Raw genomic sequence first — 57,671 nt, 5'->3', positions numbered from 1 at the left:
TGTGCCCGACCACTTGCCGAACAGAACCTTGTCGCCAGCCTTAACTTCGAGAGCGATCAGCTTGCCTGCTTCGTCACGAGCGCCAGCGCCAACAGCGACGATTTCGCCTTCCTGTGGCTTTTCTTTAGCGGTGTCAGGGATGATGATCCCGCCAGCGGTCTTAGCTTCCGATTCAACGCGACGAACGACGACGCGGTCATGAAGCGGGCGGAACTTGATATCAGCCATGGTATAACCCTTGGTGTTATAGACGTTGAACCCTGTTAACGGATCGAGCCGATCCGCGCTTGTTAGCACTCCGTCTGTCCGAGTGCTAACGTGCCAAAGAGATAGAACCGGCCCTATTCTTTGTCAAGGATCGTTGCCGTTTTTTGACAGAGCAGAAAATAAATTCTGCATATAAGGCCGCCAAAGGCATGGGCGTGCTGTTGCCCGGAATGTGGGGACTATACAGGTGACTGGCAAGGCGGGCAGGAAAATAAGCACCTTAGGCTGGTTATGTTCAGGAAATGGCAGGCTTGGTTAACGGCGTCTGATCGGCAGAAAGACCTAATCGTTGGAACACAATGCGTTCATCCGGGCGTCCATTTGGACGCAGACTGGCTCAAGCGTGGTGACAGATCAGGCTCATTCTTGTAGAGGAAACCGCAGGATGCCTGAGACGCATCTTCACCAAAGTCGACTATTTGCTTGATAATAGCACGGTCGGGCTCCTTATTTTACCGGTATAGGCCGGACCAGCATACTAGAGGATAGTGATGAAACTGCCTGAGCGCCTAGACGATCTGACGGACGGATATGATGCGATCTTCTGTGATGTCTGGGGTGTATTGCACAATGGCGAAGTTGCATTTGCGCCTGCCGTCGCGGCTTTGAAGCGCGCACGCGCCAAGGGTATAACGGTTATTCTCGTAACCAATGCGCCACGTCCGTTCGGCAGCGTTATTGCACAGATGACATTGCTCGGTGTACCGGAAGATGCCTATGACCGCGTCGTCACCTCCGGCGATGTGACTCGTGATCTCATTATTGAAGGTCCGCGCAAGGTTTTTCATATCGGCAGCGAACGTGAGCTGGCGATTTATGAAGGTCTGGATGTCGAGCTGGTTGAAGAGTTCGAAGCTTCGGGCGTTGTCTGTACCGGTCTTTATGACGATGAAACCGAGACGCCAGAAAACTACGTCGAACTGCTGCAACGCCTCCGTTCGCGCAATCTGCCTTTCATCTGTGCAAACCCGGATATCATGGTCGAGCGCGGTCCGCGCCTGATCTGGTGTGCTGGCGCGCTGGCGCGTGATTACGGTCAGCTTGGCGGTCGCACGCTGATTGCAGGCAAGCCGCATCGTCCGATCTATGAAGCTGCTTCAAAGGCGGTTGAAGAAATTCGTGGCGCACCTGTTGAAAAGTCCCGTATCCTCGGTATAGGCGACGGCGTGTTGACCGACGTGAAGGGGGCCGCTGATTACGGCCTCGATGTGCTCTATATTTCCGGTGGTGTCCATGCAGCGGATTACGCTGCTGACGGGAATGTTGACTTCGACAGAATGAATGCATTCCTGCAAAAGCATGGCCATGCGCCAATCGCCTCGCTTTACGCACTCGTCTAACATCCGCTTCGAGAATCTGCTTCGACCATGAAAAAACCTGCTTTTCAGCGCCTTTCCGGAACGGATGCATTGCCGCTCACATTGCGTAATTGCGTTGTGGCGATCGGCAATTTTGATGGTGTCCATCGTGGCCATCAGGCCGTGCTGGAGCGTGCGCTGGAAATTGCCGAGCGGGATGGGTTGCCTGCGGTTGTTCTGACTTTTGAGCCGCATCCGCGCAGCTTCTTCAAGCCAAACGAGCCTGTCGAGCGCCTGACCGATGCCGTCGAAAAGGCCGAGATTCTTCGGCTTATGGGTTTCAACGCTGTGGTCGAGCAGCCGTTCACGGCAGATTTTTCTGCGCAATCGGCCGAAGATTTCGTGCGCAATATCTTGGTCGAGCGATTACACGCCAACTGCGTTGTCACGGGGTATGACTTCCATTTCGGCAAGGGACGCCGTGGCACACCGGAATTCCTCGTTGAAGCCGGAAAATCATCGGGCTTCAGCGTTTCTCTGGTGGATGCATTCAGCGACGAGGGAGGAAATGTTGTTTCCTCCACGCGCATTCGAGCGCTGCTGTGCGAGGGCGAAGTTGCTGAAGCCGCAGGTCTTCTCGGCTATCGCTATCGTGTCAGCGGTGAAGTTATTCACGGCAAAAAGCTTGGTCGTACACTTGGCTTTCCAACCGCCAATATGACAATCGATGACCATGTGAGCATGAAACACGGCATTTATGCTGTGCGCTTCCGCAGGGCGGATGGCAGTTTGCATGACGGTGTCGCAAGTTTTGGCCGTCGCCCCACTGTCGACAGTGATGGCAAGCCATTGCTCGAAACCTTTGTCTTTGATTTTTCCGGCGACCTTTATGGCGAAGTCGCTGAAGTTTCTTTCTTTGGGTATCTGCGCGGTGAAATTAAGTTCGACGGCCTCGATCCGCTGATCGTTCAGATGAAACGGGATGAAGAAGAAGCGCGTGCGATTCTGGCGGGAGCACAACCGATATCCGCACTGGATCGTCTTCTGTCCTTTCCAGCTTAGCCATTGGGACGGAGCTCTCTCACAGTGGATTTCCACTTCTGAGAGTCATATTGCGAAAAACCTGTAGTGATTTCTACTTAGGATTTAAGTTTAATTTTACATATTCCGTTCAAACAGTGTTAAATACCCCTAAAGTTTCCGGGGCGCTGTTTATCGGAGTTTCATGTGACGCGTATCTCCCTTGCCTTTATTGCAGGCGCCGCATTGTTCGTGGGTTCGTTCTCGGCCGTTGCTGCAGATATGCAGCAGACAGACGTTTATGCTGCAGAACCAGCCAAGCCGGCTCGCAAGTATTTCTGGTCTGGCGACTGGTATCTCAAGGTGGGTGCCGCTGGTCTGGTTGCTCCGAAGTTCGAAGGTTCCAACAAGTATAAGTTTTCAGCACAGCCGCTGATTTCGCTTGGCCGTCAGGGTGAGGCAGAGCGTTTTTCGTCGCGCAATGACAATGTCTCTTTTGCATTCATAGATCAGGATCGCTTCCGCGTTGGTGCTGTCGGCAAGCTGATGTTTGAGCGCGACACCAAGATTGATGGTCTTCATGAAACCAAATTCGGCGGTGAAGCCGGTGGTTTTGTTGATGTCTATCCGACTGACTGGCTGCGTGTCCGTGGTGAAGTGCGCCATGGTATCCGCGCGCATAAGGGCGTTGTGGCTGATGTTGCTGCCGATGCGTTCTATGACGTGACGCCTGTGGTCCGCGTTTCGGCTGGTCCGCGTGCGACCTTCGCTTCCAAGGATTACTTCAAGACCTATTACGGCGTGACGGCTGAAGAAGCTGTTGCATCGGGTGTGAAGGAATATCGTCCGGGCGGCGGTTGGGAGTCGGTCGGTGTTGGCGGTGCCATCACCTGGAAGGCAACCGACAAGATCGATACAAGCCTGTTTGGCGAATATAGCCGTCTTCAGGGTCCGGCAAAGGATTCGAGCATCGTGAAGCAGCACGGTTCGCCGAACCAGTTTATGGTTGGCGTATCCGCGACCTATCGTTTCGATTTCTCGCTCGACTGATAAAATCCGGTCAATCTGTAAAGTTTTCGGAGGCAGGGCTGCAAGTTTATTGCGCCCTGCCTCTTTATTCCTGTGAAGGTCATTGCTAAAAGCGTGCCCATGATGACGGATTTTCGGCACATCGGCACGGCTATACGAATTATTGGCCCGGCCTTCCTCTAAGCCTTGATGGCGCCGCTTTTAAGCGGCGCATGGCAGGAAGGTCCGGGAGCGACCGGCTGTGCCTCGCAGCCTCCTGAGTTTTCCCGGCTGCGTTTGGCAGCCTCCTGAACGTTCAAAGCATATTCCCCTCGTATCAAAACATGCGGGAATGACAGGCAAGCGTAAAATGACCGACAAGATCGATTATTCCAAAACCCTCAATCTGCCGCAGACCGAATTCCCGATGCGCGCAGGCCTGCCGCAGCGCGAGCCGCTTTTCGTGCAGCGCTGGGAGGAAATGAACCTCTATAAAAAGCTGCGCGAAGACGCAAAAGACCGCCCGCTTTACGTGCTGCATGACGGCCCTCCTTACGCAAACGGCAATATCCATATCGGACATGCGCTGAACAAGATCCTCAAGGACGTCATCACCCGTTCGTTCCAGATGCGGGGTTTCAACTCGAACTATGTTCCGGGCTGGGATTGCCATGGCCTGCCTATCGAGTGGAAGATCGAAGAAAAATACCGTGCACAGGGCAAGAACAAGGACGAAGTCGCAATCAACGAATTCCGCAAGGAATGCCGTGAGTTCGCGGCTGGCTGGATCAAGGTTCAGTCGGAAGAGTTCAAGCGTCTTGCAATCTGCGGCGATTTTGAAAACCCATACACGACCATGAACTTCCATGCGGAAGCGCGGATCGCGGGCGAACTCCTGAAGTTTGCGGCAAGCGGCCAGCTTTATCGCGGCTCGAAGCCGGTCATGTGGTCGGTTGTCGAACGCACGGCATTGGCTGAAGCCGAAGTCGAATATCACGACATTGAGTCGGATATGATCTGGGTCAAGTTCCCGGTAGCTGGTGCAGGCGATCTTGCCGGTGCTTCTGTTGTTATCTGGACGACAACCCCTTGGACCATTCCGGGCAACCGTGCGGTGGCTTATTCCTCGCGCGTTGCTTATGGTCTGTACGAAGTTGTCGCTGCCGAGAACGATTTTGGTCCTCAGCCTGGCGAAAAGCTCGTCTTTGCTGACAAGCTTTCTGAAGAATGCGCCAAGAAGGCAAAGCTTGAGTTCAAGCGTCTGCGCGACGTGTCGGGCGAAGAACTTGCAAAGAACGTGCTTTCCCACCCGCTCAAGGGCTTCGGCGGGGGATATGAGTTTGTCGTGCCGCTGGTTTCCGGCGATCACGTCACTGACGATGCCGGTACGGGCTTTGTGCACACAGCACCTAGCCATGGTCGCGAGGACTTTGAAGCGTGGATGGACAATGCCCGCGAGCTGGAAGCGCGCGGCATCGATCCGAGCATTCCTTTCCCGGTTGGCGATGACGGTTACTACACCAAGGATGCGCCGGGCTTCGGTCCAGATCGCGACGGCGGTGCAGCGCGTGTTATCGATGATAACGGCAAGAAGGGTGACGCAAACGAGGCTGTCATCAAGCAGCTCATCGCGCATGACAAACTTTTTGCACGCGGTCGTCTGAAGCATTCCTATCCGCATTCATGGCGCTCGAAGAAGCCGGTTATCTTCCGCAACACGCCGCAGTGGTTTGTCTATATGGACAAGAACCTCGGCGATGGCACCACGCTGCGCTCGCGCTCGCTCAAGGCCATCGAGGAAACCCGCTTCGTTCCAGCTGCAGGTCAAACCCGTCTGCGCTCGATGATCGAAGGCCGCCCGGACTGGGTGCTTTCGCGTCAGCGCGCCTGGGGCGTGCCGATCTGCGTGTTTGCTGATGAAGAAGGCAACATCCTGCAGGACGATGCCGTCAACAAGCGCATTCTCGAAGCTTTCGAGGCAGAAGGCGCTGATGCATGGTTTGCTGAAGGTGCGCGTGAACGCTTCCTCGGTAGCCGCGCAAACGAGGGTTGGACGCAGGTTCGCGACATTCTAGACGTCTGGTTCGATTCGGGTTCGACTCATACCTTCACGCTTGAAGATCGTCCGGACATGAAGTGGCCTGCCGATGTTTATCTCGAAGGCTCTGACCAGCATCGCGGCTGGTTCCACTCGTCACTGCTGGAAAGCTGCGGAACGCGTGGCCGCGCGCCTTACAATGCCGTCGTCACCCATGGTTTCACCATGGATGAGAACGGTAAGAAGATGTCGAAATCGCTCGGCAACACTGTCACACCACAGGATGTGATCAAGGATTCGGGCGCCGATATTCTGCGTCTTTGGGTCATGACCACTGACTATTGGGAAGATCAGCGTCTGGGCAAAAATATCATCCAGACCAATATCGACGCTTATCGCAAGCTGCGTAACACGATCCGCTGGATGCTTGGCACGCTTGCCCATGACGAAGGCGAAACGCTGCCTCACGCCGATCTGCCGGAACTCGAACGTCTGATGCTGCATCGTCTGGCCGAACTCGATGAGGTTGTGCGCTCGGGTTACGACGCGTTTGACTTTAAGCGCATCGCCCGCGCATTGATCGACTTCATGAACGTCGAACTCTCGGCCTTCTACTTCGATATCCGCAAGGATGCGCTCTACTGTGATGCGCCGTCGAGTGTTCGCCGCAAGGCCGCCCTTCAGACGGTGCGTGAAATCTTCGTTCGCGTAACCACCTGGCTTGCGCCAATGCTGCCTTTCACCACGGAAGAGGCCTGGCTTGATCGTTATCCGGAATCGGCTTCGGTGCATCTGGAGCAGTTCCGCAAGACGCCTGCTGAATGGCGCGATGATGTGCTTGCTGAAAAGTGGCGCAAGGTCCGCAATGTCCGCCGCGTTGTTACGGGCGCGCTGGAACTGGAACGCGCAGACAAGCGCATCGGTTCTTCGCTGGAAGCAGCTCCGGTCGTCCACATCACTGACAAAGGCCTTGCCGATTCGCTTGAAGGTCTGGATTTCGCTGAAATCTGCATCACCAGCGGCATCGCGCTTACGGATGCTGCAGCACCCGCTGAAGCTTTCACACTTGATGATGTGAAGGGTGTTGCGGTTGTTCCTGTTCGTGCGGAAGGTGAAAAGTGCGCTCGTTCCTGGCGTTACACCACCGATGTCGGTTCGGACGCGGAATTCCCGGAAGTCTCGGCTCGTGATGCGGCTGCGCTGCATGAATTGAAGGCGCTTGGACGGCTTTCGGCATAATAATCAAAGCCCGGACGCATCGCGCGCCTGGGCTTTTTTCACTGCAGGGCTTGCCTTGATAAGTGAGAGCATGGTGAAATAGCGGTTAATATCGCGATTGCCCGTAGAGATGCTCTCATGTACAAGGCTCTCCTTGAGATAAACTTGCAATCTGCCTTGGAGTTGCCGGTTTCTTGCGGCAAGGGTGAAATAGAAGCCTTTGATGAAAAGAAAATCGACAGGCGTAAAAGAAGTGGCGCTAATGAAGATTGAAGGACGAGTTCTGGTATTGATGACGGCGGTTGCGGGTCTCGCACTGTCTGGATGTGTATCGTCGCCGACCTACGGAACCGACAAAACGGCGAGTGCGCAGCTTCTCGACGACGTGTCGAACATGGCTAGCTTCGGTCAGGGCAAGAAAAAAGATCGGATCGATTACAAGCCGCGTCCTGATCTTGTGCGTCCTGCACAGGGTGAAAAGGGTGCGCTGCCTGCTCCGCAGGAAAGCGTTGCAAGCGCAGGCGATCCTTCGTGGCCAGAATCACCAGAGCAGCGCCGTAAGCGTCTGCGTGATGAAATCACCGCAAATCGTGACAACCCGAACTTCGTTTCGCCTGTTGAGCAGGACGTAGCGGTTGCCAATAATCTTCGCGCTTCGCTTCCAAGCGGTAACAGCCGTCGTGAAGATTATGAATCCCGTACGCCAACATTTGATCCAGCAAGGGTTGCTGAGCTGAAGAAGCAGCGTGAAGCGCAGACGCAAGGCTCTTCAACGACACGCCGCTATCTGAGCGAGCCGCCGCTTGCTTATCGTCAGCCAGCTTCGACCGCAGCTGTAGGTGAAATGGGCCAGGATGAGTCGCAGAAAGAACGCGAGCGTAAGAAAGCTGCTGGTGGTGGTGGCAAAAGCTGGCGCGATCTGCTTCCTTGGAATTAATAATATAGTATAATTTTTCAAAAATTAGAAAGCCGGAAGAGAAAATCTTCCGCCTTTCTTTTTGTTATTTGTTTTGGGGTTTGTCATCAAAATGACTTTGTTTTGTTATGTTCAATTCCAAATATTAAATATTTTTAATGTTCGCTATTCTAAACAATATTTGATTTCAATCAACGAAACCATTCTGGCAGAGCGTATCCTACTACTTTTCGGGATGTAAGGTACAGTAATGCACAACACAAATCAGATTTGGGATGGCCCCAATGGTTACGGCGTCATCAGTCGTATGTTTCACTGGCTCATGGCCGTCCTTTTCCTGTGGCAGTTCATATCTGCCATACTGCGTATTCTTGTGAAGGACAGTGCGCCCTATAGTTTCTTCTGGTCTGCGCATTACACAATTGGCTTCTCACTGCTGATACTGGTGTTGTTGCGCGGTGTATGGGGATTGCTGAATTTTTCAAGGCGCCCGCATAAAGCAGGTGCAATGGGTAAGCTTGCGGGTTTGGGGCATTTGGCGATCTATGTGCTTATGTTCGCCGTTCCGGCGCTTGCACTCTTGCGCAGTTACGGAAGTGGCCGCGGCTTTTCTGCATTCGGCATTCAGATATTCGAGCAGACAGGTGTGCAGAATGTGGCACTGACCGCTCCGGGCAATGCGGCGCACGGTCTTTTGGGTTGGGTTTTGCTCGCTGTAATCGTTGGTCATGTGTTCATGGCACTGGTGCATCATTTTGCGCTGCGCGATAATACGCTGCGTCATATGACTGGCCACCGGGCTGTTACAGCGGTTCCAGTTAGAAATGAATCGTTGGAACCACTGTAACTGTTTGTTTTTACGCATTATCCGACGCAAAACCGCTTCGCACTTTTGCTGGAAATGCTATATCTGAGCCGGGCTATCGCTTCTCGCGAAAAAACGCCCTGAGCAGTTTCTGGGATTCTTCTTCGGAAAATCCCGCATAAACATCAGGTACATGATGGCATGTGGGCTGCGTGTAAAAGCGTGGCCCATATTCAACGCCGCCGCCCTTCGGATCGGCCGCGCCGTAATAAAGCCGTCGAATGCGAGCGAAGGAAATTGCTGCCGAGCACATCGCGCAAGGCTCAAGCGTTACGTAAAGATCGCAATCGGGCAGGCGTTCTGATTTGAGAAATTCGCCCGCATGTCGGATTGCAAGCACTTCCGCATGGGCAGTGACGTCGTTCAATTCGCGGGTTCGGTTGCCAGCGCGGGCGATAATTTCTCCGTCATGCACGATGACTGCGCCAATCGGCACCTCTCCGCGCAGAGCTGCAGATTTGGCCTCTTCCAGTGCGATCTGCATTGGATTTGCCATAATTGGGGGTGAAATATCTGCAACCTTTTTCAAGCCAACCTCATTTCATGGCCAAGACAGGGAAATTTCGCTCGCAAGCTTATGAGCGATTTGTTACTGCATAAGTCACGAAATCAAAACCGATTTACGAACGGATTTATACGGCGTTTTTGACCGGACAGCTCTTTCCCAGTTTCAAAGGGGCGAAAGACGACACGGCGGCGCTGCTGAAAGGCCAATACCAGATGAGCACAGAAGACGACAACAAGGGCGGTCGACGTCCCCCGCATGGACGTGGCGAAGGCCGCGGTGATCGCCCCCGCGGTGACCGCCCAAACGGTACCCGTGGCGAACGCGGCGAGCGACGCTCCGGCCCCCGCGACGATAATTTTCGCGATGGCAAGTCCCGCGATGATCGGCCTCGCCGTGACGATGAACGCGGTGCGCCGCGCAAATTTGGATCGCGCGACACGCAGGATGGTGAAGATAGCGGCGAACGCATCGCCAAGCGCTTGGCGCGTGCCGGTATTGCTTCGCGCCGCGAAGCCGAAACCATGATTGCAGCAGGCCGTATCTCGGTGAACGGCAAGGTTCTCGATACACCTGCGATCAACGTAAAGCGCACGGATGTTATCACAGTCGATGGCAAGCAGTTGAAGCAGGCTGAGCGCACGCGTCTGTGGCTTTATCACAAGCCTGCTGGCCTTGTGACCACCAACCGTGACCCTGAAGGCCGCCCGACCGTATTTGAAGCGCTGCCTGCCGAAATGCCACGTGTGCTTTCTGTTGGCCGTCTCGATATCAACACCGAAGGCTTGTTGCTGCTCACCAATGATGGTGGTCTGTCGCGCGTTCTGGAACTGCCGTCGACCGGCTGGCTGCGTCGCTATCGCGTCCGCGCTCATGGCAAGGTCACGCAAGCGCAGCTCGACGAGCTGAAAAACGGCATCGCCGTAGATGGCGTCTTCTATGGCAGCATTGAAGCGACGCTTGAGCGTGAGCAGGGCGCGAATGTCTGGATTTCGATTGGTCTGCGCGAAGGCAAGAACCGCGAAGTTAAGAACATTCTCGGCGCATTGGGCCTTACCGTTGGACGCCTGATCCGTGTTTCATTTGGTCCTTTCCAGCTTGGCGATCTTGAAGAAGGTGGTGTGCGTGAAATTCGCGGCCGCATTCTGCGCGATCAGCTGGGTGAAAAGCTTGTGGAAGAATCCGGCGCAGATTTCGATGCGCCAGTTCTGAACGAATTTTCCAACACCGTTGTTCAGGGCCGCACTGCGCGCGAAATGGAGCAGCGCGAGCCGCGTGAGCAGGAAGGCGAATATCGCCGTCAGCCACGCGAGCGTGAATGGATTTCGAGCCAGCCGGAGCGTCGCAAGCGTCCGGAAAAGAAAGAAGACAAGGTTGAACCGCGTCGTCGTGGTGGTGTGAATGTCTGGATGGCATCCGGCGCACGTCCGCAAGGCGAAAAAGCTGCGGCAGAAAAAGCTGCGCGTGCTACGGCTCGCGGCGAACGCGCAAGCCGGTCTGAAGGCGATTTCAAGTCTCGTCCACGTCGTTTCGAGGATGGTGATCAGCGTCGTGATGAAGGCCGTGAAGATCGTCCGCGCCGCTTTGAGGGCCGTTCAGAAGGACGTTCCGACAGGCCCGCGGGTCGTTCGGAAGGACGTCCGGCAAGCCGTTCCCCGCGTGGTGAAGGTGATTTCCAGCAGCGTCCACGCCGTTTCGGCGATGGTGATCAGCGCCGCGAAGAAGGTCGCGAGGATCGTCCGCGCCGTTATGAAGGTCGTTCCGAGGGCCGGCCAGAGGGTCGCGGTCCACGTCCGGAAGGCCGCGATGATCGGAAGCAGGAACGCCGTCCGGGCAAGCGCGAGCGCGCCGAGTTGAAGGCTGAAGGCGGTGAAAGATCATCGGGTGGTTATGAAGGTCGCAGCTTCGGCAAGCCTTCAGCTCCGCGCGGTGAAGGCCGTTTTGGTGGTGGAAACGCTGATCGTGGCCCACGCAGCAGTGGACCACGTTCTGGCGAAGGTCGCGGCCCATCGAAGGGTCCGGGAGGCTTTGGCAAGGGTCCGGATCGCGGCGGTTCGGGCGGTAAGCCGAGCAACGGCCGATCCGGCGATGGAAAGCCACGCGGTGGCAAGCCAGGGGGCAGTGGTGCGGATCGTCGGCGGTAAATTCCGCGGGCGCGCGCTCGTAACTCCTGCAACAAATGCGATCCGTCCAACGACGGATCGCACGCGCGAAAGCCTTTTCAATATTCTTGCGCACAGCTTTCCCGATAAGGTGGATGGCGGTCGCGTGCTGGATCTCTTCGCGGGGACGGGCGCGCTCGGGCTTGAAGCTCTTTCTCGGGGTGCCCGCTATGCGGTTTTCGTTGAAGAATCTGCGGAAGGTCGCGGCCTTCTTCGCCAGAATATCGAAGCTTTCGGTCTTCAGGGCCAAACCAAGGTTCTGCGCCGCGATGCCTGCAAACTTGGTGAAGCCGGCACGATGGAGCCCTTCGATCTGATATTTGCTGATCCACCTTATGGTCGCCGCATGGGGGAAAAGGCTCTTTTATCTGCACTGGAAGGTAGTTGGCTTAATCCTGACGCACTTATCGTGCTTGAAGAGGAAGCAGAAGCATCGCTGGAACTGGATGAACGATTCGTCGTTCATGAAGAGCGGAATTATGGTGGCACCATTATTCGTCTCATTCAGTTGAAAGCGCATCCCGAAAAAGTGTGAAACTGTTTTCGGATAAGATGTGCGCGGAAGCAGATAATCAGGGCATTGATCTGACCAAGTGAGATCAAAAGGCGCTTTGATAGGGCTAAAGATTTATCCGGACCCGGGCGACCGGTTTCGGAAACACATTGAATTTTATAGCATTTCCAGCAAAAGTGCGAAGCGGTTTTGCGTCGGATAATGCGTAAAAACAAACAGTTACAGCGGTTCTAATGATTAATTCATCACTGGAACCGCTGTAAATACAGGTCTTGCCGCTCGCCAGACATCTCAAAGCTGTCAGGGCGGAATGAAACTGATTGGAGATGTCGTTTGGTGCATAACCCCTCACTCCGGCACTATTTGTTGTCCACCGCCCTTGGTTTGGCGCTGGCTCTGCCACTTGCAACAGGTTCGGTTCGGGCGCAGACGCCTGCACCCGCTGTAGCAACCGAGGCTGCTCAGCCTGCAGAACAAGCAAATCTGCCAGAAATCACGAAATCCGAAGATATCAGCAGCTTCACGCTGGAAAACGGCCTCAAGGTCGTCGTTATTCCGGATCACCGCGCGCCGGTGGTCACGCAGATGATCTGGTATCATGTCGGTTCAGCTGATGAGGCGCCCGGTGAATCCGGCATTGCGCATTTTCTTGAACATCTGATGTTCAAGGGCACCAAGACCTATCCGGCGGGCGAGTTCTCCGCGAAGATCGCAGCGATCGGCGGTCAGGAAAACGCGTTCACCTCGTATGATTATACGGCCTATTTCCAGCGCGTTGCACCAGATGCGCTCGAAATGGTGATGGGCTATGAATCGGATCGTATGGCCAATCTGGTTCTCGATGAAGAAGCTGTCACGACTGAGCGCGAGGTGATCCTTGAAGAGCGTCGTATGCGGGTGGATTCAAATCCCGCAGCGATGTTGATGGAAAACACCGACGCTGTGCTGTTCTACAACCATCCTTACCGCGTGCCGGTTATCGGCTGGCGGCAGGAAATGGAGAAGCTCAGCCTGAAAGATGCGGTTGATTTCTACCAGCAATATTACACGCCGAATAATGCGACATTGGTTATTGCCGGTGATGTAACGCCGGAACGCGTCCGTGATCTCGTCATGAAAACCTGGGCCAAAATCCCGAAGCGTGCCGATGTTCTGCCGCGTGAGCGTCCACAGGAGCCGGAAAAGCACGCAGCGCGCGTTGTGACGTTGCATGATGATCGCGTGAGCACACCGTCGTTCCGCATGTCATGGCTGGTTCCGTCTTACTCCAATGAGAAGCGCTTCCCTGATGTGAAAGCAGGGGACGCCCCGGCGCTTGATCTGCTGAGCGAAATTCTTGGTGGCTCGCTCCGCTCGCGTCTTTATCAGGAACTGATCGTCAAGCAGGGCATCGCATCCAATACCGGTGCCAGCTATGATGGCGACCCGCTCGATGACGGTACATTCTCGGTTTACGGTTCTCCGCAAAACGGCAAGACACTGGCCGATGTTGAAAAGGCTGTCGATGCCGAAGTTGCTCGCATCATCAAGGACGGTGTGACACAGACCGAACTCGATCAGGCACGCAATCGCTTCCTGAAGGCCGTGACATTCGCGCGTGACAGCCAGTCCGGCATGGCCCGGATTTACGGTTCCACACTCTCCATCGGCATGAGTATCGAAGATATTCAGAAGTGGCCGGATGTGATCAAAGGTGTCACCGTCGAGCAGATCAAGGATGCGGCAAGCCGCTATCTGGTCAAGGACCAGTCGGTGACGAGCTATTTGCTGCCGCCTGATACAGATCCTGAAAATGCACGCGAGAATCCGAATGCTGCCGCTGGCAATGACGAGAATGGCGCGGGAGGAGCAATCCAGTGAGCAAAGCTATTGCGTTGAACGTTAATCGTGCAAAGACCGCGATGATGGCACTTGCAACATCGATGATGTTGCTGATCATTTTGAACCTGCCTGCAAATGCTATCGAAATTCAGGAAGTTGTCTCACCAAAGGGCATCAAAGCCTGGCTGGTTGAGGACAATTCTGTCCCACTCGTTTCGATGCGCTTCTCGTTCAAGGGCGGCACATCGCAGGACCCTGGTGGCAAGGAAGGTCTAGCCAATCTGATGACCGGCCTTTTTGACGAAGGTGCAGGCGATCTCGATTCTGACAGCTTCCAGGAGCGCATTGATAATCTCGGCGGCGAGATGAGCTTTACAGCTTCTCCTGATTCCGTTTCGGGTAGCATCCGTATGCTGGCTGAGAACCGCGACGCGGTCAGCGATCTTCTGGCATTGGCTGTCAACAAGCCGCGCTTTGATCAGGACGCTGTTGACCGCATCCGCCAGCAGGTTGTTGCGAGCCTTGAGGCTTCGCAGCGTAACCCTTCGACCATTGCTTCGCGCAAATTCTCGGAAGTTCTGTACGGCAACCATCCTTATGGTCGCCCGGATGAAGGCACGGTCAAGTCGCTGCAGTCGATCAGCCGCGAAGACCTTGCCACATTCCATCGCAAGAACTTCGCCCGTGATCGTCTGACTGTCGGTGTTGTCGGCTCGATCAATGCCAAGGATCTCGGTGAGATGCTGGACAAGGTGTTTGGCGATCTGCCTGCAAATGCAGAACTGGTGCCGGTGCCGGATGCGAAACTCGCGCTTGGTACGACAACAAGCCTCAGCTTTGATATGCCGCAGACATCGATCAGCTTTGTCTATCCGGCAATTCCGCGCAAAGATCCTGAGTTCTTTGCAGCTTACCTGATGAACCACATTCTTGGCGGCGGCTTCACCTCGCGTCTTTATGCGGAAGTGCGTGAAAAGCGCGGCCTAGCCTATTCGGTCTCGTCATCAATGGCGCTGCGCGATCATGTATCGGCGCTGACGATTTCAACGGCAACCCGCCCTGAAAAGGCACAGGAATCGCTGAAGATCATCCGTGAACAGGTCGCAGCCATGGCAAATGACGGCCCGACTGAAGCGGAGCTTCAAGCTGCCAAGAGCTATCTCAAAGGCTCTTATGCGGTGAACAATCTCGATTCTTCTGTGTCGATTGCCGAAACGCTTGTTGGTCTTCAGGAAGCTGGTCTTGATCGTGAATATATCGACAAGCGCGCTGAATTGATCGATGCGGTGACGCTCGATCAGGTGAAGGCTATTGCCAAAAAGCTTCTGGAAGCAGAACCTGCAATTCTGATTTTCGGGCCTGCGCAGTCCTAACACTTAGGTAAAACAAATATTGGAGCGCGCCATGGAAGCGCTCCAATACGCCGTGAGGAAAGCTTCATGGATATAAGCATACCCACATCTCCGCGTATCGCGGTCGCCTTTGGCGGCGGCGGTGCTCGCGGTATCGCGCATATCCATATTATCGAAGTGCTGGATGAACTCGGCATCAAGCCGGTGGCCATTGCCGGTTCATCCATCGGCTCGATTGTCGGTGCCGGAATGGCAAACGGAATGAGCGGCCAGGAAATTCACGAATATATGGCGGCGATTTTTAATCGCCGTTCGGAAGTTGCGCGCCGCATGTGGCAGGCGCGGCCTGAACGCTGGGTGGAGCTGCTGAAAGGCGGTTTCCGCGTTAGCCAGTTCAACATTGAAAAGATTCTGGAAGTTTTCCTTCCTGCTTCTCTGCCGGAGAACGTGGAAGAGCTGAAAATCCCGATGAGCATCACGGCCTCGGATTTTCACGCAGCACTCGAGCTGAATATCGAGCAGGGTGATCTGCGCTCGGCGATCGCTGCTTCCTGCGCCATTCCGCCTGTCTTCCGTCCCGTGCGCCGTGGTGGACGCATTCTGGTTGATGGCGGATTGCTTAATCCGGTTCCGTTCGATCTCCTATTCGATAAAGCCGATATTGTTATCGGCATCGACGTCGTGGGCGCGCCTGTTGGCCCTGATGACTACATGCCGACAACGATTGAAGCGGTGATGGGTGCAAACCAGCTGACCATGTGCTCGATTATCGAGAACAAGTTCCGCAATCGTCCGCCGCATATTTTCCTGCGTCCGAATGTTGAACGGATTGGCTTGCTCGACTTCCTGAAATTCGAGCAGATTCTGTCGCAAAGCGTCGATATCCGCGAAGAACTGAAGATCGCACTCGAAACGGTTTTAAGCGGCAAGCCAAAAGCCGCCGCTTCCTGAGATTAGCGCGGTTCCAGCGAATACTGAATCATTGGAACCGCTTCCCACTTTTGCCGGAAGTGCATTATTCAGCCGCAACTGCGGCTGACGGGGTACCCTCATCAACACTTGCAACCGCATCGATATTGTCGCCAGCCTTATCGATGCGCTGACCTTCGCGGGTTGGCTTCACCAGAGGTTCAGGCGTTACCGGCTTGTTGAACAGCAGGTGACGGCCGGCCATGATACCTTCCGAAGCCTGAACATGCAGCCGGTCTTCGTCACGCTGCCTCACATCTTCGCGAATAGCATAGGCATTGGCCTCGGACAGACCAAGCCCTTCCAGCGTGCGCTGGCCAAAAAGCAGACCTGATTCAAAGGTTTCGCGCAGTTCATATTCGACGCCCTGAGCACGCAGCTGCAGCGTATGTTCACGATCATAAGACCGCACAAACAGACGCACATCGGGATATTCCGACTGGATCAGATTGACGATCCGGTTGGTGATTTCCTTCTTATGCGTGCAGACAGCGACAATCTTGGCATGGCGGATACCGGCGGCTTCAAGCACGTCCTTGCGGGTGCCGTCGCCGAAATAAATGCGGAAGCCGAATTTGCCCGCGGCTCTCACACGGTTGGGCGAGTTGTCGATAACAGTCACGTCGATGCCACCAGCGAGCAATATCTGCGCGGAAATCTGTCCGTAACGCGAAAAGCCGATCATCAGAACGTCAGAGCCAGCGCCTTCGAAGTTCTCTTCGATGACATCTTCCGTCTTGTCCTTAATCAGCAGTTTCGAGCCAATGGCAACTGAAAGCGGGGTCAGCGCCATCGAAACGGTAACGGCCGCAACCAGTTCTGAACTCAGTGCATTGGAAATCACCGCAGCCGCGGCAGCGGCTGAAAACAACACGAAGGCAAACTCGCCGCCCTGCGGCAGCAGGAATGCTACACGGATCGCATCATTGTGGTTTGAACGGAAGATGCGGCACAGCACATAGGTAATCGCTGCTTTCACAATCATAAAGATTGGAACCGCGATCAGGATTGTCTGCCAATATTGCAGGATAACGCTCAGATTGAGCGACAAGCCGACAGCGACAAAGAACAGGCCGAGGAAAATACCGCGAAATGGTTCGATGTCTGCTTCCAGTTCATGACGATAGGATGATTCTGCGAGCAGAACGCCCGCAATGAATGCACCCATAGCCATGGAAAGACCGGCCGACTCCAGCAGGCTTGCCGACCCAAGCACCACAAACAGCGCTGCTGCGATCATGACTTCGCGCGCACCCGTATTGGCAATAATCCGGAACATTGGATTGATCAGATAGCGACCCGCGATGACAAGGGCTGCAATGGCTGCAATGGCTGTTGCCAAATGAAATCCCGCAGTCATTTGCGAGGGTTCGTTGGGCGACAACGCAGGAATGATTGCAAGAATCGGGACGATTGCGAGATCCTGAAACAACAGGATCGCGAAAGCGCGCTGTCCATGCTTCTGGTTCGTTTCTGCACGATCTTCCAGCACCTGCATGGCAAAGGCTGTTGAAGAAAGCGCCAAGCCAAATCCGATGATGATGGCTGCTTCCGTGCTTAATCCCGCCAGATAGATGCCCAAGGCTGCAAGGGCTGATCCAGTCAGCAGAACCTGTGCAGCGCCCAATCCAAAAATTGAATGTCCCAAAGCCCATAGGCGCGACGGCTTCAGTTCAAGGCCGATGATGAACAGAAGAAAGACGACGCCGAGTTCCGAAAAATGCAGCAGTTCTTCGCCGTCCGAGATCAGGCGCGCCACTGGACCGATCACGATACCGGCTGCGAGGTAGCCCAGAACTGTGCCGAGCCCAAGCCGCTTGAAGAGGGGCGCCGCAATAATTGCACCACCCAGAATCATCAGAGCCTGTAAGTAGAGACTTCCGCCAGTTGCGACCATTTTATGCTCTTGAGTTATGCTTTGGAATTCGAAGAATGTGAGGGCTTGCCTTGAAGCCCCAGCATTTCGGCAATATAGGAGTACGATATGGCTCTAATCAGTCCGATGTCGAATAATTTGACATAAGTTTTTGCAAATTCCGATTACGGCTGTTTACATAGCGTGGCTCCATTCTGGCGCCTTCTTAGCCTCTCAGTCTTGGATTATATAATGATTTCAGATAATTCGCCGGGTAAACTTGTCGACCGTGCAGCGCAGCTTGTTGCCGCTGCAAAGCGTGCCGGTGCCGATCATGCTGACGCAGTTGTGATCCGTGCCCGTTCGGTCAGCGTGTCCGTTCGCCTTGGCAAGGTAGAGGGAACCGAATCGTCGGAAAGCGACGATTTTTCATTGCGCGTTTTCGTAGGTCGCCGAATTGCCAGTGTTTCTGCAAATGCGGGCAGCGATCCCGACAGATTGGCTGAGCGTGCCGTTGCTATGGCGAAGGTCGCGCCGGAAGACCCCTTTGAGCAATTGGCCGATCCTTCGCTTCTGGTTAAGCAGCCGCGCGATCTCGATCTTTTTGACGCGACACAGATCGACACAGCACGCCTGACGGCTGATGCACTTGCCACAGAAGAGGCAGCGCGCGCGGTTGCAGGTGTCACCAATTCCGGCGGCGCAGGCGCTTCGAGCAGCATGGGCGGCCTTGTGCTGGTCACGTCCTCGGGTTTCGCGGGCGAATATGCCGCCACGCGTTTTGGTCGTTCGGTATCCGCGATTGCAGGCGAAGGTACCAAGATGGAGAGGGATTATGATTTCAGCTCCCGCCTTCATTTCGCTGATCTTGATACGCCTGAAAATATTGGCCGACGCGCGGGTGAACGCGCAGTTCGCCGCCTGGGCGCACGGCAGGCCAAAACCGGTCCGGTCAATGTGGTTTTCGATCCACGCCTGGCGCGCGGTATTGCAGCCCATCTTGCCAGCGCTATCAATGGTGCATCGGTTGCCCGCAAGACCAGTTTTCTGCGTGACAGTTTAGGCAAGCAGATTTTGAAATCAGGTATCAGTGTTACGGATAACCCGTTGCGGGTTCGTGGTTCTTCGTCACGTCCGTTCGATGGCGAAGGTATTGAAGGTCAGCCGCTTACGATGATTGAGAACGGTGTGCTTAATCATTGGCTGCTCTCCGGTTCGAGCGCCCGCGAGCTGAGCCTTATCGGCAATGGTCGTGGCGTGCGTTCGGGCTCAGGCGTGTCGCCTGCCTCAACCAATTTTGCGATCGAGCCGGGCTCGGAAACGCCGGAAGATCTGATCCGGTCTTTGGGAACAGGTTTCTATGTGACGGAAGTTTTCGGGCAGGGCGTCGACATGATTACCGGCCAATATAGTCGCGGTGCATCGGGCTTCTGGATTGAGAATGGCGAACTTGCTTATCCTGTGAGTGAAGTCACAATTGCTTCTAATCTCAAGGATATGTTCCTCAATATGACGCCTGCATCCGACATTGATCGGAATTTCGGGATGACTGCACCCACCCTCGTGATCGAAGGCATGACCCTTGCCGGAAATTGAGAAACGAAAAGATATCCAGAACGAGCTTGAACTTCTGCGCCATGCGGCGCGAGAGGCAGGCCGTATTGCCATGCGCTATTTCGGGCAGTCGCCGGAGGTCTGGCTGAAAGACGGGCAGTCGCCGGTCAGTGAAGCCGATCTCGCGGTTGATCACTATCTCAAGGAAGTGCTGCTTGAAGCGCGTCCCGATTATGGCTGGATTTCTGAAGAAACCGCAGATGACCGCGTGGCTGCGAAACGACGGCGCGCATTTGTAATCGATCCCATCGACGGCACGCGCGCTTATATCGGTGGCCAGTCCCAATGGTGCGTGAGTGTGGCGATTGTGGAAGACGGCAAGCCGATTGCCGGTGTTCTGCAATGTCCAGTGCTAAATGAGGTCATTGAAGCGGGCAAAGGGTTCGGTGCATCGCAGAACGGTTTGCCGATAAGTACCCGTTTGCCACAAGATGGCCATAAAATTGCCATGGCTTCGGCAAAAAGAATGGTGGAAATTCTGCCAGAAGCGTGGCGTGATCGCGTGATTTTGCACCCATATGTGCCTTCTCTTGCATATCGCATTGCGATGGTTGCACGGGGTGATATTGCCGGTACCTTCATTCGGCCAAATTCACATGATTGGGACTTGGCCGCAGCTGATCTCATTCTGAGTGAGTCGGGCGGGGCACTCTTGACCGATGGTGCTGAGCCTCTCATCTATGGTGGGCCGACGCTGCAGCATGGTGCGCTGGTAGCCTCCAGCGGAAACCTTTTGCAGGAAATGTTGAGTGTTGTCGCGGACTGGCCATTGAGCTAATCATGCGGCGAATAGGTTTGTTTCAAGGGATATTGTCATGAGTGCCGAAGGCGACAAAAAGCAGCTTCTTCATCTGGTATTTGGCGGTGAGCTGACCAAGCTCGGAACCGTCCAGTTCCGCGATCTCGACAATCTCGATGTCGTTGGGATTTATCCAGATTACGAATCTGCAAAGACGGCCTGGAAGTCCAAGGCGCAGCAGACAGTAGACAACGCTCATATGCGTTATTTCATTGTGCATCTGCACCGCTTGCTGGACCCGGAAGGCGTAGACCTGAAGGCGGAATAAGCGCCTTTTGTCTGCACCGCGCGAAGATCATATGGCTCAGGAAAAAGATGCCCCGGTGAAGACCGGTGCACGTACCCGTTCAGACAGTGCTGGCAAGCGGTTGTGGCGTCGCATTCGCGGCCCACTCGCTCGCTCTGCCTTTGTCCGCTCGGCATTGGTACAATTGATTTCCAGCTATATGAAATTCGTGAAGGTGACGAACCCACTTATTAAGGGTTCCGCTGACCCCAAAGTCTTTTTGATCGAGAACAGCCCTTCAATCGTTACCTTTTGGCATGGCCAGCACATTATGGCGGCTGCCGTGCGCCCGCATAATCTCGAAGTTGTGGCAATGTTCTCACGGAGTGCGGATGCTGAGCTGAATGCGCGGGTTGCCGAAAAATTCGGATTCATCACTGTGCGCGGTTCCGGTGGCCGTGGCGAAGGAAACTCCGCCAAAAAGGGTGGCGCGCGCGCACTGCTCACACTTAAAAACGCATTAAAAAAAGGGCAATCGGTTTCGATGATTGCCGATATTGCCCATGGCAAAGCGCGTGAAGCGGGCGAAGGAATTATTTTGCTGGCCAAATTGTCAGGTCGGCCAATTATGCCTTGCGCTTATGCTTTTTCTCGCAATCATGTCCTTCAGAAGACATGGGACAAGACCACAATTCCATTGCCATTTGGACGTTCGACAATAGTCTACGGCGAGCCGGTCTGGGTGGATGCAAATGCCGATGAGGCAGAACTGGAAGAAAAGCGCATGGAACTGACGCGCCAGCTTAATGACGCGACGACCAAGGCCTATGGCGCATTGGAGACGAGCAAATGAGTGAACGTTGGGCACGAAACATGCTGTCGGCCTATCGTATGCTCGGCTCTGCCGCCTATCCATTCATCGGAACTTACATTTCCTATCGCGCCTCGCGGGGCAAGGAAGAACGTGTGCGGCGCGGCGAGCGCTACGGCAAGACTTCCATTGCAAGACCGCAAGGCCCGGTCATCTGGGCTCATGCTGCAAGTGTGGGTGAGTCGGTGGCGATGACGCCGCTGATCGAAAGCATTGTTGCAACCGGCATTCATATCGTCATGACGACGGGGACGGTCACGTCCGCCAAGCTCGTTGCCGATCAGCTGGGCAATCAGGTCATCCATCAATATGCACCGCTTGATCTGCAACCCGCCGTCAACAATTTCCTCAATCACTGGAAGCCAGATCTCGCAATCGGCTGTGAGTCGGAAATCTGGCCCGCAACGGTTCTTTCGCTTGGCGCGCGCCATATCCCGCAGGTACTCGTTAACGGTCGCCTGTCGGATCGATCCTTTGCCGCATGGCAGAAACGACCGGAACTTGCCGAGGCACTGTTTGAAAATTTCGCGCATGTGATTGCGCAGTCCGAGCTTGACGGTGATCGTTTCCGCGCGCTTGGCGCAAGACCCGTAAGCGTTTCGGGTAATCTCAAAGTTGATACCGCGCCCGCACCTGCTGATCCGGCAGCGCTCGCAACATTGCAGCGCCAGATTGCCGGACGGCGTACCTGGGCTGCGATCTCCACGCATGACGGTGAAGAAGAAATCGCTGCCGAAGTGCACCAAATGTTGAAAGTGCGCTATCCACGTCTTGTCACAATCATTGTCCCACGCCATCCAAATCGGGCGCCGGAAATCGAAGCCATGCTTGGCGCAAAGGGGCTGAAAGTTGCAGCACGCAGCCGTGGCGATGTGATTGAAGCGGATACGGATATTCTGCTCGGCGATACGATTGGTGAAATGGGCCTTTATCTGCAGCTCACCGAAATCGCTTTTATCGGCAATTCGCTGACCAAGGAAGGTGGGCACAATCCGCTAGAGCCCGCCATGATGGGAACAGCCGTACTCACCGGCAAGAATGTTCAGAACTTCCGCGAATCTTTCCAGCGTCTCATCAAAAACGGTGGCGCGCGCGTGGTGAAGGATCGCAACATGCTCGCTGGCGCGATCAATTTCCTTTTCAACAATCCGCAGCATTTGCGCAGCATGATTACTGCCGGCGCGAATACGGTGAAGGACATGCGCGGTGCGCTCGATCGTACTCTGAGCTCGCTAGAACCCTTCATTCAGCCGCTGATCCTGCAGGCGCAGTTACCGGGCAATCGCAGTGAAGTGCCGTTCATCAATGGCGGCATCTGAGCATGGCGAGCGAGGCACCACCCTTCTGGTGGGATAAGCCTAACTGGCGTGCTTATGGTCTGGCGCCGCTATCCTGGATTTACGGAGCCGTTGCGGGTCGCAGGCTTCTTAAAGCCGAGCCACCCAAAGTCCCTGCACCTGTTCTTTGTATCGGTAATTTCACGGTCGGCGGTGCTGGTAAAACACCGACCGCAATTGCCTTTGCAAAAGCTGCAAAGGAACGCGGTCTGCATCCCGGCATCGTTTCGCGCGGTTATGGCGGCAATTACAAGGGCCTGCATATCGTTGACCCGTCTGCGGATAGCGCGCGCCATGTCGGTGACGAACCGCTACTGCTTGCACGACATGCTCCAGTGGCGCTTTGCCCGGATCGGCTGAAATCGGCGTTGGAATTGCATCAGCGCGGCTGCGATTTCATCATCATGGATGATGGGTTTCAGAGCGCACGCCTGCATACGGATTTTTCTCTGCTGGTGGTGGATTCAACACGCGGTATTGGAAATGGCAAAGTCATTCCGGCTGGTCCATTGCGTGCTCCTTTGACGGATCAGATGCGCAAGACAGACGCTGTTCTGCGAATCGGCAAGGGTGCAGAAGCCGATTTTGTTGTTCGACAGGCTTCGCGTGCCGGGCGTGCCGTCTATGAGGCGCAGTTGCAGCCTTCATCATCGGCTGACGTTGCAGGCAATCGCTGGCTGGCTTTTGCGGGAATCGGCAATCCGTCCAAGTTTTTCGCAAGTGTGCAGCAGGCTGGTGGCGAAGTTGCGGAAGGGAAAACCTTCCCTGATCACTATAGCTATCAACCGGACGATATCGCCAAGCTGATTGAAACGGCAGAAAAGCTTGGCGTCGGTCTGATCACGACAGCCAAGGATCATGTGCGCCTTGTAACAATGAGCGACGTTCCGAATGCGTTTATTCGAAATCTCGCCGTGCTGGATGTTGCTCTGGCATTTGAACGCAAAGACGCAGTTGGCCGTATTCTTGATACGGCAATCGAGCGTTACAAGGTCCGCTCGATTTAGAGCGCATCCCGAAAAGTGGGAAGCGGTTTTCGGAACAAGATGTGCGCAAAAATAGTTCGATAGTGCATTCTCAACGATTCAATGAAAGCCGGAAATGCTCTACGCTTTCTTGCGGCTGCGCAATTCGGGATTGAGTTCAAGCTCACGCTCATAGGAAATCAGGCCCGTTGCATAGGCTTCCTGACGAGCAACGCTCCAATATTTCAGCTCGTCGAGCGGAATTTGTGTGCTTGTAACCGCGCAGACAACATAAGAGCCGTGCTTTACGATTTCAAAATCGCCGTCGAGATAACGCAGCACTGCTTCTGACGAGCGCGGGGATTCAAATCTGTTCATTTTGTAGTTCCTCAGAGCATGTGTCCTATCGGAGTGAAACGAGGATCGATGGGATTATGCTTCATGTAAATAGGTTTTAGAACGCCTTCCGATCTGATTGAGACAGATCGAAAGGCGCTCTAATCTCAGAAATGTTCTAGCGCCTTCCGAACAATCGTTCAATATCGGTGAGCTTCAGCTCAATATAGGTTGGGCGTCCGTGATTGCATGTGCCGGAACCGGGTGTTGCCTCCATGTCGCGCAGAAGCGCGTTCATTTCTTCGGGCTTTAAGCGACGACCCGAACGCACGGAACCATGGCAGGCCATAGTCGCCGCAACATGGTCGAGCATAGCTTTGAGACCATCGGACGTATCATGTTCGGCAGCTTCATCGGCCAGATCGCGGATGAGCTGCTGCACGTTCATTTCGCCCAGCATGGCGGGCGTTTCACGGACTGCGATAGCACCGGGGCCAAATTGCTCTATGCCAAGCCCGAATTTTGCCAGCGTTTCGGAATGCGCGGCGAGCCGTTCGGCATCCTCTTCAGGAAGATCGACGATTTCAGGAATCAGCAGCATTTGCCCTGCGATCGGACGCGAATGCAGCGCGTTCTTCAAGGCTTCATAGACAAGCCGTTCGTGGGCCGCGTGCTGATCAACGATCACAAGACTATCTTCGGTCTGAGAGACGATATAATTTTCGTGAATCTGAGCGCGTGCTGCACCCAGTGGCTTCTGCATCTGCTCGACCGGTGCTTCAGCGATTGTCGCGCGTGCATCGGCAGAAGGCATTGTTATCGTTGCAATCGTAGCCTGCTCGTCCTCATGAAACGCAAGCGGGCTGTCAAATTCAAGCGGCTTATGTGCCGGATGGGCCGTCTGCGGCGACCATTCGGTTCTCGGAGTGGCCGTTGTCGCTGGACGCCACGCTGGCGCTGCATAATTGTTGGTTGCAGGGCGCGGTTGAAACCCCTCTGCACGGAACGCCTGCAACATGGCTTCTGCGCCGCTGGTTGCCGGGCGGATGCCGGATTGTGAAAGCGCCTGCTTGATCGCGCCTACGATAAGGCCGCGCACCAGACCCGGATCGCGGAAGCGCACGTCTGCTTTGGCGGGATGCACATTGACATCGACAAGGGCAGGATCAAGGGTGAGGAAGAGAACTGCCACCGGATGGCGGTCGCGTGCGATGACATCGGAATAAGCACCGCGCAGCGCCCCGAAAATCTGTTTATCGCGAACAGGACGGCCATTCACATAGGCAAACTGATGCAATGCATTGCCGCGATTGAATGAGGGAATACCGGCAAATCCGGCCAGTCGGATGCCATCGCGTTCGGCATCGATATGTAGTGCATTCTCGGAAAACTCCTTACCGAGAATCTGCCCGATACGCTCAAGCGTGGCTTCAGCGCCGGTGCCGGTTGCCGGAAGTTCAAGCGGCGTCCGGTCAGTGCCGGCCAGCGAAAACCGGACATGCGGGAAGGCGATGGCAATGCGCTTTACGACATCGGTAATGGCTGTCGCTTCGGCGCGGTCCGTCTTCATGAATTTGAGACGTGCAGGCGTCGCATAAAAGAGATCGCGCACTTCTGCGATGGTGCCGCGGTTCAGTGCTGACGGGCGAGGGCCGTCCAGATGCCCGCCATTGACTGCAACCTCAAATCCTGATTCCGCATCCTGTGGGCGGGATTTCAGTGTCAGTTTCGACACGGAGCCGATTGAGGGCAGGGCCTCGCCACGGAAACCGAGCGCGCGAATATCATGCACATCATCGGTCAGCTTCGACGTGCAATGCCGTGAAACTGCCAGTGGCAACTCATTTGACGGAATACCTGAACCATTATCCGTGACACGCAGCAGCGTCTTGCCGCCACCGGCCGTTACGACTTCGATACGGGTTGCGCCCGCATCGATGGCGTTTTCGACTAGCTCTTTGATTACGCTGGCAGGGCGTTCAATCACCTCGCCAGCGGCAATCTGGTTGATAATGGTTTCGCTTAAGTGCTGGATCGTCATGCAGTGACTATAGCGGATTCGCGAACGCGAAGAACCACCATTTGCTACAGCATGATTCCTTAAACTTGAATCAGTTTAAGGTAAAATTACGCTTTAAATATAAAGTGTTAGAGCGCCATGCGCCCGGAGGGGCGCACGGCGCTCTAATGATTCAGATCACAATTCGCGTAGCGCGTTTTGAATCAGGTGCGACCGTAAACATCATCAAAACGAACGATGTCGTCTTCACCCAGATATTCTCCACTCTGCACTTCAATCAGTACCAACGGTAAAATGCCAGGGTTTTCCAGACGGTGTTTGAAGCCGCACGGAATATAGGTCGACTGGTTGGTCGTCAGCAGGATTTCCCGGTCGCCATTGGTGACTTTGGCAGTGCCTGAAACAACGATCCAGTGTTCGGAACGGTGATGATGGGCCTGAAGGCTGAGGCGGCTGCCGGATTTCACCTCAATACGTTTGATCTTGAAGCCATCGCCTTCTTCGAGAACGGTATAGGTTCCCCAAGGACGATGCGCGGTGCGATGCAGTTTTGCAGCTTCATGGCCCTTCGCACGAAGCTTGTTGAACACTTTGCGGACGTCCTGTGCTTTGTCGCGATGGGCGACCAGCAGCGCGTCCGGCGTGTCGACAACCAACAGGTCGTGAACGCCGACGAGGCTGACGAGACGTGTTTCCGAAAGAACGAAGCTGTCGGTTGTATCTTCGAGCACTGTTTCGCCACGCAGGCGGTTGCCTTCAGCATCCGGTGTCACGAGGTCGGCCATTGCGGCCCATGAACCAATGTCTGACCAGCCACAGGAAACCGGGATACAGGCGATATTCTGCGCCTTTTCCATGACGGCATAGTCGATGGAAATGGCAGGTGTGGCCGCAAACTGATCTTTGGCAATCTCAAGCGTTTTGGTTTCGCCGTTGCTTCCGCGACGGGCTGCTTCAAGCGCTGCCTTTGCACCAGCAAGGACCTCCGGTGCATGAACCTGCATGGCGGCAATCATTGTGGCTGCCTGGAAGCAGAACATGCCGGAGTTCCAATAATGGCGGCCACCGTCCACATAGGACTGAGCGGTTATTTCATCGGGCTTTTCGACAAAACGAAGAACATCGGTACCGTCAACTTCGATATAGCCAAAGCCTGTTTCCGGATGATCAGGTACGATGCCGAATGTGACGATACGGCCTGTTTCGGCAATGGAGCGGGCCTTGCTGACGGCTTCAGCAAATGCGGCTTCATCTTCGATCAGGTGATCTGCAGGCATGACCAGAAGGACGGTGTTTTCGCCATAAGCAGCTGCGGCCTGAAGGGCAGCGAGTGCCACAGCCGGTGCCGTGTCGCGCCCAAGCGGTTCAAGCAGAAACGTATTTTCGATTTTGCGTGCGCCCGCAGCAGCATAGGCGTCGAGCGTCAGGAACAGAAAATCGCGGTTGGTGACAGTGAGAATCTGATCCACATCATCAAGATGCGACGCGCGCGCATAGGTTTTGCCGATCAGCGTGCCACCATCGGGCAGTTCGATAAATGGCTTGGGATGTGCGTCACGCGAAAGCGGCCAAAGTCTGGAGCCTGAGCCACCGCTAATTATAACCGGAATAAAGCTCATTTGCTGTTTGCATCCTTCGTTGCGTTGCGGGCGATTTCAAGTCCCATGGTCAATAGTTTTGCGGCCTGTTCTGCATCAGAGGCTTCGACATAACAGCGAAGTTCCGGCGCATTGCCTGATGCACGATAATGCACCGCATTGCCTGACGCAAAAAACAGCTTCACGCCGTCGATTGTTTCAAGCCGTATAACGTTATCGCTTGGCGGGAAAAGATGAATGCGCGCGTCTTCCTGCGTGATTACGGAAAGAAAGGCCGCGCTTTTCTCCTGCGGTACGTCCTGCAGCCGATCACTCAGGGCCACGCGGAACCCGTAGCTTTTTGCGATTTCAGAGAGAGGTTTCTGCGTTTCTTTCATCGTGCAAAGGCAGGCCAGAATAGGCAGAAGCGCATCGCGCGTTGGCAGCGCTGAAAGTGCATGGCCTGATTTTTCAACCGTGCTGCCGAGAAGCACGCCACCATTGGCTTCAAAGCCGACGACAGCATTGGCCTTTTCGCTCAAAGCTTGTTCCATGCCTGAAATGACATAGGGCGAGCCGACGCGGGTACGCAGCACGCGGGCAAATTTTCCGCATTCTTCCAGTGCTGCATTCGACGTTACGGGTGTGACGATTGTATCAGCGTCAGCCCAGGCGGCTGTAATCGCGCCGACAAGATCGCCTCGCACAAATTCACCGTGCTCATCGGCAATCAGTGGACGATCCGCATCACCGTCAGTCGAGACAATGGCGTCAAAACGATCCTGTTTGGCCCAGTTCGCAAGGAGCTGAATATCTTCAGGGCGCAGCGCTTCCGTATCGACAGGTACAAAAACATCGGAACGGCCCAGAGCGACCGCATCAGCGCCCAGTTCACTGAGGACTTTCATCAGAAGATCGCGTGCAACCGACGAATGCTGATAAACGCCGACTTTTAAACCGGAAAGGCTGTTTGCTCCAAGAAGCTTGGTATAGCGTTTTGCATAAGCGTCGAGCGCGTCTGCGCTTACGGGAAGATTTGTTGCTTTGCGTGGTGCAAGGTCTGCCGGAAGCTTTGCGTAGGCCACGCTGATTGCGGCTTCATCATCCTTATCGATCTCGCCATCGCGACGATAGAATTTAAGCCCGTTGCGATCATCCGGAATATGACTGCCAGTGATCATAATGCAGGGCGCGTTCTGCGAAATCGCGAAATAGCTGAGAGCTGGGGTGGGTAGCACGCCGCAATCGACAGGCTTGAAACCGGCATCTTCGATGGCGCCCATTGTGAGGGCTGCAATGTCGGGGCTGGAGGGCCGCAAGTCCTGGCCGACGAAAACCTTATCGCCTGGATGCAGGCCGCCCCTTGCTGCCAGCATGTTAACGAAAGCAAGCGAATAGGCATAGGCAGGCAATCCGTTGAGCTCGGTTGCTAGGCCTCGAAGGCCGCTTGTGCCGAATTTGAGGGAATTGCCTGTCATACCGTGCCCGACCCCGTTTTTCAGATGAAAATCAATCTACTGCGACTTCTCCTATCGCGTATATTGCGGACTGTTTCAATTGCTGCGTGTTGATGTGGTTATCGAGAACTTTCCGTTTGGAGGATCGATCCCGTTCCATCAGGTCGATCCTCGTTTCAATCCAATAAGACTTATGCTTGAGAGCGGGCTTTGATCTGATTGGATCAGATCGGCGCTCTAGAGCATTTCCTGTTTTGATTGAGTCATTGAAAATGCTCTATCCATTTATTTTTAAGCGCATCTTTTTCCGAAAACCGCTTCGCACTTTTCGGGATGCGCTCTAAACATAATCCCGATGGGCGGGCAGGTTTAGGTCTGGCAGACTTTCAGCCTGCGTCACCGCACGGGCAACGGCCTGTGCCATCACGGTTGCGGCAATCGCACCAATAGCCGTTACATCAGCTTCAACACCAGTTGCCTTGCCTGTCGAGAGCGCAAAGATGGTATCGCCATCCCACATTGTGTGGATCGGGTTAATCGTTCGCGCAAAGCCATCATGCGCCATACCGGCGATTTTCTTAAGTTCTGCCTTGTTGAAAGGGACGTTGGTTGCAATTGCACCAATGGTGGTGTTGGCGCCGCCAGACTTGACGACATTGCGACCCTGCATGATCGAATCCATGATATTGCGGAAGCCCTTGCCGTCTTCATTACGCGCGCCCGCCAGAATTTGCTGCGAATTGGGCGCATAGACATCGCCAACAGCATTGACCGCAACAATCGCACCGACCACGACTTCGGTGCCCGGCACCTTGTAGCTTGCCGTGCCGAGGCCGCCTTTCATGGCGTAGTCCATGCCGAACATTTTGCCGACGGTGGCACCTGCACCTGCACCGATATTGCCTTCGCCGGATGCTTCTGATTTCGCGGCCTTACAGGCAAGATAACCCGCCTCTTCATCCGGGCGGATAGAAAAATCACCGACGCCGAGATCCATGAGGATCGCGGCCGGTACAATCGGCACAACGCCTTTGCCAATCTTGAAACCGAGATTATTCTCTTCAAGATAGCGCATAACGCCAGTCGCGGCACTCAAGCCATAGGCACTGCCACCAGACAGCAGAATGGCCTGTACCTGCTGAACATAATTGATGGGGTCAAGAAGGTCGGTTTCGCGGGTTCCGGGGGCCGAGCCGCGCACATCGACGCCAGCAGTTGCACCTTCTTCGCAGAGCAGAACCGTGCAGCCTGTCGGGCGCTTTGTCAGTGTGTGATGGCCGAGTTTGATTCCCGGTACATCACTGATGCTTCCGCCCATAAGTTCCAGCATATCTTGGTCTCCCCTACCTGCCGCTGATGCCTGACCGACTATGAAGGGCATTGTTCCAAGCCCTGCAAGCGTTTTTGCGAATGTACGTCTGTCCATTTTTTTCTCCCCCTGAAATGAATAATCAGTCGATAATTACAGCATAATTCCTTAAAATTGAATCAGTCGTAAGTAAAATTATGCTGTAAATATAGAGTGTTGGAGCAACCTTTGTGCGCCCAGGAGGGCGCTCGGCGCTCAAGTACTATAGATTTGAAGCTCCCATCATTTGTGTCGCACTTACGGTTAAGAACTTCAAATCCGCAAACCTCACCAGATTCAAAAATTTACTGGCCTGATTCCAACATTTGCTTCCCTCGGTTCGTGTGCTGAGCAAATGTTGGAATTAAAAAGGCCGCTAGGCTCTATCTTTTGCGCGACGCTGACGAAGCACGTCGGCCACAAAAGTGCGCGACAATGCATGATATAGCGGTTCATGCGAAATGAGCCGTGCCGTACCATAGCCAAGCATGGAAGCGCACATAAGCGGGATGACATTATTATGGTTGCCGGTCATTTCCAGAATGATAACAAAGGCCGTCATCGGAGCCTGAACGACACCGGCGAAGTATCCAGCCATACCTAAAACCGCAGCAAGGCTGGCACTCGTCCCCAGCACGAGACCGATTGTGCTACCGAGGCCAGCGCCGACTGAAAGCGAAGGCGCAAAGATACCGCCGGGAATGCCGGAAGCCATGGAAAGCAGTCCCGCAAGAAACTTTTCTATAAAGTAGAAGGGCGGCAGTGAAAGGCCTTCAACTGCACTGCGAGCCTGATCATAGCCGGTGCCAAAGGTGGCTCCACCTGTTGCTATGCCGATAATTGCAATGATAAAGCCGCATGTGCCAGCAAAAAGGATGCTATTACGCAATGGTGCTTTCTGCATCAACCGACGTGTTTGCTTGGTAATACTCAGAGCCAATGCACTGAAGATTGCACCCAAGGCACCGCCAATAACGCCACAGGCGATCACCAAGACCCATTCAATGTGTGTGGTAACGGTGACGGTTGTCAGGCCGAAATAATTATAGTTTCCAACCAGTCCAAGTGATGCGAGGCCAGCAAGGATCACAGCTGAAAGAACCAGCCCGTTGGTCCGTGCAGCATAGGCACGCCCCATTTCTTCAATGGCAAAGACGATGCCCGCAAGCGGCGTGTTAAAAGCTGCCGCGATGCCTGCTGCTGAGCCCGCAAGGATCAGGCCGCGGGCTTGTTCCATGCCGCCAAAGCGGGCGGATTGTAACATGATCGATGCGCCGATCTGAACGGTGGGACCTTCACGCCCGATAGATGCTCCGCAAAAAAGCCCCATAATTGTCAGCAGGATTTTTCCGAAAGCCACTTTGATGGAAAGCAATAATGAACGGTCTTCGGGGTCGGTCAGATGGCGTGCCGCTATTGCTTGCGGAATACCGCTGCCGCCTGAGCCGGGAAAATACCGCAATGCGATCCAAGAACAGAGCATGAAACCAAGTGGCGTGATGATGAGTGGCAGCCAGTTACGCCAGCCACTCTCGCTGCTGTGGGTGATTGCTTTGAACCAGTCCTGAGCGATATCTGCCGCCTGGGCGAAGCCGACACTGATCAATCCGATAGCAATTGCGCCGCACCAGAATACCAGTCTTGGCTTCCACAAGCGTGACGACAACCACATGGCTCGTGACCGGCGAATGAGCGGAACACGTCTATAGGATTTACGCATAATGCCCCTTTCGGGCTAATCGCTTTAATTATGGGAAGGATTTATCATGGAAATCGTTATCAGTAACTGAAACTTGTAAGTAAAAGACTTTCCATTTGGTCATAAGCATGTTACCAGCCGGTGCCAATTCAACCTAGTAACCCAGACACGTCGCTGCTCCCGAACATATTCCGGAGAGGCGGCTTTTCTTATTCAAAGGAATTGGCAATGGCTAAAATCGTGGAATCGCCCACCGGCGCTCTCGCTCTCACATTCGATGATGTGTTGTTGCAGCCGGGCCATTCCGAAGTGATGCCAGGTCAGGTTGATCTGCGCACCCGCATTGCTGCAGACATCGAACTCAACCTGCCACTCCTTTCCGCCGCTATGGATACGGTCACGGAATCGCGCCTTGCTATCGCAATGGCACAGGCTGGCGGTATTGGTGTTATTCACCGCAATCTCACCCCTGAACGTCAGGCTGAAGAAGTCCGTCAGGTGAAGAAGTTTGAATCCGGTATGGTTGTGAACCCTGTCACCATCGGACCGGACGCAACGCTTGCCGATGCACAGGCGCTTATGAAGGCGCATCGCATTTCCGGCATTCCTGTCGTTGAAAATGCCACCAAGGGTCCGGGCCGTCTCGTTGGTATTCTGACCAACCGCGATGTGCGCTTTGCATCTGATCCGGCACAGAAGATTTATGAACTGATGACCCGTGAGAATCTCATCACGGTTCGCGAAAACGTCAATCAGGACGAAGCCAAGCGTCTTCTTCATGCGCACCGCATCGAAAAGCTGCTGGTCGTTGACGATAAGGGCCGTTGCGTTGGTCTGATTACCGTCAAGGACATGGAAAAGTCGCAGCTCAATCCAAATGCCGCGAAGGACGCGCAGGGCCGTTTGCGCGCTGCTGCTGCAACGAGCGTTGGCGAAGATGGTTATGAACGTGCTGAACGCCTGATCGATGCTGGCGTTGACCTTCTCGTGGTCGATACGGCTCATGGTCATTCGCAGCGTGTTCTTGATGCAGTTGCTCGCATCAAGAAGGCTTATCCGAATGTCGCTATTCTTGCAGGCAATGTTGCCACCGCTGGCGGCACACAGGCGCTGATCGATGCGGGTGCAGATGCGGTCAAGGTTGGTATCGGACCGGGTTCGATATGCACGACGCGCATTGTTGCAGGCGTTGGCGTGCCGCAGCTCTCGGCGATCATGTCGGCTGTCGAAGCTGCACACAAGCACAACATTCCTGTGATCGCAGATGGTGGGATCAAGTTCTCCGGTGATTTCGCCAAGGCACTGGCCGCTGGCGCAGTTGCTGCAATGGCTGGCTCATTGCTGGCCGGTACGGAAGAAAGCCCGGGCGAAGTTTATCTGCATCAGGGTCGTTCGTTCAAATCCTACCGTGGTATGGGCTCGGTTGGCGCCATGGCACGCGGTTCGGCAGACCGTTATTTCCAGGCTGAAGTCCGTGATGAGCTGAAGCTCGTGCCGGAAGGCATTGAAGGTCAGGTCGCTTATAAGGGGCCGATCTCGGCAGTTCTGCACCAGCTCGCTGGTGGCCTGCGTGCTTCCATGGGCTATGTTGGTGCCAAGACACTGGAAGAATTCCGCGATAAGGCAACCTTCGTGCGTATTTCCAATGCTGGTCTGCGCGAAAGCCATTCGCATGGTGTAGCGATCACCCGTGAAAGCCCGAACTATCCGGGCGGCATGTAATATCATACCGGATGTAATGGTTTATCAAGGCGGCCTTTACGGCCGCCTTTTTCATGCCAATGTGGCAAGCTCCGCATCGTCAATGAGCAGATGGCCTGCACTTTCGACAATGCAATCAGCAAGCGCCTGAAAGTCTTTGCGGCGTTTGCTTTGCCTGCGCCAGAACAGGGCAATTTCGCGTTTTGGCTGCTCACCGTCAAATGGCACAATCCGCATATGATTGCTGCGCGCTTCAGCACGCACTGCAATTTCGGGGATCAGCGTCAGACCCATGCCATGGCTGACCATCTGCAAAAGCGTCGTCATGCTGGTCGCGCCGTATTTGACCAGCTGGCGCTGTGGTGGCAGCGAGCAAACCGCAAGCGCCTGATCACGCATACAATGGCCTTCTTCAAGCAATAGCAAGCGGTCGAGCGCTACATTATCCTGTGTCATGGGCGAGGATAAGATCGTCTGGTCATTGCTGGAAGTGGCAATCAGAAAGCGATCATCAAAAAGCTTCTGATGTGCAAGGCGATCATCGACGATCGGAAGGGCTGCGACGATGGCGTCAATCTCGCCCGCGTGAAGCTCGTCCAGAAGCTTGGCTGTCACGCTTTCACGCAATTGCAGGCGGAATGACGGGTGACGGTCTCGCAATAGTGGGATGAGATGCGGCACCAGATAGGGTGCTACTGTCGGGATGATGCCCAGCCGCAATTGCGTTTGCAGCAGCCCTTTGCTCTGCGCTGAAATTTCCTCAAGTGCATGAAGTTCTTTCAGGATGGTGCGAATGCCGGGCAGCAACTCGCGGCCAAGCTCTGTCATAATGACTTTACGTTGCGAGCGCTCAAATAGGGACGCGCCCGCCACAGCCTCCATTTCGGCAATCTGTGCTGAGAGAGCAGGTTGCGAAATATGTGCCAGCTCAGCCGCTTTCCTAAAATGCAGGGTGCTTGCGAGCGCATCGAAATAGCGCATTTGTCTGATCGTAAACATGATAAGAAAATCCTATCAATAATAACACAAAAAGCAATTGGAGATTATTATTGGAACAAGTCTAAACTGCCTTCGTTACCCAGCCAGAGCGTGATGCAGCGGGGCTGCTCATGCCAAAAGCCAGGCTGAATGCTGGATCGACCAATTTATTTTAGGAGGGAAATTCCCATGGCAGACCGTCCGATTTTGACCACAAGCGCTGGTGCGCCTATTCCGGATAACCAGAATTCCCTTACCGCCGGTGAGCGCGGTCCTGTCTTGCTGCAGGATTATCAGCTGATTGAGAAGCTGACGCATCAGAACCGTGAACGCATTCCGGAACGTGTTGTTCATGCCAAGGGTTGGGGTGCATTCGGCACGCTGACCATCACTGGCGATATTTCGAAATATACCAAAGCCAAGGCATTGCAGCCGGGTGCGAAGACGCCAATGCTGGCGCGCTTCTCGACTGTTGCCGGTGAGCAGGGTGCTGCTGACGCTGAGCGCGATGTTCGCGGCTTTGCGCTTAAATTCTACACCGAAGAAGGCAACTGGGATCTGGTCGGCAACAACACGCCGGTCTTCTTCGTGCGTGATCCGCTGAAGTTCCCGGATTTCATCCACACCCAGAAGCGTCATCCCAAGACTAATTTGCGTTCTTCTACCGCTATGTGGGATTTCTGGTCGCTTTCGCCAGAAAGTCTGCATCAGGTGACAATCCTGATGTCTGATCGCGGTTTGCCAACCGATGTGCGTCACATCAACGGTTATGGCTCGCACACCTATTCCTTCTGGAATGAAGCGGGCGAGCGCTACTGGGTCAAGTTCCACTTCAAAACCCTGCAGGGCCATAAGCACTGGACGAATGAAGAAGCCGAGCATGTGATCGGCCGTACGCGTGAGTCCACGCAGGAAGATCTGTTCACGTCCATCGATAAGGGCGAATTCCCGAAGTGGAAGGTTCAGGTGCAGATTATGCCGGAACTGGACGCCGACAAAACGCCTTACAATCCGTTCGATCTCACCAAGGTGTGGCCACATGCTGACTATCCGCCAATCGATATTGGCGTGATGGAGCTCAACCGCAATGCGGAAAATTACTTCACCGAGATTGAAAACGCTGCATTCTCGCCGTCGAACATCGTACCGGGCATCAGCTATTCGCCGGACAAGATGTTGCAGGCTCGCCTGTTCTCCTATGCCGATGCACATCGTCATCGTCTAGGCACGCATTATGAAAACATGCCGGTGAACCAGCCGAAATGCCCTGTGCATCACTATCACCGCGATGGTCAGATGAATACTTTTGGCGGCATCGCAACGGGTAATCCGGATGCGTATTACGAGCCGAACTCGTTCAACGGTCCGGTTGAGCAGCCATCAGCCAAGGAACCACCGCTGCGCATTACCGGCAATGCAGATCGTTATAATCATCGCATTGGTAATGATGACTATTCGCAGCCGCGTGCTTTGTTCAACCTGTTCGATGATGGCCAGAAGCTGCGCCTGTTCTCCAACATTGCCGCTGCAATGACGGGTGTTCCGGGCTTCATCGTTGAACGTCAGCTGGGCCACTTCAAGCTCATCCATCCGGATTATGAAGCGGGTGTACGGGCGGCGCTCAAAAAGGCGCATGGCTATGAAGCCAATACGATCGCTCTTGAAGAAGAGTCGACCGCCGCAGCCGAGTAAGCGCTAGAGCGTTCAATCTAAAAAGCCGGGACAGTTGTTCCGGCTTTTTGCTTTTGCACTCAGAACATCATCCTTAAACCTGGATCAGTTTAAGGAATGACATTCTGATTTAAAGGCCAGTTAAAACGCTACACGGTCTAATTGCCGATTGCCTTTTCCCATCAATGAAGGCTATGCCCGACTTAACAAATATGAAGGAGCAGCAATGCGGCTTGGCGGACGCCTTCAGGCGGCAATCGAGGTTTTGAACGATATTGAAGCGGGAAAGCGCCCGGCTTCCGATGCACTGAAGGATTGGGGTGCATCGCACCGCTTTGCCGGTGCGGGTGATCGTGCCGTCATCGGCAATATTGTTTATGATGCGTTGCGTCGAAAACTATCCATCGCCTGGCGCATGGATGCAGATGATGCACGCGCGCTGGCCTTTGGCGCGCTGGTCTCCGAAGGCGGCATGGATTTTGCTGCTATTGATGCCGCGCTTGAGGGCGATAAATTTGCGCCGGAAGTGATTGAAGCAGCTCGCCGCGAGGCTTGGGAAAGCCGCGAAGTCACGGATGCGCCTGCTTATGTTCGTGCAGATGTGCCTGAATGGTGCGTGCCGTCGTTTGAAGCGCTGTTTGGTGAGCGCTGGGTGGAAGAAGCTGCGGCTCTTTCCACACGCCCGCCGGTTGATCTGCGCGTCAATCTGCTCAAGGCCAAACCAGAAGCCGTCATCGGAGCATTGGAAAAAGCAGGCGTTGCAAAGGCTCCGCTGATTAATCAGGCGTTGCGTATTCCGCCCATCGAAGCGCTTGGCCGTCATCCCAATGTCCAGACGGATCAGTCATTCCTTGATGGCTGGTTTGAAGTGCAGGATCTGGGGTCGCAGCTCGCTGCTTTGTTTGCGGGTGCGAAACCCGGCGAACAGGTGCTGGATTATTGCGCGGGCGCTGGTGGCAAAACACTGGCGCTGGCCGCAGCCATGCAGAACAGCGGGCAGGTCCATGCTTACGATGCTGAGCGCGCCCGCCTCTCGCCAATGAACGACCGCTTGCAGCGTGCAGGTGTTCGCAACACGCAGATACATGGCAATCTTGATGCGCTGGCACCACTGATCGAGCGCATGGACCTCGTGCTGACCGATGCGCCGTGCACGGGTTCAGGTACATGGCGGCGCAGGCCGGACGCAAAATGGCGTCTCAACGATCAACAGCTCGAACGTCGTATGCAGGATCAGCATGAAGTGCTGGAAGCCGCAAAACACTATGTAAAGCCGGGTGGAAGGCTGGTCTATGTAACCTGTTCGCTGTTTGCGGAAGAGAATACGAGGCAGGTCGAGCGCTTCCTCGCTGAAAACAGCAATTTCGAAGAAGCTTCGCCTCGCGAACTCTGGAATGCCGTTGTTCCTGATGCTGGCGATACTGCCCCTGTTTTCCCGGCTCGAGGTAGTGTATTTTCCCCATTGTCAACGGGCACAGATGGGTTTTATGTGAGTGTTCTACATAAACGAGGCTGACTTCAGGGAGCTTTATGCCAGCGCACAGAATTGCGGAGCCTGATTTTAAGGAGCGCGTCGAAGAAAGTTTCGGTCGACAGGCAGCCATGAAGTTGATCGGTGCAGAGCTTACGCGCTGCGAGCCCGGTATTGTAGAAGTTGAGATGCCGTTTCGGGAAGAGTTGACACAACAGCACGGCATTCTCCATGCAGGTATCATTTCCGCAGCGCTGGACTCGGCCTGCGGTTATGCGGCACTCAGCCTTATGCCTTCCGAGGCTGCGGTGCTTACAATTGAGTTTAAGGTCAATCTGCTCGCCCCAGGCAGAGGTGATCGGTTTCTGTTCCGAGGCGAAGTTACCAAGCCCGGACGAACGATTATGGTCAGTGATGGACAGGCTTTCGCTGTCACAGACACGGAAGTGCGTCTCATCGCGACCATGACAGGCACAATGATGGTTGTTCAAGATCGCAAGGGGCTACAGGGATGATCAGAACGATTGCAGATAAACGTCTTCTGTATGTGATGGCTACAGAAGCCGAATATGGTCCGTATTTAAGTTCACTTTTTTTGCCGTTGATGATTGGTGTCGGGCCGGTGGAAGCCTCGATCAATCTGACGCGCGTTCTGGCTGTGCTGGAACAGCAGGGCGAATTGCCTGATCTCGTGATTTCTATCGGCTCCGCCGGATCGGCAAAGCTTGAACAGACAGAAGTTTATCAGGTCTCATCAGTTGCCTATCGCGACATGGATGCTTCACCACTGGGATTTGAAAAAGGCCGCACGCCATTTCTTGATCTGCCAAAATCGATTGCGCTGCCTTGCCTGATGCCGAATTTGCCAACAGCTACGCTTTCAACAGGCGCGAATATCGTTTCCGGCAAAGCCTATGACGATATCGATGCGGACATGGTCGATATGGAAACATTTGCCTGCTTGCGCGTCTGCCAGACATTCGGTGTGGGGCTTATCGGCCTGCGTGGCATATCCGATGGTGCGCGCGAATTGCGTCATGTCGGTGACTGGACCGAGTATCTCCATGCCATTGACAAAAAAATGGCTGGTGTCGTTGAGCAATTGGAGGCGGCTCTTTTGAAAGGAGAGCTGACACTTCCTGACAAGGATATGTCAGTATAGGCGCGGTTCCTATGCGCGATTGTTGAAACATGGCACTTCGTCCATTGCATTTTCGGCACTTTTTATCTAGATGCTGCGCATGAGCACCACGGCACATCCTGACACTATTCTTATCATCGACTTTGGCAGCCAGGTCACGCAGCTGATTGCGCGTCGCGTGCGCGAAGCCAATGTCTATTGTGAAATCGTCCCTTTCCAGTCAGCGGAAGAGGCTTTCAAAAGGCTTGCACCGAAGGGCGTTATCCTTTCGGGTAGCCCGCACTCGACGACCGATATCGGATCGCCGCGTGCTCCACAGTCTGTATTTGACGCAGGCATCCCTGTTCTCGGCATCTGCTACGGCGAACAGACCATGTGCGCCCAGCTGGGTGGCAAGGTCGAAAGCGGCCATGATCGCGAGTTCGGTCGTGCGTTCCTCGACGTGCAGTCGGACAGCCCACTGTTTGACGGTATCTGGGCCAAGGGCACACGCCATCAGGTTTGGATGAGCCACGGCGACCGCGTAACGTCGCTGCCAGATGGTTTCACTATCATTGGGACCTCGCCAAACGCACCATTTGCAGCGATCGCTGATGAAAAGCGCAAATATTACGGCGTGCAGTTCCATCCGGAAGTCGTACACACACCAGACGGCGCAAAGCTTCTTCAAAACTTCGTTCATCGCATTGTCGGCGTAAAGCCAGGCTGGACGATGGGCGCTTACCGCGAACAGGCTGTCGAAGCGATCCGCAAGCAGGTTGGTAGCGGCAAGGTTATCTGCGCGCTTTCCGGCGGCGTCGATTCCTCCGTTGCGGCCCTTCTGGCGCATGAAGCCATTGGCGATCAGCTGACCTGTATCCTCGTCGATCACGGTCTGATGCGCAAAAACGAAGCTGCGCAGGTCGTTGAAATGTTCCGCGAACATTACAATCTGCCGCTCATTCTCGTCGATGCTGCTGATCGTTTCATCGGTGAGCTGGAAGGCGAAACCGATCCTGAAAAGAAGCGCAAGACGATTGGCCGTCTCTTTATTGAAGTGTTTGAAGAAGAAGCCAAGAAGCTCGGCGGCGCGGATTTCCTCGTGCAGGGTACGCTCTATCCCGACGTCATCGAAAGCGTTTCCTTTACCGGCGGACCTTCGGTTACGATCAAGTCGCACCACAATGTCGGTGGTCTTCCAGAGCGCATGAAGATGCAGCTGGTCGAGCCGCTGCGCGAATTGTTCAAGGACGAAGTGCGTATGCTCGGCAAGGAGCTGGGCCTGCCGGACAGCTTCATCGGCCGTCATCCATTCCCGGGTCCGGGTCTTGCGATCCGCTGCCCAGGCGGCATCACGCGCGAGAAACTTGAAATCCTGCGTGAAGCCGATGCGATTTACCTTGATGAAATCCGCAAGGCTGGTCTTTACGATGCCATCTGGCAGGCATTCGCCGTTCTGCTTCCGGTCCAGACCGTGGGCGTTATGGGTGATGGCCGCACCTATGAATTCGTCTGCGCGCTGCGCGCAGTGACTTCGGTCGATGGCATGACTGCCGATTTCTACCACTACGACATGAACTTCCTTGGCAATGCGGCAACCCGCATCATCAACGAAGTACGCGGCATCAACCGCGTGGTCTATGACGTGACCTCGAAGCCTCCAGGCACGATCGAGTGGGAATAATCGGAGCTTAGCTCACATATCTGTGCCGTCGCATCTTGATAAGGATGCGGCGGCACAGTGCTATTTGGCCCTTGAAAATAAGGGCTACTGGTTGATCTCGGGTTCGACCAGTCTTCTCAGCTTATCGAGCGAATCCTGCCAGCCGAGATAGCAAGCCTCAGCCGGAATGATGTCCGGAACGCCTTCCTGCGTAATATTGATTTCCGTGCCGACCGACACAGCTTTCAGCTCAATCGTCACTTTCATTTCGCCGGGCAGGTTGGGATCGTCGAACCTGTCGGTGTAGACCAGGCGTTCTCCCGGCACGAGCTCGACATAAGTTCCGCCGAAGGAATGCGACTCGCCGGTCGTGAAGTTGCGGAACGACATTTTATGGCCGCCACCGACCTTCGCGTTCATTTCATGCACGGTGCAAAGAAAGCCGTATGGCGGTATCCAGCTCGCAATTGCGTCCGGCTCGACGAATGCGCGATAGACCTTTTCGGGCTTGGTGGCGATAACGCGGTGCAGACGAATAGTGCTAGGCATAGTTTCCTCCCATGGCCTTTTCTGAACGACCTGTCAGGCCGTCTTTCGGTTGAACAACAATTCCAGATATCGGTAGAGGTGGTCGATGCTTTCGATGGCACGCTGCGGATCGCCGCTCGCTTTCGCTAGAATGAAAGCACCTTGAATGACGCCCTGTGTATGAAGCGCCAGGCTTTCTGCGGTGAAGCCGTAACTAACAGCGTGTTGGGTCATCGCAGCTTCTATATCTGCGATCAATGTGTCTGCATGACCCGAGATGCTGTCCCAGCAAGCTTTCTGGATGGCAGGGTTTGTACCATAAGTTTCCTGCGCCATTGTGCCCACAAGACAGGTAAACTCTGGCAATTCGCCTTGGATCAGTTCTTTGCGAAAGGCGACATAAGCCAGAACCCGGTCCAATGGTTCCGGATGCGTGTGATAGGGGGCTTCGGCAAAAAACACGCTGGTCGTTTCCGACCAGTAATTTGCTGCAGCGACGGCCAAATCTTCCTTGCTGGTAAAGTGGTGGAAGAAGGCACCTTTCGATAAGCTCGCCTCCGCGCAGATGTCGTCAACTGTCGTAGCGGCATAGCCCTTCATCCGGATGACGGTGAGTGCTGCTTCCAGCAGGCTCGGCTTCGTTGAAGGGTTCTGCGTTCTCGCCATTCTCATTCTCCTCTGTATTAATATACCAACCAGTTGGTATTTAATCAAGTGAGTTCTTTACCGGCTTTTTGCTGAGGATTTGGGCGAGAATCGCATTGGGATTAAAAGGTGAAAATTTATTGCTGTTGTTATCCGTACTCGCCTCAGAGGTGTTGGAAACCCAACGCAGGAGCTCAACGTCGCACAGAGCGTTCCAGCTTGCCGATCTCGCTTGGCATCTTAGGTCTCTTGAAGCTGATCGGGAACCCGCTCAGCCCCACCCATGCGCAGATAAGCCATAGATCCAAGGCGCATCAGCTTTTTTGTTTAGGAATGGCTGTCCCTTCGACATTGTCGTGACTGTGCTGAATACACCAAGCCTACACTGGGCGACATACTCGGCAAAAGCGCCATCTTTCTCCCGAGTGTCGATGCGGGCAAACTCACCTTTAAGCTCTCGAAGGTGGATCGCGGCCAGTTGAATTGCATCCTGGTCGTTGCTTGCCACGATAGGTCCGATAACTTTACCGCGTCCGAATTCCCGACAGAAGGAATAACCAACGAGTTGGCCATTGCGCTTCAACCCATAGATTTCTGCTTTTTCAGAGATCAATTGAAGCAGGTGAGTGCGATCAGTGCCAAATGCATTTGCATCCAGCCGGGCGATTGCTTGCAGCCCCGAAGCCGAAAGCGAAAGGAGCTCTCCTTCAAGGGGCGGTAATGGTGGAAGCACCAGTGCGACTTCACCCTGACATTGATAGACAGTCGCTTCTTTCATAAAGCCCATAGAGATATAGAGACTGTAAGCCGCATGGGTGGCATTAAGGCTCAGATTGCGGCCACTACAGCGTTCCAAGACCTGCTCCATCAACCAACGTCCGTTGCCCTGAGCCTGAGTACGGGGAGAGGTGATAACCATGCCGACCGTGGCAAAATTATCGCCATACGGAAACCACATGGCACTACCAAATACACGTCCGATCCCATCGACGGCCACGAGACCTTCACCGGATTTCAAAAGCAGTTCCCAGTCATTTGGCCGATGGGGCCATCGAACGCCCATCGACAGGCCGTGGAGCAGACTGATGTCGACTTCTTGAATATCGCGTGCGCTCAATTCGAATGATTTCAGTTGCACTGAGTTCTGCATATCAGCTAATCCGCTTCCTACCCTACGACCCAAGCCTGCAATCATGCAGTGTTTTTGATCCTGCCAATGAAAGCAATTGGTTTGGCAGGCGTATTTTGCCGCATGATCTCACAGAGCGGTCGGCATGATTTGCTTCCTGGCTATCCGAATTCGCAATCTTTGTTTGAAGCTGGGGCTTATTCGGCACGGAACGCTGCCCGCGATATTTATGCTGATAGCAATCCCAAAGGCTGCGTAGAACCTACGCGCGCCGGGGAGATGGTCATGATGTGTTGTCGATGACCTCCCTCGGCGCGTCCCAACTATCTAAACACGAATTGGCGGCAGAGTTTCATGGCATTTCTCTTTAATTCAGATGCTGCGCGCGGTGTCGTGTTTCGAGAGGCTTTTGCACGCGCCTTACCCGATGTGTCGTTCTATCAGGCGGGCGATGACGTGGACCCCGACACCGTAAGGTACTTGATTAGTTGGGTGGCCCCGGACGATATCGCTCGTTACTCCAATCTTGAAGTTCTCTTTTCAATTGGCGCTGGGGTCGATCAATTCAAACCCGGCAGCGTCCCCAACCATGTGAAGCTTGTCCGCATGGTCGAGGAGGGCATTGTTCGCATGATGCAGGAATATGTTGCACTTGGTGTGCTGACCTTGCATCGGGACATCATCGCATATCGCGAACAACAGGAACGCCATGTATGGCGTGCGCTCGCAGTGCCGCAGGTGCAGGAACGCAGGGTCGGGTTCTTGGGGCTTGGTATGTTGGCACAAGCAGCCATTGAGCGTCTGAAGCCATTTCAATTTCCTCTCGCGGGCTGGAGCCGCAGCAGAAAGGAAATCGAGGGTGTCGAGTGCTTTCACGGCGAGGATCAGTTTGCGCGTTTTCTCCGTCAGACCGATATTCTGATTTGCCTTTTGCCACTGACCAATGAAACGCAGGGTATTCTGAACGCCGATCTCTTCGCCCTTTTACCCAAGGGTGCTCGCCTGCTTCATACTGGTCGCGGTCCACAGCTGGACCCGCAAGCGCTTATTGATGCGCTCGATAGTGGGCAGCTCTCCGCCGCCATGATGGACGTGACCAATCCTGAGCCTCTTCCGATCGGGCACCCCCTCTGGTCGCATCCCAAAGTGCTTATCACTCCGCATATCGCTTCAGTTACTCAACCGGAGACGGCCGCAAGATCCGTAATCGAAAATATCCGGCGTCATCGTGCCGGAGAAAACATGATCGGCCTGATCGATCAAACTCTCGGCTATTAACTTCAAAGGGAATGACATGTCGCTTCTGATAACCATTGATCCAAACCCAGATTTCGCACCAAAAGAAGCACTGCCTACATCAGATCGTCTGATTTCCGGCGATCCTTCTTTTAAAACCTGGGCGCAGGACGCATCAAAGGATGACAAGGTTCTGACCGGCATTTGGGAAGCCACGCCGGGTGAAACGCATTCGATCAAGGGCACGACGTTAGAGTTCTGCCACATCCTGTCTGGTCTCGTTGAAATTGAAGAAAAGGACGGCGAGACTAAAACCTATCGCGCTGGCGACAGCTTCGTGATGAAACCAGGCTTTGTGGGTGTGTGGCGCACAATTGAAACCGTTCGCAAAATTTACTTGTGCGTTTACGAATAAGTTGTTCCGGCCCGAATACATGCCCGACGCTTTAGGCGTCGGGCAGTAAAGTGCAGCCCAGAGCCTGCCCGGCTTTTGATCTTTGAGGGAGCTATCAGTGAAAACTTATTCGATTGCGCTAATTCCTGGCGATGGTATCGGCAAAAGCGTGACCGATGCTGCATGGCGGGTCATACAGCTTGCCGCCAAGCGCTATGATTTTACGCTTGAAGGCACAAGTTTCCCTTGGTCTTGCGAATATTATCGTGAAACCGGCGTAATGATGCCAGCAGATGGTATCGAGACGCTGCGTAAGTTTGATGCGATTTATCTCGGTGCCGTTGGCTGGCCTGTGGAAGTGCCGGATTCCGTGTCTTTGCACGGACTGCTGCTGCCGATCCGTAAAGCATTTGTGCAATATGCCAATATTCGTCCACACCGCTTGTTGCCGGGAGTGACAGGCCCACTGCGTTCTGAAGGCTTTGACATTCTTTGCATTCGTGAAAACACGGAAGGCGAATATTCGGGCGCTGGTGGACGTGTGCATTCGGGTACGAAAGATGAAGTGGCAGTCGAAACTGCAATTTTCACACGCACAGGCGTTGAGCGCATTATCCGCTTTGGCTTTGAGCAGGCACGTCTCCGTCGCAAGAAGTTGGCGTCAGTGACAAAGTCCAATGCTCAGAAATATTCGATGGTTTTCTGGGATGAAGTGACAAAGGATGTTGCCAAAGAATATCCGGATGTCGAAGTCTCGCATTATCATATTGACGCGATGGCTGCTCGTATGGTGATGGCGCCGGAAAGCCTCGATGTGATCGTGGCTTCAAATCTTTTCGGCGATATCCTGACCGATTTGGGAGCTGCTATTCAAGGCGGTCTTGGTTACGCGGCGTCTGCAAACATTAATCCCGATCGCACCGCACCTTCAATGTTTGAGCCGGTTCATGGTTCTGCACCTGACATTGCACATCTTGGCATTGCCAATCCGATTGCCGCCATCTGGTCTGGAGCGATGATGCTGGAGCATCTTGGCGAGCATCAGGCTGCGAAAGATGTGATGACGGCAATTGAAACGGCGACGGCTCAGGGTGTCGGAACCGTTGCGGGTGAAGACAAGACGGATGCGATCACGCAGGCCGTGCTCACAGCTCTGACATAAAGAGGTAGTCATGCACACATTGAAAGATCAAGCGCTTTTCCGCCACCAGGGTCTTATTGGTGGCGTCTGGCAAGATGCAGCCTCTGGCGCGACGGTCGATGTGACCAATCCTGCAAGCCTCAGCACCCTGGGCACGATCCCCGACATGAGCGGCAAGGAAACCCGCGCGGCGATTGATGCTGCGGCGGAAGCTTTCAAACTTTGGAAAAAGAAAACTCACGCCGAACGTGCAGCACTGCTCGAACGCTGGTTTGCGCTGATGATCGAGCACGAGCAGGATCTAGCTCTTCTGCTGACACTGGAGCAGGGCAAGCCGCTTAACGAAGCACTCGGCGAAATTCGCTACGGCGCATCTTTCGTCAAATGGTTCGCCGAAGAAGCGCGTCGTATTGATGGTGGTAGCATTCCTTCACCAACGGAAGACCGACGTATTCTGGTGCTGAAAGAAGCGGTCGGCGTTTGCGCGATCATTACACCGTGGAATTTCCCCAATGCGATGATCACCCGCAAGGTTGCTCCGGCACTGGCTGCCGGTTGCACAGTTGTCATCAAGCCGTCGGAGTTTACGCCGTTTTCGGCCCTTGCACTCGGCGCCTTGGCCGAAAGGGCAGGGATACCTGCTGGCGTTATCAACATTGTCACTGGTATGCCGACAGAAATTGGCAATGAGCTGATGGCCAATGAAACTGTACGCAAGATTTCTTTTACCGGTTCCACGCGTGTTGGTTCGCTGCTGATGAAGGGGGCTGCTGACAGCATCAAGCGGTTGAGTCTTGAACTCGGCGGCAATGCACCGTTCATTGTGTTTGACGATGCTGATCTTGACCAAGCAGTAGAGGGTGCGATTGCTTCCAAATTCCGCAACGGAGGTCAAACATGCGTCTGTTCCAACCGTATTCTGGTACAGGCTGGCATTTATGAAGCGTTTGCTGCCAAGCTCTCTGCTCGCGTTGCCAAAATGAAAGTTGGTGTTGGCACGGAAGATGGTGTTGCGATTGGGCCGATGATCAATCACGCGGCGATTGAAAAGATTGAACGCCATGTGAGTGATGCTCTTGGACGCGGTGCAAAAATTCTTGGACAAAGCGAAAGCATACCGGAAGGTCGTCAATATGCACGTCCGATTGTGCTGGGTGACGCGACTACAGATATGCTGCTTGCATCGGAAGAAACCTTCGGGCCTGTAGCGCCGCTTTTCCGTTTTGAGACGGAAGACGAAGCGATTGAAATTGCCAATGGAACGCCATTTGGGCTGGCAGCTTATTTCTTTACAGAGAACTTAAAACGCTCATGGCGTGTCGCGGAAGCGCTGGAGTTCGGCATGGTTGGCTTGAACACGGGCCTGATTTCGACTGAAGTTGCGCCGTTTGGCGGTGTTAAACAATCTGGACTGGGCCGTGAAGGATCAAGGCTCGGTATCGAGGAATATCTGGAAGTTAAAACGCTGCATGTCGGTGGACTTTGAACAAGCAAAAAAAGGGCGGTTTAACCGCCCTTTTTGCTCCTCAAGTTACTGAAACTTATCGAGCATTTTATAATAAAAGCCGACCAATGGTAGAAACCATGGCTTGCCGGAGTAGCCTGGAATGGTTGGCCATTCGAGGTCGGAAATAGGGTTCTTGTCACCCCGTCCAAGGATTGCATCGGCCAAATAAATACCCATCTGGGTAGACATCTGTGCGCCGTGGCCGGAATAGCCCATCGCATACCAGACACCATCTGCAAAACCTGCCCGCGGGTAGCGATCCTGTGTCATATCGACAAGTCCGCCCCAGCAATAATCAATTTCCACACTGGCGAGATGCGGGAAAATCTTGACGAGACTTTCGCGCAAAATTGCACCGCTTTTGCTGTCTGAGCGCTGATCGGAAGTAGTTGAGAAGCGTGCGCGACCACCAAAGATCATACGATTGTCCGGTGCAAGACGGAAATAATTGCCGATGTTCATGGAAGTCACATAGGTGCGGTTGCCGGGCATGGTCGCGGCAATTTCGCTCTCTGTCAGCGGCCGGGTTGCAATGATGAAGCTACCTACCGGGATTATACGCTTGCGGAAATAGGAGAAGCTGTTCGGTGTATAGGCTCCGGTTGCCAGAATAACATTGTCGGTAGTCACCGTGCCGCGCGATGTAACGATCTGGTGTTTCGTACCGATTTTTTTGTGCTCGGTAACAGCAGTGTTTTCATAGACAACCGCACCGTGACGCGTTGCTGCCGTCGCCAAACCGGTCACGTAACGTCCCATATGCATCATGGCGCTTTTCTTGGAGAGCATGGCACCATGAAAATCATGAGAGCCGACTTCTCCCGATAACTGGTCGCGATGCAGCAAGGCGGTGTCAGGGTCGATTTCTGCATGGATGGCTTCAAAATTGCGGGCAAGGCCATCGAAATGAGATGGTTTTGAAGCCAGTTTCAGTTTGCCCGCACGGCGGAACGCGCAGTCGATATTTTCCTCTGTCACTATCCGTTCAATCGTATCAACGGAATCGTCAAAGGCTTTATAGAGAGCCTTGGCACGTTCTGCGCCAAGGTGTTGTTTTGCAGCGATGAAGCTGTGTGCAAGACCGTTATTGAGGTGTCCCCCATTGCGCCCCGATGCGCCGGAGCCAACGAGGCCTGTCTCGAAGACAGCCACGTGGCTGCCTGCTTTGGCAAGATGCAATGCAGCCGACAGTCCAGTAAAGCCCCCGCCGATGATGACAACATCAAAGTGCCCTTCCGGTGGGGTCTTTTCCGCAGCTGTAAAAGGCGGTGTCGTGTCGTGCCAGTAGGGTTTGAATTGCATCTTGCTTTTCCTGATTAAAGCCCGACGACGCCAGCAAGGCCGGAAATATCCTTGATTTCGGTATAGCCGTAATAAGGATTTGCAGGTTCATGACCGCGATTGACCCAGACCTTGTTTTTAATGCCGAGATCATGTGCAGACATCAGGTCGTAGCGGAACGATGACGAGACATGCAGAATGTCTTCCGGGTTCGCATTAAGCTGATCGAGCATGTATTCGAACGCCTTGAAACGAGGCTTGTAAGCCTGCGCCTGTTGGGCTGTGTAGACGGCGTGGAATGGCGCCCCCAACTTTTCGACATTGTGATGGATCTGCTCGTTCATAGCGTTTGAAAGAATGACGAGCGGGATTTCCTTGGCGACCTTGGAGAGACCGGCTGGAACGTCCGGATGCGGACCCCAGGTTGGAACACGCTCGTAGATCTTGCGCGCGTCTTCTGCTTTGAAGGTGACATTGTTCTTCTTGCAAGTGCGCTCAACAGCGTTGTGAACGACTTCATTATAAGGCTTCCAGTCGCCAAGTATTTCATCGAGGCGATAGGCTGCAAAGTTTTTGATAAATTGCTGCATTTGCTCTGCGTTCAGCTGTTCACCATAAAGATCGTGTGCAGCTTCAGCCATCTGGAAATTGGTCAGTGTTCCGTAGCAATCGAAGGTTATGTATTTTGGTCTAAACTGGGCCATGTTTGATCCTTCCGAGCCTCGCTGGCACTGCTGTGCCGTTCTCATACATAATAATGAGCGACGCATGGACTAATCACTGCATTCGCACTCATGCAAAGCAGATTGTTTCGTATGTGACGTGCGGTTTGGCAGAGAGTTGTGCTGGATAGGTTTCCGACATGCCATGAGAATGCATTCTGCTCCCCCATTAACTCCCACCGCGGCATAAGATGCGGTGAGAGCATGAAAGGAAAGTCGAAACGCGTGGCATTGGGATGTTCGTCGGGATGAACTGCTGCGTGCAGCGTTCTAATTTTGGTCAATCAAGAACTTTATCTGGAAGTGACAATGACAGCATCTCACATCACTCTCGAAACGATGACCCCAGATCATCTAGATGGTGCCGTTGTCCTGTCCCAACAGGCAGGTTGGCCACATCGTCTTGAAGATTGGGCGATGGTGCTTGCACTGAGCAACGGCGTGGTCGCCCTTGAGGGTGAAAATGTAGTCGGCACTGCGATGGCCACACCTTTGAATGAAGACATTGCAACCATCAACATGGTGATAGTTAATGAGACGATGCGCGGGCGTGGGCTTGGTCGCAAGCTAATGGAGGCAGCACTTGACGCTACTCAAGGGCGCAACTGTCTTCTCATCGCGACACAGGATGGACTCCCCCTTTATGAAAAGCTGGGGTTTGTTGCGAGAGGCGAGATAATCCAGCATCAGGGCGCAGCCCGACAGGTGGATGCCCCGAGCGATGTTTCCTGGGCTAAGAACGATGAATTTCCACATATTGTGACCTTGGACCATCAGGCGTTTGGTCATGATCGCACAGCACTTATGCAGCTTTTGCGAGACAAGGCGGAGTTCGCAGTCATTCGCCTCGATAGAGAGATATTAGCCTTTGCTGCAATTCGCCCTTTTGGTCGTGGGCAGGTTATCGGTCCTGTTGTCGCTAAAACTGATGGCGAGGCCAAGAAGCTCATCGAGTTCCTGCTGTCGCAGCACGCGGATCAGTTCGTCCGTGTCGACACCAATATCGCAACCAATCTTGGCGGCTGGCTGACTGAACGCGGACTGGTCCACGTAGGCGGCGGAATATCCATGCGCCGCTCTGTGCGGGCTTTGAAAGAAAACAGCGGTTCTGAATACCGCACTTATGCGCTTGTGAACCAGGCTTTCGGTTGATTTGGAGAATATCATGCTGAGCAATTCCTTGATCGAACTTGATCGCGCCCATTTGGTGCATCCGGTTTCATCTTACCGCAGTCATGAAGCATCTGGCGTGCGCGTTCTGAAGTCTGGCAAAGGTGCGACAGTTACCGATGCGTCTGGCCATACTTTGCTTGATGGCTTTGCCGGGCTCTGGTGTGTGAATGTTGGCTATGGGCAGGATAGTATTGTAGAAGCCGCTACGAAGCAGCTGCGAGAGTTGCCCTATGCGACTGGCTATTTTGGGCTTGGCTCTGAACCGGCGATCCGCCTTGCTGCTGAACTGGCCGACCGCGCGCCGGGCGATCTCAATCATGTTTATTTTACACTGGGTGGTTCGGACGCCATCGACAGTACAATCCGCTTCGTGCGTTATTACTATCATGCGAAAGGTACGCCGCAGAAAGATCAGTTCATATCTGTCGAATATGGGTATCACGGCTCATCGACTGCCGGTTCAGGCCTGACTGCTTTGCCGGCATTTCATGCAGGTTTTGGCGTGCCTTATGATTGGCAGCACAAAATTCCTTCGCATTATGCTTATCGCAATCCGGTCGGTGCAGATCCACAGGCAATCATCGATGCATCTGTTGCGGCGCTTCGAGCAAAAATCGAGGAACTTGGAGCTGAGCGGGTGGCAGCATTTTATGTCGAACCCATTCAGGGTTCGGGCGGCGTCCTGGTGCCGCCGAATGGCTGGCTCAAAGCTATGCACGCACTTTGCAAGCAGTATGATGTTCTGTTCATCGCGGACGAGGTCATTACGGGTTTTGGCCGCACGGGTCCGCTTTTTGCCTGTTCAGAAGATGACGTTGTGCCGGATTTCATCACAACAGCCAAAGGATTGACCTCAGGCTATGTGCCGATGGGTGCGGTCTTCATGTCTGAGCATGTCTACAACACGATTGCCGATGGTGCTGGTAAATCAGCAGTTGGTCATGGCTATACCTATTCTGCGCATCCGGTCAGCGCTGCCGTTGGGCTAGAATGCCTACGTCTTTATGAGAATGGATTGCTTGAAAACGGCCGTAAGGCAGGCAAACGCCTGATGGCAGGTCTGCAGTCTTTGGCCGATCATCCGCTGGTCGGCGATGTGCGTGGCCGGGGGATGTTGGCTGCCATCGAACTCGTGGTGGACAAGGAAAACAAAACCCCGCTTCCAGCTGCGGCTGATCCTGCACGTCGCATATTTGATCGGGCATGGGACAATGGGTTGGTAATCCGCGCCTTTGCCAACGGCGTGCTGGGCTACGCACCGCCGCTTTGCTGCACGGACGACGACATTGATGCGATCATCGAGCGTACCCGCACAACGCTGGACCAGACGCTGGCTGACGAAGAAGTCAGAGCTGCGATGAGGGGATAGGTTTTATGGATAGCGGCCTGAGTGAGTGGGCTGGAATTTCGTATATGCACGAGATTCGCAATTTTATGCTGCCGCTCTTCGTCAATTCAGTGCAATCGATCCACATCTTCATAACACACTGGCATAGCTACCAAAGGCTAGATGAAAAACCAAACTATCGGGACGAGTTGATTTTTTTGAATCGATACCCGGTGTGCATGGAGCCATTCTTCGAGCCCACGAATTGTTCGGCTGAGACTGCAATGAGGTTTTGAAACGACTGACATTCTGAAAACGCGGTGAACCCGGTGAAAACAAACCGGCGCACCAGATGCAACGATTAACAAGGGGAACTGCCATGAGCGAGAAGATTACCAACTGGACTTCTTCCGACGACCGGATGATTGAGAATGCTATTCGTCGCGGGGCAACCCGGCGTGAATTGTTGCAGATGATGCTGATGGGTGGTGTAGCAGCTGTTGCTGGAACGACTATCCTGGGCCGCGCGACCTCTGCAGTAGCTGCTACCCCTGTAAAAGGTGGGTTCATCAAAGCTGCAGGCTTCAGCGCTTCAACCGCCGATACACTCGACCCTGCCAAGGCTTCCAATGCAACGGATTATGTGCGCTGCTGCGCATTCTACAATCGCTTGACCTTCCTTGATGGCAGTGGCCAGACACAGATGGAACTTGCCGAGAGTGTTGAAAGTGCGGACGCCAAGGTTTGGACCGTCAAGCTTCGCAAAGGCGTGACTTTCCATGACGGCAAGTCGCTGACCGCTGATGACGTCGTTTTCTCGCTTCAACGTCATCTTGATCCGGCTGTTGGCTCAAAAGTGAATGCGCTTGCCAAGCAGATTACTGGCGTGAAAAAGGTTGACGACACCACGGCAGAGATAGTGCTGGAAAGCGCAAATGCTGATTTGCCTACAATTCTTGCAATGCATCATTTCATGATCGTGGCAAACGGCACGACCGACTTTTCCAAGGGGAACGGTACAGGTCCATTTGTCTGCAAAGAATTTCAGCCCGGTGTGCGTTCAATCGCTGCTCGCAATGAGAGCTATTGGAAGAATAGCGGTCCACATCTCGACTCATTCGAATTCTTTGCGATCTCCGATGAAAGCGCCCGCATGAATGCGGTTCTGTCAGGCGACATTCATCTTGGTGCCAATCTTAACCCACGTTCGTTGCGTGTGCTTGAGAACAATCCGGCTGCAAAGCTGTTTATCTCGAAGCTCGGAACCTACACCAACCTCAATGTTCGTCTTGACATGACGCCTGGCGATAAGGCCGGTGTGGCAGAAGCTTTCAAATATCTCACCAATCGTGAGGTCATTCAGAAGTCAGTTCTGCGTGGATTGGCTGAAATTGCAAACGACCATCCCGTGCCGGATACCAGCAAATACTTTAATGCCGAACTCAAGCAGCGTGAGTTCGATCCTGAGCGCGCAAAATCATTGCTTGAGAAGGCTGGCGTTCTCGGTCAGGAAATTCATATTACTGCAGCCGAGGCAGCATCATCATCGCTTGATTATGCGATGGTTCTGCAGCAGGCGGCATCGACAATCGGCCAGAAGATCACAATCGATCGCGTTCCTTCGGACGGCTACTGGTCGAACCATTGGCTCAAGGATGCTGTCCATTACGGCAATATCAATGCCCGACCTACGCCGGATATCCTGTTTTCGCTGCTCTATAAGTCGGACGCACCGTGGAACGAAAGCCAGTACAAATCGGAAAAGTTCGATTCCATGTTGCTCGAAGCGCGCGGCCTTCTTGATGAAGCCAAGCGTAAGGAGATTTATGGTCAGATGCAGGCCATGATTTCCAACGAAGCCGGAACAGTCATTCCGGTCTTCATGTCTAACGTCGATGCGATTTCGCCGAAGTTGAATGGCCTTGAGCCAAATCCGCTTGGTGGCATGATGGGTTACACCTTCGCCGAACATGCTTGGCTGGAAGCCTGATACCTTATCAGGTTATTTCGCTTGTTCGGTTCGGGCAAAACATTGATTTTGTCCGAACCGACTGTTCACCCGAGAATGGGGCCGCGCATGACCATGAAGTCGCCTTTGCTGAATCTGATTGCCAAACGTCTTGTTGTTGCAGTCGTCACGCTTCTCATCGTTGCGTTTACGATCTTTTTTGCGACCGCAATGCTCCCAGGCGATGTAGCAGAAATTCTTCTCGGCCAGGCTGCAACGCCTGAGGCGGTTGCAGGGCTTCGCCATGCCATGAATTTGGACCAGCCCGCGTTTCTGCGCTTTATCTACTGGTTGGGAAACCTCTTGCGTGGTGATCTTGGTGTCTCATATGTCAACAATGTGCCGATAGCCGATCTGATCGGCAACAGACTGGTCAATTCGCTGAAGCTTGCCGGTGTCACGGCCGCGATTTCTGTACCTGTTGCACTCTTTCTCGGTATTACTGCTGCGATTATGCGTGGCACGATTTATGATCGTATTGTTTCGATCATCACGATCTCAGTCATCTCTGTACCGGAATTCATGGTCGCAACAATCGCCGTAATCATATTTGCGGTTTATTTGGGTTGGCTGCCAGCATTGTCGATGGCAAACGAAGTCACTTCCTTCGTCGGCCTTCTCAAAGTCTTTGCAATGCCCGTGATAACGCTCAGTTTTGTCATTTCGGCGCAAATGATCCGTATGACGCGTGCCGCTGTTCTTGAGACGCTCAACACTTCTTATGTCGAGATGGCGCTACTGAAAGGTGCATCTCGTACTCGTATGGTGGTCGTCCACGCCTTGCCAAATGCGCTGGGGCCAATCGTCAATGCAGTCGCGCTCTCGCTATCTTACTTACTTGGCGGTGTGATCATAGTTGAAACCATCTTCAATTATCCCGGCGTTGCCAAGCTCATGCTTGATGCAGTGGCAACGCGTGATCTGCCGCTTATTCAGACCTGCGCGATGATCTTCTGTTTTGGCTATCTTCTGCTCATTACGATAGCGGACCTTATTGCGATCATTTCAAACCCGAGGCTGCGATAATTATGACCGTTTCCGTTCCAAGTCAGCGAAAAACAAAGTCTCCACGCTTCGGTTATCGGTTCAATCTGCTTGGCGTGATTTCGTTCCTGATTATTCTTTGCTGGGCGCTCATAGCCATTCTGGCACCTTGGATTGCACCGCATCCGGTAGGAGAAATCGTTGATTTCGATTTTTTCGGACCGATGAGTGCGCAGTTTCCTCTCGGTACGGATTATCTGGGTCGCGATATGCTCTCGCGGATCTTGTATGGTGCGCGGTTTACAGTCGGCATTTCACTCGCGGCTGTCTTTTTGGCTTGTTTCTTTGGTGTCACGCTGGGAATGAGTGCTGCGGTTATTGGCGGATGGTTTGATTCCGCACTGAGCCGCTTTCTTGACGCGCTTACATCTATTCCAAGCAAAATTCTTGCGCTGGTTATCGTTGCAGGTGTCGGCTCGTCTATCCCTATTCTGATCATCACCATGGCCGTCATTTACACGCCGGGCAGCTATCGTTTTGCGCGTGCACTGGCAATCAACATCAACACTATGGATTACGTCACTGTTGCTCGAGCTCGGGGCGAAAAGATCGGCTACCTTATTCGGTCTGAGATCTTGCCCGGCATTATCGGACCGGTTCTCGCTGATTTCGGGTTGCGTTTTGTCTTTATCGTTCTGCTTTTGTCGAGCATGTCCTTTCTTGGCCTCGGTGTTCAGCCACCATTCGCCGATTGGGGCGCGCTGGTTAAAGAAAACATCGGCGGACTATCGTTTGCTGCTCCCGCAGTGGTGTTTCCTTCGATTGCCATTGCCAGCCTGACCATCAGCGTCAATCTGCTGATTGATAATCTCCCGCAGAAGATCCGAGACAGGAGCGAATGAATGAGCAATCTTGTTGAGATCAAAAATCTTCGCGTGAATGCAAAGACCGACTCTGGCCGCACCGTTGAGATCATCCGTGGTGTCAATTTTCAGATTGCAGAAGGTGAGATAGTCGCTCTTATCGGCGAGAGTGGTTCAGGTAAGACGACGATAGCGCTGACTTTGATGGGCTATACGCGTCCGGGCTGCCGGATCGTGGATGGCAGCATAGCTGTTGCCGGCCAGGATATTGTCACCCTATCGGAGCGTAAACGTTCGAAGAAGCGCGGTACGGACGTTTCCTACGTACCGCAAAGTGCGGCGGCATCATTTAATCCCGCGCACCGTATCATGGATCAGGTCATAGAGGTGACCAAGATCCACAAACTGATGTCAAAGGAGGAGGCGCGCAAAAAGGCTGTAGAACTGTTCAAAGCGCTTGCCTTGCCAAATCCCGAAACAATCGGAGATCGTTATCCGCATCAGGTGTCGGGCGGGCAATTGCAGCGGCTTTCTGCTGCAATGGCCCTTATTAGTGATCCCAAGCTGGTAATCTTCGATGAGCCAACGACCGCACTCGATGTCACGACACAGATTGAAGTTTTGCGGGCTTTCAAATCGGTAATGAAGAAGAATCGCATAGCAGGCGTTTATGTTTCTCACGATCTTGCTGTTGTAGCCCAAATCGCGGATCGCATTGTGGTACTGAAAGGTGGCGAGATACAGGAGGTCGGCACCACTGAGGAGATTCTGCATAATCCGCAGCACTCATACACAAAAGAGCTTCTTGCAGCTTTCGAGCCAAACACTCACGCGAACCCTAAAATTGCCGAAGAAGAGAACCCCTCGCCACTATTGACGGTACAGAATGTGCTTGCTGGCTATGGTATCGTGGGCTCGACCGGTGAACCGGCGATGATCGCGGTCGAAAATGTCAGTTTTGAACTTCAGCGTGGGCAAAACCTAGGCATTATCGGCGAGTCGGGTTGCGGTAAGTCAACGCTCGCTCGTGTCATCGCGGGTATTCTGCCTGCGGCGCGAGGTAAGATTCTGTTTGAAGGCGAGGAAATGCCGAGCGATCTGCGCCGCCGCGGTCGCGATCAATTACGTGAATTGCAGATTGTTTTTCAGTTTGCAGATACGGCACTGAATCCAGCCAAATCTATCGCTGATATTCTGGCTCGCCCCCTGATTTTCTATCACGGCATGGATAGCAAAAGTCGGGACACCAGAATCGACCAGTTGCTCGATATGGTGCGTATTCCGCGCAACATGCGTTATCGAAGGCCCGGCGAGTTATCAGGCGGTCAGAAGCAACGCATTAGTCTGGCGCGCGCTTTGGCCGCCGATCCTAAGATGATAATATGTGATGAAATCACATCGGCTCTGGATACGGTCGTTGCTGCGGCGATCATTGAACTTTTGAAGGAGTTGCAGCGGGAGCTGTCCCTTTCTTATCTCTTTATCAGCCACGATCTCTCCACCGTGCGCGCAATTTGTGATGAAGTCATCGTCATGTATGGAGGCAGAAAGGTGGAACAGCTGCGCCCGGATATGATGGGCGGGGAGGCGAGCCATCCTTATTCAAGACTCTTGTTCTCGTCTGTTCCTAAGCTCGATACCGGCTGGCTAGATAGTTTGGAGCAGGATCCAGAGCTTGTTCGTCAATTTACCAGAGCTTGATGCCGTTCAAAAATATCGCATTGAGCGCGCTTTATGATTTTGGTTTGGAATCGTGCTGGTTTGGTTGCTTAATGTTTGGTAAAGTTGCCTGGTTTTGTCTGTGGAAAGAAACTTTGTATTTTTTTATGAATGAACGTTGACAGTTTTGCTTTGTGGGGTCTATATGGCGCTCACCGAGGGCGGCGATCGTCGCAAGCGACAGAATGTTTCGTCCTTGGAGTTGAGTTAAGCGATTGAGATTTCGGTTTTAATTGTTTGGTTTGGCGGCGTTGACGGGGTGAAAGCTTTGTTGATGTATTGAGGAAGGAACGGTTGATAAGGCTGTGAATTTCTTGAAAAAAATGGGTTGACACGGTTTGCACTGTGGATTA

General features: G+C 53.9%; 48 protein-coding genes (1 of these 48 running past the window's edge). 33 read left to right on the top strand and 15 right to left on the bottom strand.

All coding sequences use genetic code 11. The features are described from left to right. Positions 1-228, bottom strand: partial view of a co-chaperone GroES gene (groES, locus tag ABWV94_RS07770; RefSeq protein ID WP_006472506.1) — the 5' portion only. 69 nt of this gene lie to the left of the window's left edge; the window shows 228 of its 297 coding nt (coding positions 1-228); the start codon lies at positions 226-228; the stop codon falls past the left edge of the window. Positions 229-758: 530 nt separating this feature from the next. Between groES and ABWV94_RS07765 the strand changes: the two genes are divergently transcribed. The 6 genes from ABWV94_RS07765 (at position 759) to ABWV94_RS07740 (ending at position 8,612) form a co-directional block, all read left to right on the top strand. Beyond that, complete coding sequence (locus tag ABWV94_RS07765; RefSeq protein ID WP_353412999.1) at positions 759-1,607, top strand: TIGR01459 family HAD-type hydrolase; 849 nt, start codon at positions 759-761, stop codon at positions 1,605-1,607. A gap of 27 nt (positions 1,608-1,634) precedes the next feature. Further along, on the top strand, positions 1,635-2,627 hold the full coding sequence (locus ABWV94_RS07760; protein WP_353412997.1) for a bifunctional riboflavin kinase/FAD synthetase: 993 nt from the start codon (positions 1,635-1,637) through the stop codon (positions 2,625-2,627). Positions 2,628-2,792: 165 nt separating this feature from the next. Then, complete coding sequence (locus ABWV94_RS07755; RefSeq protein WP_502905155.1) at positions 2,793-3,635, top strand: MipA/OmpV family protein; 843 nt, start codon at positions 2,793-2,795, stop codon at positions 3,633-3,635. A 328-nt stretch (positions 3,636-3,963) separates the two neighbouring features. Further along, on the top strand, positions 3,964-6,870 hold the full coding sequence (gene ileS, locus ABWV94_RS07750) for an isoleucine--tRNA ligase (protein WP_353412995.1): 2,907 nt from the start codon (positions 3,964-3,966) through the stop codon (positions 6,868-6,870). 241 nt (positions 6,871-7,111) lie between these two features. Next, entirely contained in the window at positions 7,112-7,786 is a 675-nt protein-coding gene (locus tag ABWV94_RS07745; protein WP_007878067.1) for a hypothetical protein, read from the top strand. 229 nt (positions 7,787-8,015) lie between these two features. Further along, positions 8,016-8,612, top strand: coding sequence for a cytochrome b (locus ABWV94_RS07740; protein WP_079213502.1), 597 nt, complete (start codon positions 8,016-8,018; stop codon positions 8,610-8,612). A 73-nt stretch (positions 8,613-8,685) separates the two neighbouring features. Here the strand turns inward: ABWV94_RS07740 and ABWV94_RS07735 are convergent, their stop codons facing one another. Then, entirely contained in the window at positions 8,686-9,126 is a 441-nt protein-coding gene (locus ABWV94_RS07735) for a nucleoside deaminase (RefSeq protein WP_502905165.1), read from the bottom strand. Between the two features lie 224 nt (positions 9,127-9,350). Here ABWV94_RS07735 and ABWV94_RS07730 point away from each other — a divergent pair, with 224 nt between their 5' ends. From ABWV94_RS07730 to ABWV94_RS07710, 5 genes are all read left to right on the top strand, one after another. Beyond that, complete coding sequence (locus tag ABWV94_RS07730; RefSeq protein ID WP_353412990.1) at positions 9,351-11,279, top strand: pseudouridine synthase; 1,929 nt, start codon at positions 9,351-9,353, stop codon at positions 11,277-11,279. Then, positions 11,260-11,832 (top strand): 16S rRNA (guanine(966)-N(2))-methyltransferase RsmD, encoded by a 573-nt coding sequence (rsmD, locus tag ABWV94_RS07725; RefSeq protein ID WP_353413521.1) that lies wholly within the window; start codon positions 11,260-11,262, stop codon positions 11,830-11,832. The genes ABWV94_RS07730 and rsmD overlap by 20 nt, the downstream gene beginning before the upstream one ends. A gap of 315 nt (positions 11,833-12,147) precedes the next feature. After that, positions 12,148-13,671 (top strand): M16 family metallopeptidase, encoded by a 1,524-nt coding sequence (locus ABWV94_RS07720; RefSeq protein ID WP_105520150.1) that lies wholly within the window; start codon positions 12,148-12,150, stop codon positions 13,669-13,671. A 41-nt stretch (positions 13,672-13,712) separates the two neighbouring features. After that, a complete protein-coding gene (locus ABWV94_RS07715; RefSeq protein ID WP_353413519.1) occupies positions 13,713-15,005 on the top strand; it encodes a M16 family metallopeptidase in 1,293 nt (430 codons plus the stop codon). Positions 15,006-15,071: 66 nt separating this feature from the next. Next, positions 15,072-15,935 (top strand): patatin-like phospholipase family protein, encoded by an 864-nt coding sequence (locus tag ABWV94_RS07710; RefSeq protein ID WP_353412988.1) that lies wholly within the window; start codon positions 15,072-15,074, stop codon positions 15,933-15,935. Positions 15,936-15,999: 64 nt separating this feature from the next. Here the strand turns inward: ABWV94_RS07710 and ABWV94_RS07705 are convergent, their stop codons facing one another. Next, positions 16,000-17,850 (bottom strand): monovalent cation:proton antiporter-2 (CPA2) family protein, encoded by a 1,851-nt coding sequence (locus ABWV94_RS07705; protein WP_353412986.1) that lies wholly within the window; start codon positions 17,848-17,850, stop codon positions 16,000-16,002. A 210-nt stretch (positions 17,851-18,060) separates the two neighbouring features. On the opposite strand from ABWV94_RS07705, the gene ABWV94_RS07700 reads away from it, so the two are divergent. From ABWV94_RS07700 to lpxK, 6 genes are read left to right on the top strand one after another with little or no spacing between them, the layout of a single operon-like run. After that, on the top strand, positions 18,061-19,404 hold the full coding sequence (locus ABWV94_RS07700; protein WP_113496811.1) for a TldD/PmbA family protein: 1,344 nt from the start codon (positions 18,061-18,063) through the stop codon (positions 19,402-19,404). After that, the gene (locus ABWV94_RS07695) at positions 19,391-20,200 is read left to right on the top strand and encodes a 3'(2'),5'-bisphosphate nucleotidase CysQ (RefSeq protein ID WP_113496809.1); all 810 of its coding nucleotides are present in this window, start codon (positions 19,391-19,393) and stop codon (positions 20,198-20,200) included. The genes ABWV94_RS07700 and ABWV94_RS07695 overlap by 14 nt, the downstream gene beginning before the upstream one ends. 37 nt (positions 20,201-20,237) lie before the next feature. Beyond that, positions 20,238-20,489: a DUF4170 domain-containing protein gene (locus ABWV94_RS07690; RefSeq protein ID WP_007878087.1), complete on the top strand. Its 252-nt coding sequence runs from the start codon at positions 20,238-20,240 to the stop codon at positions 20,487-20,489. 31 nt (positions 20,490-20,520) lie between these two features. After that, positions 20,521-21,300, top strand: a complete 780-nt coding sequence (locus ABWV94_RS07685; protein WP_235911255.1) for a lysophospholipid acyltransferase family protein — start codon at positions 20,521-20,523, stop codon at positions 21,298-21,300. After that, entirely contained in the window at positions 21,297-22,637 is a 1,341-nt protein-coding gene (waaA, locus tag ABWV94_RS07680) for a lipid IV(A) 3-deoxy-D-manno-octulosonic acid transferase (protein WP_353412983.1), read from the top strand. The genes ABWV94_RS07685 and waaA overlap by 4 nt, the downstream gene beginning before the upstream one ends. 2 nt (positions 22,638-22,639) lie before the next feature. Then, on the top strand, positions 22,640-23,662 hold the full coding sequence (lpxK, locus tag ABWV94_RS07675; RefSeq protein WP_113496807.1) for a tetraacyldisaccharide 4'-kinase: 1,023 nt from the start codon (positions 22,640-22,642) through the stop codon (positions 23,660-23,662). 99 nt (positions 23,663-23,761) lie between these two features. Here the strand turns inward: lpxK and ABWV94_RS07670 are convergent, their stop codons facing one another. From ABWV94_RS07670 to ABWV94_RS07645, 6 genes are all read right to left on the bottom strand, one after another. Further along, entirely contained in the window at positions 23,762-23,998 is a 237-nt protein-coding gene (locus ABWV94_RS07670) for a DUF2093 domain-containing protein (RefSeq protein ID WP_007878094.1), read from the bottom strand. A gap of 136 nt (positions 23,999-24,134) precedes the next feature. Then, positions 24,135-25,997, bottom strand: coding sequence for a DNA mismatch repair endonuclease MutL (mutL, locus tag ABWV94_RS07665; RefSeq protein WP_353412980.1), 1,863 nt, complete (start codon positions 25,995-25,997; stop codon positions 24,135-24,137). Between the two features lie 182 nt (positions 25,998-26,179). Further along, on the bottom strand, positions 26,180-27,595 hold the full coding sequence (locus tag ABWV94_RS07660) for a mannose-1-phosphate guanylyltransferase/mannose-6-phosphate isomerase (RefSeq protein ID WP_064321145.1): 1,416 nt from the start codon (positions 27,593-27,595) through the stop codon (positions 26,180-26,182). Further along, positions 27,592-29,031 carry a phosphomannomutase gene (locus ABWV94_RS07655; protein WP_353412978.1) on the bottom strand — a complete coding sequence of 480 codons (1,440 nt, stop codon included), beginning with the start codon at positions 29,029-29,031 and terminating at the stop codon, positions 27,592-27,594. Before ABWV94_RS07655 ends, ABWV94_RS07660 begins: the two co-directional genes overlap by 4 nt. Positions 29,032-29,350: 319 nt before the next feature. Further along, on the bottom strand, positions 29,351-30,436 hold the full coding sequence (locus ABWV94_RS07650) for a P1 family peptidase (RefSeq protein WP_353412976.1): 1,086 nt from the start codon (positions 30,434-30,436) through the stop codon (positions 29,351-29,353). 298 nt (positions 30,437-30,734) lie between these two features. Further along, positions 30,735-32,078 carry a chloride channel protein gene (locus ABWV94_RS07645; RefSeq protein ID WP_353412974.1) on the bottom strand — a complete coding sequence of 448 codons (1,344 nt, stop codon included), beginning with the start codon at positions 32,076-32,078 and terminating at the stop codon, positions 30,735-30,737. A gap of 207 nt (positions 32,079-32,285) precedes the next feature. Between ABWV94_RS07645 and guaB the strand changes: the two genes are divergently transcribed. Next, the gene (gene guaB / locus ABWV94_RS07640) at positions 32,286-33,779 is read left to right on the top strand and encodes an IMP dehydrogenase (protein ID WP_007878106.1); all 1,494 of its coding nucleotides are present in this window, start codon (positions 32,286-32,288) and stop codon (positions 33,777-33,779) included. Between the two features lie 51 nt (positions 33,780-33,830). Here the strand turns inward: guaB and ABWV94_RS07635 are convergent, their stop codons facing one another. Further along, positions 33,831-34,757 carry a hydrogen peroxide-inducible genes activator gene (locus ABWV94_RS07635; protein WP_113496801.1) on the bottom strand — a complete coding sequence of 309 codons (927 nt, stop codon included), beginning with the start codon at positions 34,755-34,757 and terminating at the stop codon, positions 33,831-33,833. A 168-nt stretch (positions 34,758-34,925) separates the two neighbouring features. Between ABWV94_RS07635 and katA the strand changes: the two genes are divergently transcribed. From katA to guaA, 5 genes are all read left to right on the top strand, one after another. After that, a complete protein-coding gene (gene katA, locus ABWV94_RS07630) occupies positions 34,926-36,428 on the top strand; it encodes a catalase KatA (RefSeq protein ID WP_113496800.1) in 1,503 nt (500 codons plus the stop codon). A 205-nt stretch (positions 36,429-36,633) separates the two neighbouring features. Further along, positions 36,634-37,923 (top strand): RsmB/NOP family class I SAM-dependent RNA methyltransferase, encoded by a 1,290-nt coding sequence (locus ABWV94_RS07625; RefSeq protein WP_113496799.1) that lies wholly within the window; start codon positions 36,634-36,636, stop codon positions 37,921-37,923. 14 nt (positions 37,924-37,937) lie between these two features. Next, entirely contained in the window at positions 37,938-38,393 is a 456-nt protein-coding gene (locus tag ABWV94_RS07620) for a PaaI family thioesterase (RefSeq protein WP_079213520.1), read from the top strand. Further along, on the top strand, positions 38,390-39,040 hold the full coding sequence (locus ABWV94_RS07615; protein ID WP_113496798.1) for a 5'-methylthioadenosine/S-adenosylhomocysteine nucleosidase: 651 nt from the start codon (positions 38,390-38,392) through the stop codon (positions 39,038-39,040). The genes ABWV94_RS07620 and ABWV94_RS07615 overlap by 4 nt, the downstream gene beginning before the upstream one ends. Before the next feature lie 79 nt (positions 39,041-39,119). Next, positions 39,120-40,682, top strand: coding sequence for a glutamine-hydrolyzing GMP synthase (guaA, locus tag ABWV94_RS07610; protein ID WP_007878120.1), 1,563 nt, complete (start codon positions 39,120-39,122; stop codon positions 40,680-40,682). A gap of 84 nt (positions 40,683-40,766) precedes the next feature. On the opposite strand, the gene ABWV94_RS07605 is transcribed toward guaA, so the two are convergent. The 3 genes from ABWV94_RS07605 to ABWV94_RS07595 all read right to left on the bottom strand — a co-directional run bounded on the left by ABWV94_RS07605 (position 40,767) and on the right by ABWV94_RS07595 (position 42,984). Next, positions 40,767-41,210, bottom strand: a complete 444-nt coding sequence (locus ABWV94_RS07605; RefSeq protein ID WP_007878121.1) for an SRPBCC family protein — start codon at positions 41,208-41,210, stop codon at positions 40,767-40,769. A 33-nt stretch (positions 41,211-41,243) separates the two neighbouring features. Continuing rightward, complete coding sequence (locus ABWV94_RS07600; RefSeq protein ID WP_113496797.1) at positions 41,244-41,855, bottom strand: TetR/AcrR family transcriptional regulator; 612 nt, start codon at positions 41,853-41,855, stop codon at positions 41,244-41,246. A gap of 250 nt (positions 41,856-42,105) precedes the next feature. Beyond that, complete coding sequence (locus tag ABWV94_RS07595) at positions 42,106-42,984, bottom strand: GNAT family N-acetyltransferase (protein ID WP_113496796.1); 879 nt, start codon at positions 42,982-42,984, stop codon at positions 42,106-42,108. Positions 42,985-43,317: 333 nt separating this feature from the next. On the opposite strand from ABWV94_RS07595, the gene ABWV94_RS07590 reads away from it, so the two are divergent. The 4 genes from ABWV94_RS07590 (at position 43,318) to ABWV94_RS07575 (ending at position 47,220) form a co-directional block, all read left to right on the top strand. Further along, positions 43,318-44,241 carry a 2-hydroxyacid dehydrogenase gene (locus ABWV94_RS07590; protein ID WP_353412970.1) on the top strand — a complete coding sequence of 308 codons (924 nt, stop codon included), beginning with the start codon at positions 43,318-43,320 and terminating at the stop codon, positions 44,239-44,241. Between the two features lie 16 nt (positions 44,242-44,257). Next, positions 44,258-44,614: a cupin domain-containing protein gene (locus ABWV94_RS07585; protein WP_007878129.1), complete on the top strand. Its 357-nt coding sequence runs from the start codon at positions 44,258-44,260 to the stop codon at positions 44,612-44,614. Positions 44,615-44,711: 97 nt separating this feature from the next. After that, positions 44,712-45,755: a tartrate dehydrogenase gene (locus ABWV94_RS07580; RefSeq protein ID WP_113496794.1), complete on the top strand. Its 1,044-nt coding sequence runs from the start codon at positions 44,712-44,714 to the stop codon at positions 45,753-45,755. Positions 45,756-45,765: 10 nt separating this feature from the next. Then, positions 45,766-47,220 (top strand): NAD-dependent succinate-semialdehyde dehydrogenase, encoded by a 1,455-nt coding sequence (locus tag ABWV94_RS07575; RefSeq protein ID WP_353412967.1) that lies wholly within the window; start codon positions 45,766-45,768, stop codon positions 47,218-47,220. A gap of 45 nt (positions 47,221-47,265) precedes the next feature. Here ABWV94_RS07575 and ABWV94_RS07570 read toward each other — a convergent pair whose 3' ends face one another. Together ABWV94_RS07570 and ABWV94_RS07565 are read right to left on the bottom strand one after the other, a co-directional pair. After that, positions 47,266-48,543: an NAD(P)/FAD-dependent oxidoreductase gene (locus ABWV94_RS07570; protein ID WP_353412965.1), complete on the bottom strand. Its 1,278-nt coding sequence runs from the start codon at positions 48,541-48,543 to the stop codon at positions 47,266-47,268. A gap of 14 nt (positions 48,544-48,557) precedes the next feature. Then, positions 48,558-49,226, bottom strand: coding sequence for a haloacid dehalogenase type II (locus ABWV94_RS07565; protein ID WP_113496791.1), 669 nt, complete (start codon positions 49,224-49,226; stop codon positions 48,558-48,560). A gap of 327 nt (positions 49,227-49,553) precedes the next feature. On the opposite strand from ABWV94_RS07565, the gene ABWV94_RS07560 reads away from it, so the two are divergent. The 6 genes from ABWV94_RS07560 to ABWV94_RS07535 all read left to right on the top strand — a co-directional run bounded on the left by ABWV94_RS07560 (position 49,554) and on the right by ABWV94_RS07535 (position 57,300). Continuing rightward, positions 49,554-50,396: a GNAT family N-acetyltransferase gene (locus ABWV94_RS07560; RefSeq protein ID WP_353412963.1), complete on the top strand. Its 843-nt coding sequence runs from the start codon at positions 49,554-49,556 to the stop codon at positions 50,394-50,396. Positions 50,397-50,409: 13 nt separating this feature from the next. Then, positions 50,410-51,786 carry an aspartate aminotransferase family protein gene (locus tag ABWV94_RS07555; protein ID WP_353412961.1) on the top strand — a complete coding sequence of 459 codons (1,377 nt, stop codon included), beginning with the start codon at positions 50,410-50,412 and terminating at the stop codon, positions 51,784-51,786. A 337-nt stretch (positions 51,787-52,123) separates the two neighbouring features. After that, entirely contained in the window at positions 52,124-53,734 is a 1,611-nt protein-coding gene (locus ABWV94_RS07550) for an ABC transporter substrate-binding protein (protein ID WP_064321129.1), read from the top strand. Positions 53,735-53,827: 93 nt separating this feature from the next. Then, the gene (locus ABWV94_RS07545; RefSeq protein WP_007878144.1) at positions 53,828-54,778 is read left to right on the top strand and encodes an ABC transporter permease; all 951 of its coding nucleotides are present in this window, start codon (positions 53,828-53,830) and stop codon (positions 54,776-54,778) included. A gap of 2 nt (positions 54,779-54,780) precedes the next feature. Next, a complete protein-coding gene (locus tag ABWV94_RS07540; protein WP_064321128.1) occupies positions 54,781-55,638 on the top strand; it encodes an ABC transporter permease in 858 nt (285 codons plus the stop codon). Next, positions 55,639-57,300: an ABC transporter ATP-binding protein gene (locus ABWV94_RS07535; protein WP_353412958.1), complete on the top strand. Its 1,662-nt coding sequence runs from the start codon at positions 55,639-55,641 to the stop codon at positions 57,298-57,300. The last annotated feature ends 371 nt before the right edge of the window (positions 57,301-57,671 follow it).

This window comes from Brucella sp. NBRC 12953 (assembly GCF_040369775.1).
In the GTDB taxonomy this organism is placed as follows: Bacteria; Pseudomonadota; Alphaproteobacteria; order Rhizobiales; family Rhizobiaceae; genus Brucella; species Brucella pseudogrignonensis.
Note: the sequence above shows the minus strand (reverse complement) of the source record. Positions and strands in the feature narration are given on the sequence as shown.

Excerpts from the sequence above, each read along its gene's own strand:
- ABWV94_RS07710 (WP_353412988.1), top strand. The coding sequence starts at position 15,072 with ATGGATATAAGCATACCCACATCTCCGCGTATCGCGGTCGCCTTTGGC.
- ABWV94_RS07645 (WP_353412974.1), bottom strand. The coding sequence starts at position 32,078 with ATGCGTAAATCCTATAGACGTGTTCCGCTCATTCGCCGGTCACGAGCC.
- ABWV94_RS07660 (WP_064321145.1), bottom strand. The coding sequence starts at position 27,595 with ATGAGCTTTATTCCGGTTATAATTAGCGGTGGCTCAGGCTCCAGACTT.
- ABWV94_RS07670 (WP_007878094.1), bottom strand. The coding sequence starts at position 23,998 with ATGAACAGATTTGAATCCCCGCGCTCGTCAGAAGCAGTGCTGCGTTAT.
- ABWV94_RS07615 (WP_113496798.1), top strand. The coding sequence starts at position 38,390 with ATGATCAGAACGATTGCAGATAAACGTCTTCTGTATGTGATGGCTACA.
- ABWV94_RS07740 (WP_079213502.1), top strand. The coding sequence starts at position 8,016 with ATGCACAACACAAATCAGATTTGGGATGGCCCCAATGGTTACGGCGTC.
- ABWV94_RS07765 (WP_353412999.1), top strand. The coding sequence starts at position 759 with ATGAAACTGCCTGAGCGCCTAGACGATCTGACGGACGGATATGATGCG.
- ABWV94_RS07735 (WP_502905165.1), bottom strand. The coding sequence starts at position 9,126 with ATGGCAAATCCAATGCAGATCGCACTGGAAGAGGCCAAATCTGCAGCT.
- ABWV94_RS07705 (WP_353412986.1), bottom strand. The coding sequence starts at position 17,850 with ATGGTCGCAACTGGCGGAAGTCTCTACTTACAGGCTCTGATGATTCTG.
- mutL (WP_353412980.1), bottom strand. The coding sequence starts at position 25,997 with ATGACGATCCAGCACTTAAGCGAAACCATTATCAACCAGATTGCCGCT.
- ABWV94_RS07715 (WP_353413519.1), top strand. The coding sequence starts at position 13,713 with ATGATGGCACTTGCAACATCGATGATGTTGCTGATCATTTTGAACCTG.
- guaB (WP_007878106.1), top strand. The coding sequence starts at position 32,286 with ATGGCTAAAATCGTGGAATCGCCCACCGGCGCTCTCGCTCTCACATTC.
- ABWV94_RS07635 (WP_113496801.1), bottom strand. The coding sequence starts at position 34,757 with ATGTTTACGATCAGACAAATGCGCTATTTCGATGCGCTCGCAAGCACC.
- ABWV94_RS07550 (WP_064321129.1), top strand. The coding sequence starts at position 52,124 with ATGAGCGAGAAGATTACCAACTGGACTTCTTCCGACGACCGGATGATT.
- ileS (WP_353412995.1), top strand. The coding sequence starts at position 3,964 with ATGACCGACAAGATCGATTATTCCAAAACCCTCAATCTGCCGCAGACC.
- lpxK (WP_113496807.1), top strand. The coding sequence starts at position 22,640 with ATGGCGAGCGAGGCACCACCCTTCTGGTGGGATAAGCCTAACTGGCGT.
- ABWV94_RS07700 (WP_113496811.1), top strand. The coding sequence starts at position 18,061 with ATGATTTCAGATAATTCGCCGGGTAAACTTGTCGACCGTGCAGCGCAG.
- ABWV94_RS07690 (WP_007878087.1), top strand. The coding sequence starts at position 20,238 with ATGAGTGCCGAAGGCGACAAAAAGCAGCTTCTTCATCTGGTATTTGGC.
- ABWV94_RS07535 (WP_353412958.1), top strand. The coding sequence starts at position 55,639 with ATGAGCAATCTTGTTGAGATCAAAAATCTTCGCGTGAATGCAAAGACC.
- ABWV94_RS07655 (WP_353412978.1), bottom strand. The coding sequence starts at position 29,031 with ATGACAGGCAATTCCCTCAAATTCGGCACAAGCGGCCTTCGAGGCCTA.
- ABWV94_RS07560 (WP_353412963.1), top strand. The coding sequence starts at position 49,554 with ATGACAGCATCTCACATCACTCTCGAAACGATGACCCCAGATCATCTA.
- ABWV94_RS07745 (WP_007878067.1), top strand. The coding sequence starts at position 7,112 with ATGAAGATTGAAGGACGAGTTCTGGTATTGATGACGGCGGTTGCGGGT.
- ABWV94_RS07605 (WP_007878121.1), bottom strand. The coding sequence starts at position 41,210 with ATGCCTAGCACTATTCGTCTGCACCGCGTTATCGCCACCAAGCCCGAA.
- ABWV94_RS07625 (WP_113496799.1), top strand. The coding sequence starts at position 36,634 with ATGCGGCTTGGCGGACGCCTTCAGGCGGCAATCGAGGTTTTGAACGAT.
- guaA (WP_007878120.1), top strand. The coding sequence starts at position 39,120 with ATGAGCACCACGGCACATCCTGACACTATTCTTATCATCGACTTTGGC.
- ABWV94_RS07730 (WP_353412990.1), top strand. The coding sequence starts at position 9,351 with ATGAGCACAGAAGACGACAACAAGGGCGGTCGACGTCCCCCGCATGGA.
- ABWV94_RS07600 (WP_113496797.1), bottom strand. The coding sequence starts at position 41,855 with ATGGCGAGAACGCAGAACCCTTCAACGAAGCCGAGCCTGCTGGAAGCA.
- katA (WP_113496800.1), top strand. The coding sequence starts at position 34,926 with ATGGCAGACCGTCCGATTTTGACCACAAGCGCTGGTGCGCCTATTCCG.
- ABWV94_RS07760 (WP_353412997.1), top strand. The coding sequence starts at position 1,635 with ATGAAAAAACCTGCTTTTCAGCGCCTTTCCGGAACGGATGCATTGCCG.
- ABWV94_RS07570 (WP_353412965.1), bottom strand. The coding sequence starts at position 48,543 with ATGCAATTCAAACCCTACTGGCACGACACGACACCGCCTTTTACAGCT.
- ABWV94_RS07650 (WP_353412976.1), bottom strand. The coding sequence starts at position 30,436 with ATGGACAGACGTACATTCGCAAAAACGCTTGCAGGGCTTGGAACAATG.
- ABWV94_RS07540 (WP_064321128.1), top strand. The coding sequence starts at position 54,781 with ATGACCGTTTCCGTTCCAAGTCAGCGAAAAACAAAGTCTCCACGCTTC.
- ABWV94_RS07565 (WP_113496791.1), bottom strand. The coding sequence starts at position 49,226 with ATGGCCCAGTTTAGACCAAAATACATAACCTTCGATTGCTACGGAACA.
- ABWV94_RS07545 (WP_007878144.1), top strand. The coding sequence starts at position 53,828 with ATGAAGTCGCCTTTGCTGAATCTGATTGCCAAACGTCTTGTTGTTGCA.
- ABWV94_RS07620 (WP_079213520.1), top strand. The coding sequence starts at position 37,938 with ATGCCAGCGCACAGAATTGCGGAGCCTGATTTTAAGGAGCGCGTCGAA.
- ABWV94_RS07575 (WP_353412967.1), top strand. The coding sequence starts at position 45,766 with ATGCACACATTGAAAGATCAAGCGCTTTTCCGCCACCAGGGTCTTATT.
- ABWV94_RS07685 (WP_235911255.1), top strand. The coding sequence starts at position 20,521 with ATGGCTCAGGAAAAAGATGCCCCGGTGAAGACCGGTGCACGTACCCGT.
- waaA (WP_353412983.1), top strand. The coding sequence starts at position 21,297 with ATGAGTGAACGTTGGGCACGAAACATGCTGTCGGCCTATCGTATGCTC.
- ABWV94_RS07595 (WP_113496796.1), bottom strand. The coding sequence starts at position 42,984 with ATGCAGAACTCAGTGCAACTGAAATCATTCGAATTGAGCGCACGCGAT.
- ABWV94_RS07585 (WP_007878129.1), top strand. The coding sequence starts at position 44,258 with ATGTCGCTTCTGATAACCATTGATCCAAACCCAGATTTCGCACCAAAA.
- ABWV94_RS07555 (WP_353412961.1), top strand. The coding sequence starts at position 50,410 with ATGCTGAGCAATTCCTTGATCGAACTTGATCGCGCCCATTTGGTGCAT.
- ABWV94_RS07590 (WP_353412970.1), top strand. The coding sequence starts at position 43,318 with ATGGCATTTCTCTTTAATTCAGATGCTGCGCGCGGTGTCGTGTTTCGA.